This is a genomic window from Wolbachia endosymbiont of Litomosoides brasiliensis, from assembly GCF_013366805.1.
Taxonomy (GTDB): Bacteria; Pseudomonadota; Alphaproteobacteria; order Rickettsiales; family Anaplasmataceae; genus Wolbachia.
Window position 1 is genome coordinate 1 of sequence record NZ_WQMO01000009.1, and the last position, 49,800, is coordinate 49,800.

Here is a 49,800-nt window from a genome sequence, read left to right on the forward strand (position 1 = left end):
TAACGCCCTTTTCAAATCACCCGTATCCAACTTTCTAATGTGTACCAAACTGCGATTTATCAAAGAAAAATAACTCTTATTCAGGATGCGTACCAATAGTCTTATTAAGTTATTTTAACTCTTCTTATCTGCCTCTATTTTGCTCATTGTGAATTGGTCCTGGCGTAATATACGAAACTTCATTTTTGCATATTCTAAGGTGTACTGTAGACTCGCTGACATTCAAAATAAATTTTTCCTGGATTCTTATTCTTATTCCTTTAACGGTAATATTAAGGTTCCCTTGTATCCATACTTCAACTTGTTCAAATTGACTCTGATTCAATCTAGCTTTTCTATAACGTTAAGGGAAGTAAACAAATTTTCTTCTCTTCCAAGTTTTAGGTGCTTTATCTATGCAGTTAATGCTGTTCTTAAAATGCAATATATTTTTCCACAGCTGATATACTGTGCTTTTTTGCTGCAATTACAGCATTTGGTTTTTTTACAACATATGCGTTATTTTACATTCCCTTCAGCACTTCTTTTGCTGATTCCACGACTTTTTCATCCAATAATTTTGATTTCAATGCCATTTAAATTTTGCTGTTTTACTTACTCAGTATGGCCTCCTTTCTACTATTTTCTATCCGTTCCTTGCACAGTGGGAATTGGTGCAAACACTTAATGACACAATTCAGCTGGTTTTAAGTCGCAACTAACCTAAACTATAAGCGCTAAGAAATTTAGCAAATAAGGAAAAAGAAACTCCGTTACAGCTAGTTATCCACTATCTACTTTACAATTTTGGCGTCTTTTAATGTTTTTTAAGCGCTCAGTGCTAGCTGACAATGTATAAAAGGACATGAGGTGTACATAGCGCAAAAAACTAAACATGACACACCAGATACGTTAAGCTTTTCTGTCATGTTATCTGACACAGATCAAAGATAAACAAATAGGCTTCAATACTATGGTAAGAAGGCTATTAAAACCCGTTAAGCAATTTCTTGCACTTCTATAAACTACCAGGTCTATCAAATCACAATATCCTTGAAGTTGTATGTCATACGCTGGAATGACATTAGTAATGCGCAGTAAAATTTTATTTTTTACAGAGAAACTCCACAGTCAGTAAATTTCCAATCAACAACAACTAAAGACCTCTCTAAAATGTCAATTTCTTCTATACTTGTAACTTTATTATCCTGATCGAATGAAATTCGCAGAGATTTACTGCTATACTTTCTATTCCCTAAGAAATTAACCTGTTTAATTTTATATGAGATATAGTACCAAATATTTTCACCTAATTTAGATATCAATGTTGGTGATCCTAAAGTGTGAACCACTTTTTCTTTATCATCACCTATTTTTATCTTGCTACATAATTCAATACTAATGCCTAGAGCTCCATGATTGTAAATAGTGCGACAGCTTGCTAAAATAGCAAAACAAAAAATATTAGCACTCGCATCTCTATTGACAAATCACTTAAAGCTACAATACATTAATAAATCACCTGTCGTCAAATTTTGTAAAAGTTAAATTGACTGATTTTTGATATCGCTTAATATAATATTACTTCAGAAAATAATAGGTGTTCTATGTTATTGTTAGAAGCAGATCCAATATATAAACCTTTTAATTACCCTTGGGCGTATGATGCCTGGTTACAGCAGCAAAGAATACATTGGATACCCGAAGAAGTTCCACTTGCTGATGATGTGAAGGATTGGAAAGCGAAACTTTCGAATGTGGAAAAAAATTTACTGACTCAGATTTTTAGGTTCTTCACTCAAGCAGACATTGAAGTAAATAACTGCTACATGAGGCATTATTCAAATATATTTAAACCAACAGAAATATGCATGATGCTCGCAAGCTTTTCCAACATGGAAACCATACACATTGCAGCCTATTCTTATCTCTTAGATACAATTGGTATGCCAGAAAGTGAATATCAAGCATTTTTAAAATATGACGCTATGAGAAAGAAATATGAATATATGCTAGAATTTGAGGAAAGTAAAAAACACGATAAAAAACATGTGGCTAAAACTCTGGCAGTATTCGGTGCATTTACTGAAGGATTGCAGCTATTTGCATCATTTGCAATTTTGCTCAATTTTCAACGCTTTGGAAAAATGAAAGGCATGGGACAAATAATCGCCTGGTCAGCACGTGACGAAACCTTACATACCAATTCAATTATCAATTTATTCAACACGTTTATTAAAGAAAATAATGAAATTTGGAATGATGAGTTCAAAGAGGAACTATACTCTGCATGCCGCACTATCGTTGGACTTGAGGATGAATTCATAAAGCTTGCCTTTGACTTAGGAGATGTTGAAGGACTATCTGCAGAAGAAGTGCGTAATTACATACGCTATATAGCAAATAGACGGTTAATGCAATTGGGCCTGAAGCCCATATATGATATTAATGACAATCCCCTTCCGTGGCTTGATGGAATACTAAATGGTGTTGAACATACGAACTTTTTTGAAAATAGAGTAACAGAATATAGCCGTGCAGCAACCCAAGGCACGTGGGAGGAAGCTTTTGCTGAAGACGATACTAATAACAAAGAGCGCTAATTAGTCTTTTTACATTACCTACTATAACCTGATTAGCTTGACACTTGCTTGGAACCTGCATAAACAGTACTAAGCCGAGAACTAACAGTTTTATAAAATGAACTGATTGATATATTGTTTAAGCATACAAAATACCCATATGAATTTTAGAATAAAAAATAAACCAAAAAAAAACTGTAAGTATAAAGAGGAGCAAAATGTTTAGTTTAAATTATTTAATAACGTTAGAAATAGCAACAATAATTAGGAGCTATAGTAAGCATCTCAATAGGCTTGTACTAAGGTGGCTTAACCAGTCTTTCACTTTGATAATAGGTACAATTGTTGATGGCATCTCTGTAGTGTCGTCAATTGCAGCTCTCATAACAACTCCCCCGTCCTAAGATCTACACAATCGCAATATAAGCGAGTCATTAAAAGTCATTATGGGCCTAGGTGGCTTATTCACCGGAAGCATCTTAGCTGGTTCTTTGTTAGCTATAGGTTCAGCACTATTATTCCCAATTTTAGTTAAAGTTGGAATAGGTGTTGTGATTAAGCTTGCCGAAGCAGTAAAAAAGTATATATCTAATACTAATTTCCACTATACAAGGAATGGATAGACAATAATAGAAAAGAAGCCTTACTGAAGTAAGCAAAATAGCAAGGTTTAAATGGATTGTCTAGTTGACATAAGTTAAAAATTTAAAGATACATAAAAATATTTAGATTATACCTACTACCACACTCACCCGAGCTCAATTATATTGAGAAACTTTGGTTGTATATAAAACAGAACACCTTGCGTAATAAAGTCTATAATACAATTGCTTTGCTCAAGAGCGCTTTATGTAAATTTATTAACTCTCTTTCTCACTCCGCAATTAAACAACTCTGCAACGTCACTTACTTAACCCACTAATAATGAGAGTTTGTATTAGGAGAAAAAAGGAGCCCTAGTGAATATCTATGTAAAAAAAATGGCGCTTTTTTATGTTTTAAATACTCAATAATCGCGACTTAGCTGCTTTTAAAGCTTAACCAATCTAAACTATAAGTATTAAGAAATTTACCAAGCAAGAGAAAACCCTCTAGCTAGCTACTCACTAATTTATTTTATAACGCCGGCTTTTTTAATATTTTTTAAGCGCAAAGTAGGCGTAACTTATAGCACTAGTTAACAATATATACAACAATGAAAAAGACATAGGATGTACATAGTGCAAAAATTAAATATGAAACACCAGATACACTAAGTTTTCTTGTCATTTAATCTGTACAGAGAAGGTAAATAAACAGCTTCAGTGCTATGAACTGGCAAGGTATTTATCAAGTAGTTTTGCATTTCTGTGAGCTGCTTGAATCTTGTTTATCAAATCATAATGTTTATGCAGTTCATTGATAAATCAAGAAATCATAGTAAAGATAGATGTTGGCAAAAGACTGCTAAAAGCTACAAACTATACCTTTCAGTGTAATCTTTAAATGCACCTCGGTTAGAGTCAAAATATAACTTTACACTGCCAATTGGCCCGTTTCTTTGCTTTGCAATAATGAGCTCTGCAACATTTCTAATTTTCTCCATTTTTTCTTGCCACTCTCGATGTTTATTGCTTCCCTCACTTGGCTGTTTTCTCAGTTCGTAATATTCTTCCCTATAAAGGAACATTACTATATCTGCATCTTGCTCTATGCTTCCTGAATCACGTAAATCAGCAAGTTGTGGTTTTTTGTCATCTCTCTGCTCAACAGAACGAGAGAGCTGCGACAGTGCAACAACAGGAATATTTAGTTCCTTCGCAATTGCTTTTAAGCCTTGTGTCACTTCTGAAATCTCTTGCACTCTATTTTCATTACTTCTCTTTGTTGTCCCTCTGATTAACTGCAAATAATCAATAAACACCGCTTCTACGTTATACAGCTGATATAATAAACGTATCCTAGTACGAAGAGCGCTGATTGATAACGCAGGAGTATCGTCTATAATGAAAGGTAATTCAGATAATTTTGTACTAGCATTGATGAATTCATGCAATTCAAAATCACTAATCCTTCCAGTCAATGCTCTATAATAGCTAACTCCTGAGTCTATGGTGATCAATCTTGCAGTCAATTGCTCTGCTGACATTTCAAGTGAAAAAAATGCTACATAATGTTGTTTATCCACTCTTTTTTGCAAGAGTTTACAAGCATTAAGCGCAATATTTAGTGCTAATGCTGTCTTGCCCATAGAAGGCCTTGCAGCAAGAATTAACAAATCAGACTTCTGCAAACCACCAAGGAGCTGATTTAGATCTTGAAGTCCGGTTGTAATGCCTAGTGCCTCTGGATTATTCTTCAGCGTGCTGATTTTCTCAATTACATCTTTAACTGAACTTGCAAGTTTTACATATGTTTTCTCACTTTGCTTTTTTACTACTAAGTTGAACAACTTTGTCATCGCTTGTTCAATTTGCACCTGTGCAGAGTTTTCGATGTCATAGTTATAACTATCACCAACTATCTCCTGTCCGAGCTTGATTAAGCACCTTCTTAAGTAAGTATCGCGGATTATTCTAGTCAAACTATAGATATCAAGCACGATACTTGCCTTTGCTGCAAGTTTTGCAAGATATTCAACTCCACCACATTTGATGAACGCTTGGTCGTTTTCAAAAAACATTTTGAGGCTTAGTTCATTGACAATTATGCCGTGCTTTCTGGTTTTAGATATCTGAGTGAAAATACTTTGATGCAGTGGATCATAGAAATTCTCTGCAGTGATTGTGTCTTCAACCACATCACAGATTCTATTATCACGAATCATTGCACCAATAAGCATTTGTTCCGCCTCTAAATTATGGGGTAATTTGCATATTTCCTTATCCACACTTGTTGAATCGATAAGACCAGCTAATTCATTCATTTTAAGTTTCTAGAGTAATTGTCAATTATTGTAGAATACTTAGTATCCATTTGAAAGATGTAAAAGCAAAAAAATTTGACTAATTCTGTGTTGTCTATACCATTAAAAAGGCCCCTGTGGTGGAATGGTAGACACGGCAGACTCAAAATCTGCTGCTTACAAAAGCATGCTGGTTCAAGTCCGGCTAGGGGCACTCAAATATTGGAAAGCGCATTATGTTACACAAATTTTTCGATCGTTTATTTTCTATTTTTTCTTCTATAAATATTATTCAAAGGGTAAAAAAAGGTGAAAATGGTATATGCTACGTCACAGGACTTAGGCGCTATATTTCAGTACTGCTTGATTTTATTATTATCGTTTTATTCTTGTTATTCTTGGGGTCTCTCAGTCAAGCCTTAAATCATCTCTTTATAAATTCAGAAGATGGCACAACATTCAGCCAAATTGTTGCAAAATATCAAACGCAAGTACCACTGTCTGCAGAAGAAAAAACAGTACAGAGTAGACTTATTAAATTATGGATCCTAAATCAAATAGTTCAATTCATTATGCTCTTTAGCTATGTTACATATATGTGGATAAAGTTCGCTGCTACACCTGGGAAATTATTGCTTGGACTTAGAGTTGTAGATGCAAAAGCCTTTAGAAAAATGACCCTAAGACAAGCAACCAAGAGGTTTTTTTCCTTCATATTGTCGGTTGCACCACTATTTTTGGGCTTCACATGGTCAAATTTCAACAAGCGCTGCCAAACTTGGCACGATAAGATTGCAGGCACAGTGGTCGTTACAAGTAAAAGCCTTGGAGGGCAGAGCTAAAAAAGCCACTTGACAAAATTTAACAACTTCATTACCATAGCAGCAGGGTTATTTCCAACTCATCCCAATTTCTACTGTACAAGAAACGGATAGATAATAATGAAAAAGGAATCATACTGAAGTAAGTAAAATAGCAAGGTTTAAATGGCGTTAAAATCAAATTATTAGATAAAAAAGTCGCGCAACTAGCAAAAGAAATGCTAAAGAAAGCACAAAATAACGCATATGTTGCAAAAAAGCTAAATGCTGTAATTCCAGCAAATATTCCAAAGCTAATTCATAATGAACAAGATAAAAGCACAGTATAATAGTCGTAATAAAAATATGTTGCATTAAAAAACTTAATGAAGCTATTGGTAAGTAGCCTAAATAAGAGTTATTCATCTTTGATGAATCGCGGTTTGCATACATTTAAAAGTTTTGGACACGGGTTGGTTTAAAAAGGACGTTGGAACATAGGTTAAAGTAATAGACAAAATTTTCATCTTTACAGTGCAGTTAACCCTAGAAATGGAGAGAGTTCTAGCTTATTTGCACTGAATGTCAACACTGATTACATGAATATATTTCTTGAACAAACGTTGTAATGTTTAAGAACACAAGAAGCTTTTCTTGTCATAGATTGTGCTAGTTAACATAAGTTAAAAATTTAAAGGCACCTAAAAATATCGAGATTATACACTTAACACCATGCTCACCTGAGCTTAATCCTATTGAGAGACTTTGATTGTATATAAAGCAGAACATTTTCGCAACAAAGTTTATAATACAATTACTTTACCTGAGAGTGCTTTGTGCAAATTTATACCTCTCTTCCTCACCTCACAATGAAACAACTCTGCAATGTCACTTATTCGACCCACTAATAATGAAAATTGGCATTACATTAAATTACCCTGGCCGCATGCCTTTTAAATTTTCTCTACGTTCAGCCAAATTACGCTTAAACTAAGCATCAGCAAATTGTTACAGCGCCAATTCAAACTATTATAGGACCAAAGCCAGCACCACAGGATTTTTTTTTACCTTTTCCGCTTAGTAAATTTCTTAAATATTTGTAGTTAAAAGTTAGTTGCAAGAGATCTAACTTAAGAGCCCACCAAGCTGAGTAGCTGACACTGAAATGACATCTTAAATTTAGTTCAAAAACTCACTCAGGTTAACGATAATTTAACCAATTCTAACTAAAAACAAAGAGAGGCCAATTAATTATAGAATAAAGGTAATGGCACAAAAATTTGGTAAATGGAACAATTGCAATTTATCTGATAAGTGCTATTTTAACATGATTTTTCATAAAAATACTGCTTTTTATGGTGTGAGGACGGGAGTAGAGCTACTATTTCATCGTGTAACGCTGGAATGCAGAAATTTAATCTATGAACTAAAGCAACAGAATAACAAAAAATTGATTTTATAACGTAGGATATTTCGCTACTATATTTGTATGGCTCTTAGGTTAAGAAATACCTCATTAACATTACCCGTAACTAGCTTACTTACTAGTTGTTTTGCAATACTATTTTCCAGTTCCACATAAGTAATCCGAACCAGGTAGTAGATAGTGAAGGCAACTTAACAGAAAAAGTTAAACGCATTGTAAATGACCGTTTGGGACGAGCCATTCTGTCACTCTACCATGGGGTAGTAGTTATTCAGCAGGGTTCAGAAACATTGTTTATTGACTGTAAAAAGGCAGGTCATAAACTAACTAAATGTAGTGATGGGTGAAAGTTTTAATAAGGTCGTTTTATTAAATCTACTGTGGTGGGCTGGTTCCGTTATCGACACAGTTACCGGAAGCTTATAAACAATGTCCATCACACTATGTTATAACCATGGAGAAATCTAGTTTAAAGTGAAAAAATGCTTAAGCGCAGTGGCCAAAAGAAATTAAAGTCTATAGTAGAAAGTTATGCATTGAAATGCATGAGGAATAGAATAAGCAGAAACGAAATGCGTCTTATTTTAAACTGGAAGAGCATAGTTGGAGCAGAAATAGCAGAGTGTACAAAACCAAAAAAGATCTCATATGCGCAAAATATAAATTCAGGTGTACTGCATTTGGTAGTAACAAATGGCAGTAAAGCACTAGAAATTCAGCATATGATTTCTCTTGTGATAGAGAAAATCACGATATTTTTTGGCTACAAAGCAGTATATGGTATAAAAATTAAGCAAGAGAGCATTGACTATTTCACTATATAAGGTAACTTAAATACATAGAATAACTTGGTATATCAAAGTGAGTAGAGTTTGCGAATTAACAAATAGGAAGAAATCTTTTGGTAATAAGGTGTCACATTCAAACCGTAAAGCAAAGCGCACTTTTCTCTTAAATTTACATAATGTTACGTTGATAAGCAATATATTGAATAAAAAATTTAAGTTTCGTGTAGCAACAAGGACTTTAAGGACTATAGATTATAAAGGTAATCTTGACACTTTTTTGCTCAATACAAGAACAGTTAAATTAAGCGAAAAAGCACAAAAAATAAAAAGAAAGTTGAAGAAAGTTTTAGCAAAGCAAGGGGTAAAATCAGCCGTTTCAGATGCATAACAAGCCTTCATGGCTCAGAGCAAAAGCTCCAACTGGTGAAGTATTCAATGAGACCTTAAATACTGTTAGACTACATGGCCTGCATACGGTGTGTGAAGAGGCTGCATGCCCAAATATTGGCGAATGCTGGAACAAACGTCACGCTACTGTGATGATTCTTGGTTCTGTTTGCACTCGTGCTTGTGCATTTTGCAACGTTGCAACTGGTATTCCAGATAAGCCAGATCCTCACGAGCCAGAAAATTTAGCAAAAGCAATAAAAAAGTTAAACTTAAAACATGTTGTAATTACCTCCGTCGACCGTGATGATTTACCAGATGGCGGAGCAAGTCAGTTTATAAAGTGTATAGAAGAAATTAGAAAAATAACTTCGGAAACAACAGTAGAGATTTTAACTCCAGATTTTTTAAATAAGAAAGGAGCATTTGAAGCAATCGCTGTTGCATCACCTGATGTCTATAACCACAATATTGAAACGGTGCCGAGATTATATGCAAGAATAAGACCACGTGCTCGTTACTTTCATTCACTATACTTGTTAAAAATGGTGAAGCAAATTAATCCTAAACTCTTCACAAAGTCAGGACTCATGGTTGGCCTTGGAGAAACAAAAGAAGAAGTACTTCAAGTTATGGACGATCTACGAAGTGCCGAAGTCAATTTTATCACAATCGGTCAATACCTTCAACCAACTCCAAAACATGCAAAAATTGATAGGTATATTACTCCAGAAGAATTTGAGCATTATAAATACATCGCTTATTCTAAAGGCTTCTTAGTGGTTGCATCAAGTCCACTAACTAGATCATCATACCACGCTGAAGAGGATTTCAATAGGCTCAAGGCTTGTCGTTGATATTATACAATGTTATACCAATTCTCATTTTAGCGGGCCAAATAAAGTAACATTGCAGAGTTGTTTAATTGTAGAGTGAGCAAGAGAGGTAATAAATTTGCACAAAGCGCTTTCAAGCAAAGCAACTGTATTATAGACTTTATTACGTAAATGTTCTATTTTATATGCAACCAAAGTCCACATTTCTATGATTAACTGTACTATAGAAATAAAAATTTTTGCCTACCTAATTTTATTTTAATCTGTATTCTAATGCCCTCTTTAAACCAACACGTGTCCAAAACTTTTGAATGTGTGCACATCGCGATTTATCAAAGATAAATAACTCTTGTTCAGGATGCTTCCAATAGTCTCATTAAGTTTTTTTTAAACTCTTTTCCACCTTGATCTTGTTTATATGGCAATATTAGGGTTTTCTTGTATCCACGCTCCAACTTATTCAAACTAACCCTGATTCAATCTAGTCTTTCTACGACATTAAGGGGAAACAAATAATTTCTTTCTCTTCCAAATTTTAGGTGCCTTATCTATGTGGTCAGTGCTGCTTTTAAGATGCAACATATTTTTGCTACGGCTACTATACTGTGCTTTTATCTTGTTATGAATTATTCTTAGAATATTTACTACAATTACAGCACTTAGTTTTTTTTGCAACACATGCGTTACTTCGTACTTCCTTCAGCATTTCTTTTACTGGTTTCACAACTTTTCTATCCAACGATTTTGATTTCAACACCACTTAAAAACCTCGCTATTCCACTTATTGCAGTAAGGTCTCTTTTCCATTATTGGCTACCTATTCCTTGTGCAATAGGAACTAATATAATTAGGGATTCTTTTGCCCTTTTCCCATAACAACAACCGTTATCCCGCCGCTTGTTAATGAGACCTATACTGAAAGATACCGCGATTCATCGCGGCATGATAATTTCGTCCAATACGTGACGCTGGAATTCAGACTTTCCAAGATCTTGTCGATGAAGCTATTTTAACATAGGATCAGCTACTTTCTATGCTCAACAAATCAGTTCGCTTGCTCACACAGCAAACTTTTCTGGGTCTTAGCATCTGCACATTGTAGTGACAAGAAAAGAAGCTATGAGGCGAATAAAAAGGAAGTGCTGGAATGATACCATGAAGATTCAAAAATCTTCACTACAGTCAAGCCATAAAAAGCTGTTAGGTCTATAGTTTACATTTGAATTTTATTTTATATTATTGTAAGTATTACACAACTTTAAGGAGCAGTTATGGCAGTGATGCCTGATAAATGGATAAGAGAAAAAACTGAAAGCTTTAGAATGATAGAGCCTTTTGTGGGTCACAAAAGCAGTAAGGGTGTCATATCTTTTGGGCTATCATCTTATGGGTATGATGCAAGAGTAAATAATAAATTCAAGATTTTTACTAATGTTAATTCAGCTGTAGTTGATCCCAAGGATTTTTCTAAGAACAGTTTTATAGATAAGGAAACAGATGTGTGCATAATTCCACCGAATAGCCTTGCACTTGCAAGTACAGTGGAATATTTTCGTATACCAAGAAATATACTAGTTATTTGTGTTGGTAAATCGACTTATGCGAGGTGTGGAATTATAATAAATGTCACTCCCTTGGAACCTGGATGGGAAGGTCATGTTACACTTGAATTCTCAAACACTACTCCGCTTCCTGCAAAAATTTACGCTAATGAAGGAGCGTGCCAATTTGTGTTTTTAAGTGGTGAGAGTGAATGTGAAAAATCATATGACGATATGAAAGGAAAATATATGAATCAACATGGTATCACCTTGCCGTTAGTGAAATAATGACTTCTATCGTTTAGAAAAGTTTGATATTACACATCCGTTCAGCGGAGTAGCAAAATAAGATTGACAAGGTAGTATAAAAAGATAATGATAGAGCAAAAGTGGAATAATATAGAAAATGCTAAGTTAAAGAAAAAGCTAGGTTTAAATTCAAAAATTCATCAATACCAAGTTTCAAAGAGCTGTATAAAGTAAAAAAAAATAAGCCAAAAAGCAAAAGGAATATAGGTGATTAAATCTAAGCATAAGGGTAATTGTCTAGCTAAAATAGATGCAAATGATGCAGGTGATATAAAGTAGAATTTCCTCATACTTGTAAACATAGAGGAGAAATTGCAATATGTGATACACCATATATTCACTGAAAGGTTGATTCTCCTTAAAATCGAGCCTTATGTGATTGGAATATTAACTAGAGCATGGCCATTACCGGAGATGTGAAAAAAGGAAGAGTAGCAAGTTACCAGAAGGTGCTACACAGACACATTTGGGTCAAGAATTAAGTAGATAATTGCAGCATTCAGCTGGCTTTATAAAAATTAGAAACTTGAAGTAGCGATATTAACTCTCATTGTTAATAGATCAAATAAGTGACATTGCAGAGCTGTTTAATTGCGGAGTGAAAAAGAGAGTAATAAATTTGCACAAAGCACTCTCAAGCGAAGCAATTATATTACAGACTTTATTACGCAAAATGTTCTGTTCTATATACAACCAAAGTCTCTCAATATAATTGAGCTTGGGTAAGTATGGTAGCAGGTATATAATATTAATATTTTTAGGTACTTCTAAATTTTTCGACTCATGCCAATATCATCAATCCATGACAAGAAAGGCTTCTTGCGCTCTTAAATATTGTAACGTTTGTTTAAGAAATATATTCATACAATCAGTGCTGACATTCAGTGCAAATAAGCTAGAACTCTCTCTATTTCTAGGATTAACTGCACTGTAAAGATAAAAATTTTGTCTACCTAATTTTACTTTAACCTATGTTCTAACGCCCTTCTTAAATCACCTTGTTCAACTTTTGAATGTGTGCCAACTGCGATCCATCAAAGATGAATAACTCTTGTTCAGGATGCTCACCAATAGCCTCATTAAGTTCTTTTAACTCTATGAATTGATCTTGACATAATACACGAAAACTTCATTTTCTGCATATTACGGTTTACGGTATACTATAAATTTACTGACATTCAAGCCAAATTTTTCCTGGATTCTTATTCTCATTTCTTTAATAGTAATATTAGAATTTTCTCGTATTCATACTTCAACTTGTTCAAATTGACTCTGGTTTAATCTCGTTTTTCTATGACATTGAGGGAAGCAAACAACTTTGCTTCTCTCTCAAGTTTAGGTGCTTTACCCATGCAGTTAGTACTATTCTTGAAATGCAACATATTTTTGCTACGGCTGTTATACATGCTTTTTTGCTGCAATTACAGCATTTAATTTTTTATAGTATATGCACTATTTCGCATTTTCTTCGGCATTTCTTTTGCTGATTCCACGACTTTTTCATCTAATAATTCTGATTTTAATGCCATTTAAACCTTGCTATTTTACTTACCTCAACGTGGCTTCCCTTCCATTATTGTCTATCCGCTCCTTAGTATAGAGAAATCAATTGAACTCAAAGTCTGTAAGTGCTGATGATTTTTTACAAGGTTGCTCCTTAGACCAAAAGGTATTACACTATATCATGAACTTTTGCTAAAATTCTCTTTATATCTTCATTTGAAAGTGGAATCAGACCGAGCCTAGATAGGTATCCACCTTTAGTACTAATTGAATCTATAACTTCCCTAATGAATTCCCTTAGTCCATCAACGGTATTTAAGTGTTCTTTCTTTATGTAAAGGTATAGAGGCCTTGCTAATATATATTTTCCTGATGATATATTTTCATAAGTTGGCTCAATTCCTGCAATCGTGCTCCCTTGTACCTTATCTTGGTTCCTCATCAAAAAGCTGAAACTAAATATTCCTAAGGCATTCTTGTTACTTTTCAATTTTTGTATTATTATGTTCTCATTGATTCCAACTTCTATGTACCTTCTATCATCCCTTATATTACTACATGCTTTCTTTCTTTCTTCCGGATCTTTATAACTCTCCTTAAAAATTCTTGAATTCATGCATGAGTATTGATCAAGCATAACAAAATTAACTAAAGTTTCGTATGTACCTGTATTCTGATGTGGACCATAAATTTCAATTTCCGTTTTTGGTAAGGTTTGATTTACATCAGACCAAAACTTCTTGCTATTTTTTACTAGCCTACCATTCTCCTGAGAATATGCAGACAAAGTTTCAAATAAATCCTTTTTCGTAAAATCAAATTTACGGCTTTGATTTGAATTTGCAACAACAATTCCATCATAGCCAATAATAATCTCTACCACCTCGTTAACTTTATTCCTTTTACATAGCTCTATTTCTGCCTCTTTTATAGGACGAGATGAAGTGGCGATATCTGGTGTATTTTCTCCTACTCCTGAACAAAACGTTTTAAATCCCGGCCCACTTCCTATCGATTCCACAACCGGGGTCTTAAAGGAGAATATACGATTGAAGTCCTCAGCTATAAATGAGATAAAAGGAAAAACGGTTGAAGACCCAACAATTCTAACATATTTCCTCGCATCAACATCTGACAGCGGGATAAGTACCGTAAATACAAAAATCAAGAGAAAGCTTCTAAACATTGTCTTCAATTAAGAACATAGACCTATAGTTATTATAACAAAAAGATCAAACTGAAAAGCCTTAATTTTCTCCTAACGTTTGATAATTCATAGCAAAAATATTATAGCCCTTTGAATGATTAGGTGTGAAAGAAACACAAAAGTTGAAGCAGGATTTTTATAGCACAATCTTTTTAGCTATTTAACAAAAAAAGTGTGGCTAAACCGAGGAATATAAAAGCTGAAAGGATATCAGTTGTTGCTGATGTTAGAATCGAAGAAGAAACGGCAGGGTCAGATTTTAAACGGTGAAGCATTATGGGAATGAAAGTTCCAATAAATGTTGCAATAATTGACATCATAACCATGGAAGCCACAAAAATTATCTCCACTTTGAAAGTGTGAAACCTTATTGCCAATACCACCAATGAAATAGCAGATAAAATTATCCCGTTTATAAGACCTATAAAAAATTCTTTTATCAGTATTCTGTTTGCATTTTGCTCAGTCAAATATTTTGTTGCAATTGCCCTAATGGTTAGCGTTACTGTTTGGGACCCAGCATTTCCACTCATTGATGTAATTATTGGCATAACTATTGGTAGCACTACAAAACTTTTTATTATATCATCGAAAAAGCCAACTACTACAGAACATATTGTTGCAGCTAAGAGATTAAATAATAACCAAGGTAGCCTTTGAATTATAGTTTTATGTATAGGAGCATTTATATCAGCTTTAGATGACACACCACTTATTTTGAGTACATCTTCTTCTGTTTCTTGTTGAACAACTTTTATTACATCTTCAATCAAGATTACACCAATGATTTTACCACGCTTATTTACTACTGGAGCTGATAATAGAGAATAATCTTTAAACACTCTTGCTACTTCCTCTTGATCCACTCCAGTTTTAATAATCTTTATATCTTGACTCATTATTTCTTTTATCACTGTTTCTCCTGAATGAGATATTACCTTATTCAAATTAACACTACCAATAGGCTCTAATTTTGAGTTAATAATAAAGATCTGATAAAATTTTTCTGGTATTTTTTTATAACTGCGCAAAAATTCTGTTAATTGGTTTATCGTCCAATAATATGGGGCTATAACCATATCTTTGTGTATCAATCTTCCCGCACTTTCTTCTGGATACGATAACAACTCCTCTACCGATTTTTGAGTTTCATCGGGCAGGTATTTAAGTATGCTTCCTATGGATCTTCTATCTAAATCTTTCACTATGGCTACTATATCCTCCACATCGAGGAGTGTTAATAACTTTGCCGCATTTTCTATTCCCAATGTTTCTATGATTTCCACTTGCAAATCTGGCACTACATGCACTAGAGCATTACTTAATGAATGTTGATCGAGAACACTAACTAACTGTTCTCTGTGATCACTGATTGAGGTGGATAAAAAATAGGCTAGCTGAACGCTATCTATAGTTTTTACAATATTATGAATGTTTTCTAATTCCTGATTATTGAGTGACTCTATCAAGCTATCAATAGCCTTTTTATCTAAACCATAATAGAAATTTGCCTCAACACTCATTATTTTACCTTATTTTCTAACGAACGTATATACTTGATTCCTTTAAACATTAGAGTATAATAAGATTTTTCTAAATTAACTATTATATGGTTAAATTTCTATTTTGTATACTGTTATTGCTGTTGATAATAAATATACTAAAATCTAAAGCATAATGAAAACTTATTTAGAAACCCTTGAATATTTTCAGAACTTAGATAAAAGCATCTCTGTCATCAGGAGGTGTCTTTGACATAGAAAAGTTGAAGTCGCGCCTTGAAGAGCTTGAATCTCAGGTTGCAGATGATAACCTATGGCAAGACAACCAAAGGGCACAAAAAGTTTTAAAAGAACGTTCTAAAATTAAGAATGACGTAGAGTCGTTTTCAAAGCTAGAAAGCGATTATAATAATGCCATCAGTTTAATGAAATTCGCTACTGATGAAAATGATAAGGATTTTTTTTCTGAAGTTGAAAATGAATTAGTAAAACTAGAGAAATTAATCAAGCGTAAAGAAACAGAGTCCTTATTTATTGGTGAAGCGGATAATAATGATTGCTTCTTAGAAATTCATTCAGGAGCTGGTGGAACAGAGAGCAATGATTGGGCTGAAATGTTGATGCGCATGTATACAAGGTGGGCAGAGATTTATCACAACTTTAAAGTTAAAGTTGTAGAAAAATTAGAAGGAGACTCAATTGGCATAAAATCTGCAACGATAAAAATTGTTGGAGACAAGGCATATGGATGGGCAAAAAGCGAAAGCGGTATTCACAGACTTGTTAGAATATCACCATTTGATGTAAACAGTAAACGTCATACCAGCTTTGCAAGCATAGGAGTAACTCCGGCAATGGAAAATTTAATTGATATTGCTGCGGATGAGGGGGATCTAAAGATCGACACTTACCGCGCTTCGGGGGCAGGGGGCCAACACGTAAACAAAACTGAAAGTGCGGTGCGTATTACACATATTCCAACAGGTGTTATAGTTCAATGCCAAAATAGTCGTTCCCAGCATCAGAATAAAAATGAGGCACTAAAATTACTTAAAGGGCGTCTATACCAAATTGAACTGAAGAAAAAAGAGCAGAAAATGTCTGAAGAGTACGGCAAAAAATGTGATATAGGCTGGGGCAATCAAATCAGGTCATACGTTATGCACCCGTATCAAATGGTAAGGGATTTAAGAACAGGATATGAAGTAGGCAACATAAATTCCGTCCTTGATGGCAATATAGATTGTTTTATAGTTAGTGTGCTCACTAATAAAATTAGGAATTGATCTAGATATAGAAGTCCAGCTTTTCACCTATAAGAAACAGAAAACTCTTGATAAACTTCGCCGCCTCTTGAGGCTAAGATATTCAGTTATCTTCAGTCTGTGCAGATTAAACGATGAAGTATCACGTAATTAGCGTTTTATGTTAATTTTTTTTGTATTATGCACACCTTATGTCTTCACAACACTTCCAAATTTTTACCTATACAATCTGAAACGCGCTTATAAAGCGTTTAAGGCATAGTGTACTAATTTGCAAGATATCCACAAGAAAGTGATAGCAATTCTCACTGTTAGTAGTCAAATAAGTGACATTGCAGAGTTGTTTAATTGTGAAGTGAGAAAGAGAGGTAATAAACTTGCACAAAGTGTTCTCAAGCAAAGCAATTTTTATTACAGACTTTATTATGCAAAATGTTCTATTTTATACATATAACCCAAAATAGGATTGAGCTCAGACGGTATGGTGGTAGGCATATAATCTCGATATTTTTAGGTACCTTTAAATTTTTTGACTCATGCTAAAAGGCTTCTCGCATTCTTAAATATTACAACATTTATTAAATATACTCACACAATCAGTATTAACAATATTCGGTGCAAATAAGCTAGAACCCTCTCCATTTCTAGGATTAATTCACTGTAGAAGTAAAAATTTTGTCTACCCAATTTTACTTTAACCCTAACGCCCTTTCAAACTACTCGTGTCCAACTTTAGAATGGGTGCTAAACCGCAATTTATCAAGGAAAAACAACTTTTGTTCAGGCACTTACCAATAGCCTCATTAAGTTTTCTTAAACTCTTCCTATCTACTTTTATCTTGTTCATTATGAATTAGTCTTGACGTAATATACGAAAACTTCATTATTTTCCCTGGATTTTTACTCTCATTTCTTTAATGGTAATATTAGGTCTTCTCGTGTCCATACTTCAACTTGTTCAAATTAATTCTGATCAAATCCAGTTTTCCCACAACGTTGAAGGAGAAATAAACAATTCTTCTTCTCTTCCAAATTTTAGGTGCTTTATCCATGCAGCTAGTGCTGTCCTTGAAATGCAACATACTTTTGCCATTGCTATTATGCTGCACTTTTTTGCTACAATTACAGCATTTAGTTTTTTTGCAATATATGCGTTATCTCACACTTCCTTCGGCATTTCTTTTGCTGATTCTACGACTTTTTCATCCAACAACTTTGACTTCAACACTATTTAAACCTCACTGTTTTACTTACTTCAGTATAGCTTCTTTTTCATTATTGTCTATCTGTTCCTTACACAATGGAAATTGGTATTACTTTAATAAAGTAGTTACCTTTCTATAAAAGACCTATCGAATGTTGCAATTATATGCGTGAACAAGAACGATAAGAGAGTACGGGATTGAGTAACTATATACACTTCCACTGGCATGCCAGGGTATAGGTACACACTTTTAAACTGGGCAAGCTCTGACTTTGGTATCACTACACGTACTAAATAATAACGCCCTAATCTCGGATCGTCTAGAGCATCAGGAGAAATATGGCTTACTATACCATTAATTAAGCTTAAACGACGTGAACTGTAAGCGCTTAACCGAACTTTAACCTTCAGCCCTTCCAAACCGTCAATAGAGACTATATTGCTACCTTTTTTTTGTGCAGAAAGTATCTCCTCTATATTCCTAGTCTGGATTTTGGCATTTATTATTAAGTCATCATTCAATGGCACTATACTCATAACCGGAACACCAGACTGTATTACACCACCTTCTGTATGATACCTTATATCTGTGACTATTCCATCTTGAGGCGATCTAATTACTGTACGCGCTAATGTATCTTCTGCAATCATTAGTCTTTCTTTCAAATCAGCAATAGATGTGCCAATCTCTTTAAGTTCGGTATTTGCTCTTTCTTGAGAATCATTCTTTAAGTTTATAATTTCTAATTCGTTCTCTCCAATTTTTTGCTGCATCTGAGATATTGCAGCACGGTAATGACCAATTCTACCTTCAATTTCGGCAAACTGCTTCTCTAAAGCGAAAATGTGCGGTTTACCTATGTGACCACCGATAAGGAGCTCTCTTTTTGTTTTCAGTTCCTCAGTTATTAAATCATGTTGCTTGAGCGTTGCATCCAACTGGGAATTTAGCCCAACTAACCCATCATGCAACTGCTTTATACGTTGTTGCAGTACGTCAGTTTTTCCCAATATACTCTTGCGCTGAGAATTAAACAACTTTACCTGATTTTTCACCACCTTATTCACAAGTTCATCGTCAGATAATCCTTTAACTTCATCAGGAAATTCAACTGCATCAAAATCTTCCCTAATCGCAATAAGTCTTGTTTCAGTCGCCAAAAGTGATAAGAGTTTTTCTTTAATTATGCGTAAATTTGCCTTCTCATTAATATCATTTAACAAAACTAAAGGCTCATCTTTTTTAACTGCCTGGCCCTCTTTGACCAAAATTTTGCTTATTATCCCCCCGCCCAAGTGTTGAACTACCTTCCTATTTGAAGACACAACCACCTCCCCACTTGCACGCACTGCCCCATCAATTGGAGCCACAGCCGACCAAATACCACCTATTCCAAAAAAGACAAGTATCACTACCAACCCAAAAAATAGTGGCCCCCACGTTGCTCTTAGAACCTCATTTATGTTATTACCCTCGCACTTTAAAATAAAATTTACCACTGCATCAATCAATGCAAACGTTTTATCCAAAAATTTGGACACCTCCTCTTTATTATCTCTTGTTCCTTGCATGATTTACATTATCACTATGGCCAAGTAGACCTGTCAAAGAAAATCTAGCACTAAGTTTTTTAAACTTACTTACCATATATCCTGCGAATCTACATTAATGCAAGATAATACACAAAAACAAAGAATCCATTTAGTGACAATTCCTGCTGTATTTTAATCAACTCAAAGCTTTTGTAAATATCCAAGAGCCATTCAATTTATGCAGAGACCTATTGCCAATCAGTCAATATTCTGTTAGTAGTCAGGAAAATAAAATTATCATGTTTAGACTAGAAGGCAGAAAATTCCTAGTTACCGGCGCATCAGGCGGAATAGGACAGGCAATTGTAAAAACCATGCATAAAGCTGGAGCAATCTTATGCATTTCTGGTACAAAAAAAGAAGCCCTAGAAGAAGTTGCTAAATTATATAAAAAAAACATTCACATACTTCCTTGTAATTTATTAAATGCTGTGGAAGTAAACCAGTTAATAAATAGAGCAAGTGAGTTAATGGGGGGCTTCGATGGACTAGCATGCAATGCAGGCATTACACAAGATAGTTTATCGCTGAGAATGACAGACGAAGCATGGCAAAAAGTGATTGATATTAACTTGAATTCTACATTTAAGCTCAACAGAGAAGCATGTAAGAAACTAATTAAAAATAATAGGGGAAGAATTATAAATATTTCCTCAATAATAGGACTGACAGGAAACGCTGGGCAAGCAAATTACGCAGCGTCTAAGGCTGGCATCATAGCTATGAGCAAATCTATAGCAAAAGAAGTTGCAAGTCGCAATATAACAGTAAATTGCATTGCTCCTGGATTCATAATCACTAAAATGACTAAAGTTTTAACTGAAGAACAAAAGAGAAAGATACTAGATAATATTCCAATGAAAAGAATGGGAACAGGAGAAGAGATAGCAGCAGGGGTTCTGTTTTTAGCAAGTGATGAAGCAAAATACATCACAGGACATGTGCTTAATATTAATGGTGGTTTGTTTATGTAGTAACACCTTAATTTATAGACAAGCCATAGGTTTTACTTTAAAATAAATATATGTAAACTAAAATTGTCTTTATTATGCTAGTTTATTATTTAAAGGGAAAAAAATGAGCTCTATAACAAAAAAATTTTTTAATGTTTTATGTATAGTATTGCTTTTCTCTTTCTCAGGCTATGCAGTTACCCCTGGTGCTGGTGTAGATGATACAACCGCTCAAGTAATATGTAACATTATTGGATATGTTTGGGGAATAGGTGGTCCACTCATGACAGTAGTGATAATTGGTGCGTCCCTGCTTGCAATATTTGGCAGAATGCCTTGGCCAGCTCTTTTTGCTCTAGGTATGTTTTGCGGTGTATTTTTCGGTGCTAAGGCAATCATAATGAATATCATGCCTAACGTAAGTGACAACGTAAAAGTCATGTTGGAAAAGTGTGGAACAAAATAACCCTAAAAGTAAAAGTGGCTTTTGCTATTCATTGAAACGTTTCATATCTTCAATTTGCAATAAGTAAGGGCTGTCCTTCGGTAAATTTCTAATAGCTAACTCAGCATGCTTTGCAAATTGCCTTAAATTACCCTCAATATAAGCCTTTTTTGTTAAAGCAAAATAATACATCGCTGCATTAGCATCATGCTTATATGCAATGCCTAAATATTTCCAGACAAAAGCATTGCTTGGTTCTACACTTACAATCTGTTCCAGGTAAAAAATTGCCTTCTTTATATCACCATATAATAATAAAGTATGGGATAATGCGAGTTTCACTAAGTAACTGCTTTTCTCAGATAAATACCTAAGTGATTCTTCATACATTTTTACCGCTTCACTTAAATTTCCAATCTTGTATAGCATTTCTGCTTTTAATTCATACAAATATGGATCATTGCTTGATTCTCGAATCAGTGAATCAACTTTAGCAATAGCCTCTTTTATCTTTCCTTGCCTATAGTAAATTATAGCATTTACATACTCAGAATTATCTTCATACTTATTAGACAACACATAGATAGGAGAAAATAACGAGTCTAGCTTTGCAACCATACGTTTAAATCTTAATAATTTGTCTGCAAGAATTGGTCTCACTTCGTTCTTAACCCTATAATTCTGTACAGCAAATATGCGCTTACTACTGAGTGGATGAGTGCGGAAATACTCTTCAGTATTTTCATGCTCAATACCTCTAAAATAGTAAAAAATCTCTTTCATTCCTGAATTATCATAGCCAGATTCATCAAGATACTTCAAAGCATAGCTATCTGCCACACTCTCTTGCTCTTGAGAATAGTTAAAAAACAACCTTGAACTTAGCGCCACACCACTAAGCAAAATTGCGCTAGCAATCTGAGGATTAATGATAATAGTAGAAACCAACCCTACCATATAACTAATCATTGCTATCGATTGAAAACAACCCACAGCATCACTCATCTGCAATATATGACCAGAAGATATATGAGCAATCTCATGCGCCAATATGCCGAGCAAAACGTAAGGTTCAGTCGAATATTGCAAAAGCCCTAAGTGAATAAAAATACTATTATTACTAACTACGAAAGCATTGATTGAATCATCATAAATTACAAAAATTTTTATCCGGCCATCATCAATATCTGCAGCAGAAAATAAGGGGTGTGCTAGCTCTTTCACCACTGCTTCCACTTCACTGTCTCTAACATTAATAGAGCAAGCGCTATTGCAATATACAAGAAAGAACAACAACAGGGCAAAGAATTTAGCAACTTTAAACATGAGAATTCTGTGCTTGTATAGTTAGCAGGAATCTTATATTTTAATACTTAAATTACATAAATTTATAAACGCTAGCTCAACTCTTTAACGTAGCGTATAAGTTTATCAATGGTAGTTAACTTAATATTATGTTGTTCGGCAAATTTAAGCAACTCAGGCAGGCGCATCATAGAGCCATCATCATTTACTAATTCACACCCTACAGCTGCGTGATTACAGCCAATTAACTTTGCTATTTCAACACTTGCCTCAGTATGACCATTGCGTGCCAAAACTCCATTATCATTTGCAATAATAGGAAAAACATGACCAGGAGTGACAATATCATCTTGAGTACTCTTTCCGTCAATAGCGGTAAGTATCGTACGCGTTCTATCATGAGCAGAAACACCAGTTGTGACACCATAACGTGCATCTATCGATGTAGTGAATGCAGTGTGAGGGGTAAGCTTTTCATCTACATTACTTCTTCTCATAAACTCAAGACCCAACCTACCCATATGAAGCCTCGTCATAGCTAGAAATACAATACCAGTGCCATACCTAACCATAAAAGCCACATGCTCCGGCTTTAATTTTTCAGCCAAGACAATCAAATCACCTTCATTTTCTCTATTCTCATTATCAACTAAAATAAATAACTTACCAAAACGAGCATCCTCCAACACATCTTCCACAGAAGAAATACCAGGTAGACTTATTGATGCATACGTGGCTTGTACCATAATTTACTTAAATTCAATCTTAACTATTTTATACAATTTCTCTCCACTCGGCACTGTTACTTCCACATATTCACCAACTTTTTTGCCGATTAAAGCACTACCCAAAGGTGAACTAGTAGATATTAACTGTTTTGAAACATCAGCTTCGTATTCACCCACAATTTTATAAATATATTCCACTTCACGATCATTATCACTTAACATGCTCAATGTTACAGTTGCACCAAACATCACTGAATCACCAAACAAGTTTTTCACTTCTATTATTTCCGCATGTGAGAGCTTGTTTTCTAATTCCATTATACGACCTTCAATAAAACCTAACCTTTCCCGTGCAGCATGATACTCCGCATTTTCAGATAGATCACCTTGATCGCGAGCATCAGAAACAGCTTGTATAATGGAAGGTTTTTCTTCCCTTAATTTCTCAAGCTCAGCTTGTATATGTTCAAAACCTTCCCTTGTTATAGGAAACTTCTTAATAATGGATGAAGACATAACCACCACCTAAACGCCATTAAATTGAGTAATAAAACTACTCACAATATTGAAAACATCATCTTTTATATCATCACTCATACTATCTGACAACTTTTTTAAAACTTCAGGGTATGCAGTGCGAAAATAATTAATAAGGTCATATTCGAATTTATTGATGTCACTTATTTGTATTTTACTTAACTGATCATACAGGTTAGAAAAAATATACATTAGCACTACTTGCTCTTCTACTGGCATAGGTAAATGCTGTTTCTGCTTTAATAGCTCAATAAGATATTTACCCTTATTTAAGGACAATTGAACACTAGCATCAAGATCAGAACCGAACTTTGTAAAGTCCTCTAATTCTCTATATTGAGCTAAATCTAGCTTTATAGAACCAGCAACCTCTTTGACTGATTTCAATTGCGCAGCAGAACCAACACGCGAAACTGATAAACCTATATTTACCGCAGGGCGAAATCCTTTATAAAACAATTCAGACTCAAGAAAGATTTGTCCATCGGTAATCGAAATCACGTTAGTTGGAACATATGCAGATACATCACCAGCCTGAGTCTCAATAATTGGCAAAGCAGTTAGAGATCCATGTCCTTTCTTATCAGACATTTTAGCAGCCCTTTCAAGCAAACGAGAATGCACGTAAAATATATCTCCAGGATAAGCTTCACGACCAGGAGGGCGCCTCAGCAGTAAAGACATTTGCCTATATGCTACAGCATGTTTAGATAAATCATCATATACTACCAAGCAATGCATCCCATTATCACGGAAAAATTCTCCAATAGTGCAACCAGCATAAGGTGCCAAAAATTGCATAGGCGCACAATCAGACGCACTAGCCACAACTATAGTGGTATACTCTAATGCTCCACTTTCTTCTAGCTTATTTACTACCTTTGCTACAGTTGAAATTTTTTGTCCAATAGCAACATAAACACAGTAAACCTTTTGATTTTTATCCACTTCATCATTAATTTTCTTTTGATTAATAATAGTATCAAGCGCAATAGTAGTTTTACCGATTTGTCTATCGCCGACAACTAATTCACGCTGCCCTCTACCTATTGGAATCAGCAAGTCTATAATTTTAATTCCCGTTTGCAGGGGCTCATGTACAGACTCACGATCAATAATGCCCGGTGCTTTAGATTCTATATCCATTCTATTCTTAGATCTGATTTCCCCACCTCTATCTATAGGATGGCCCAATGCATTTACAACCCTTCCCAACAATTCGTGTCCTACAGGCACTTGTATAACATCGCCACTGCACTTTACAGTATCTCCTTCTTTCACATCACGGTCATTACCAAGAACTACTACTCCGGCTGTATCATAGTTTAAATCAAGAACTATTCCCTCCACATCACTTGTAAAAAATACCTTTTCACCGAATTTTGCTTTTTCAAGTCCATAAACCAATGCAATACCATCAGTTACTGAAATCACTTCACCTATATTTTCCCGCTTTATAGGACTATCAAATGCCTCAACTTTCTCTCTTATTATATTTACTATCTCAGAAGCATTCATATTGTCTTTCATACAAAATCCCTTGTTCTTAATATTTCCACTTTACTTAAATCAACCAACTTATCTAAGTAACTTTTTAACGAAGCATCAATTAAATTAAAGCCATACTTAGCTATAAAACCACCCAGTATAGAAGAGTCAACCACATTGTCCACCCTCACTATTTTACCAAGAAAGCTCAAAGATTCAGTAATTATTTTTATATTGGATTCGCTTAAAGTTTCTGCTGACTTTATAGTAATTTCCAATTCATTCTCACTTTCTCTTACAAGATTTAAGAACCTCTCCAATACAGGGATTAATAAATTAGAACGCTTATTTGCAAATATAACTACAATAAATTTTACTAAACTCTCACTCAAGTATCCCCTTATAGAAAGCATTACTTCTTTTTTGCACGCAAAAGAAATCATAGGATGGGATAAGTACATAAAAATATCACGTTGACTTTTAAAAAAAGCTAACAAAAGTTCCACTTCTTCTCTTATAACACTTAGCTTATTCTCTGAGACGCAAAACAGCACTCTAGCGTAAGATGAAACTAAATTATTGTATTGGGTCCTTCTCATACCAAATTAGCTATATAAACCTTTCACTCTTTAAACCAAGCATTTTTTATACAAATAGGCCCTCCTTTAAGGAAAAGGTATAAATTACACCTAATAGAACAACCTAAAAAACCAAGGTCCTTACTTAGGAAACATTTAGAAGAATTTATAATAGATTGACACTGAAGATGAGATATCGCCACCCCTTCTCCAAGAAGACTTATTTCAACCTCTATAAAAATCAGCTCTTTTTTTTTAGATACAATTAAGTCAACTTCACCGAACTTACAACGGTGTTTTATAACATTACAATATTTCAGTTTCAAATATAATAAAATTAACAACTCACCCAAATAACCTATAAAATAGTGTAACCTATTCACCACAAGAAACTATGATAATAATTAACCTTTCGTCGCTTCTTCATTTCCCTCTTTACCTTTATTACAAATCCCACCTTTTGCTGTAACATCCCTATTAACTAATTCTATCACCGCCATTGAAGCACAATCACCCTTTCGAGTGTTAAATTTCATTATTCTAGAATAACCACCTCTACAATCTTGATAACGGCTAGCTAAAACATTCAGCAACTTATCAACTACTAACTTATTATTATGAAGGCGCGAAAGTAGTAGCCTTCTACCATGTAAAGTATTTTTATTCTTAGCAATCGTAATAAATTTTTCCACATACGGACGAAGTTCCTTAGCCTTTGGCAAAGTAGTTATAATCTGCTCATGATCAATTAATGAAATAGATAGATTCTTTAACATCGATAACCTATGCCCAGTGCGACGAGATAGTCTACGTTTTTTTATCCCATGTTTCATATATCACCTAATCTTCATCAGTATGTTGCCTAGCTAACTCATCTATATTCTTAGGTGGCCAATCTGGTATATCCATACCCAAAGACAAGCCAAAATTATTTAAAACCGCTTTAATTTCATTCAAAGACTTCCTACCAAAATTAGCAGTTCTCAACATTTCACTTTCTGTCTTTTGCACAAGATCACCTATGTAAGTAATATTTTCATTCTTCAAGCAATTATGTGATCTGACAGATAACTCCATTTCATCTACTTTACGCAATAAGATAGGGTCATAACCCAAATTTTTATAACCACTAGGTAAAGAAACCTGCGATTTTTTATAACTTACATCAGAATTAATAAAAGGCTGAAGTTGCTCCTGCAATATCTTTGCAGCAGAGTCAACAGCTTGACTAGGAGAAATTGTACCATCAGTTTCAACTGACAATATCAGTTTATCCTTATCAGTAACTTGCCCAACACGACTATTCTCTACTCTATACGAAACTCTGTTAACAGGACTATACAAAGCATTAACTGGAATAAAACCAATTAAGTCCTGCTCATTCATAAGCTTCAAAAACTCGTTTTCCTTATATTTAGTCACAGGAAGGTAACCTTTTCCACTAGCCACATATATAGTCATGTTAAGCTCTACATTCTGTCCCAGTGTACATATTGGCAGATCTTTATTAACAATAGAGCACTGATCATCAGTTTCTATCATTCCAGCTAATACCTGACAAGGTCCTTTAGCACTCAAACTTAGGCATTTATTAGAAGTGTCATTTAATTTACACCTCAACATACCCATATTCAATACTATATCAGTCACATCTTCTCTTACACCTTGAATTGAAGTAAACTCATGAGTTATCCCCTCAATTTTTATCCCATAAACAGCACTACCTATAAGAGAAGACAGCATTACACGTCTCAATGCATTACCTAATGTTAAAGCAAAACCACTTTCCAATGGTTCTAGTACTATATCACCCTTTTCACTTGAATCACTTAACACTACTTTCATTGAATTAGGTTTAGTCAATTTATCTAAACTGTCAAAAACAGAAACACCGTTTTCATAATACATAAAACAACCTTTTCAAATATCCTATACCCTTCTTTTTTTTCTCAACCTACATCCATTATGAGGAATCGCAGTTTTATCTGCAATTGAGGTAACTGTTAACCCGCAGTTCTGAAGTGCTTTAACTGCAGCCTCAGCACCAAAACCAGGGCCACGAATTATTACAGAAACAACCTTCATGCCAAATTTCTCTATCGCAGTTTTTGCAGCAGCCTCCGAGGCCTTGCCCGCAGCATAAGGCGTAGACTTTCTTGAACCTGAGAAACCATGCGCACCTACGGAGGTTTGGCACAGAGTATTACCTTGAACATCAGTCACATTTATGAAAGTATTATTAAAAGTTGCACGAATACGAACAACCCCAGTAACAAACTTCTTTGCGCTTCCACTAACCGTCTTGATCTTTTTCATTAAAATTCACAATAATAAATTTCATTTTTTTCCAGCAATAGGTAAACGAGATTTACCTTTACGGGTTTTAGCATTGGTATGAGTTCTTTGCCCTCTTACAGGTAAACCTTTTCTGTGTCTCACCCCCCTATAGCACCCCATCTCCACTAAAGACTTTATATTCATAGCCACTTCTTTTCTGAGCTCGCCCTCTACAGAATAACTTTGCCTAATGAAGCTGTTGATTTTTTCTATATCTTTATCTCGCAATTCTGAAACACGTTTGTTCTTGTCAACCTCGCAAGTATAGCAAATTATGTTTGCAGTAGAAATACCTATACCATATATATAAGTTAACGCAAAAGGAACACATTTCTTCACTGGAACATTTACACCTGCAATACGTGCCATTGATACCCCGGTATTTTATTAATAATAACTCTTAATTTATACCATAAAGCAACTCAGAGTCAAACTAAATTGCAAGAAATTTTACTTTCAATCTCTTGTTTTACCTGATCAACATTAAAATTAGCGTCAATCATTAATAATTTGTCTCTGTAATATTCACGTAGACTTTTTATCTGTATGTGATACTCTCCTATTCTCCTACCAATTGCAGATAAGTTTGCATCATCAATTCTTCTTTCTAGTCTTACACTTTTACACCTTGTACAAATAAGGTTATCTTCATCTTTGAAAGAAGATGCACTGTATATACTTTTACAGTCTAGGCACATAAGACGATTCCTCAACCTATCAACCGCCACCTTACCATTAAGCTGCAATTCAATTACAATATCCACATCTCTATTATATCTCTCCCGCAAAATCTGAGTTAAGAAATGAGCTTGACTTAGGTTTCTTGGAAAACCATCCAATAAAAAATTATCATCCATTAATGCAAGCTGGTCACATAATAATTCACATATAATTCCATCTTGAATTAAATTACCGGATTCTACAGTATCTTTTATTTTTTTGCCTAATTCGCTACCACTAGATATAATACTCCTCAATAAATCCCCTACTGAAATTAACTTCAGGTTATACTTTTCTATTAACAAGCTTGATTGAGTACCTTTACCGGAGCCAGGAGGACCAAAAACTGTAATAATCATTTTAATTTCTTCGTTTTAGACTTATATTTTTTTACCCAACTATCATACCTACTTGAAAAGATATAGGATTGTATTTGCATAATAGTATCAGTAATAACATTAACTATAATCAACAAGCTTGTCCCACCAAAAATAAATGGTACATCATAATAATATCTCATGACTTCAGGCACAGTACATATGACCACCAGGTATGCAGAACCAATAAAAGTTAATCTAAAAACTATATCTTGCAGGTAATCAGAAGTGTGTTTCCCAGGCCTTCTACCAGGTATAAAACCACCATTTTTTTTAAGAAAATCTGCATTTTCCTCTGAATTAAATATAAAACTGGTATAGAAAAAGTTAAAAAACACTATAAGTGTCAGATAAGCTACAATATAAACTACTTTATTTGTCATAAAATAGTTTAAAATAAAATCAGAAAAAGCATGCCCTTTATAGAAATTTGCAATTGAAATAGGTGTTAACAAAATTGCATTAGCAAAAATAGTCGGTATTACACCAGATAAATTAATCTTTAATGGGATATAAGTAAAATCATCACTATGTAATCTTTTAAACTGCCTTTTAGGATATTGAACAGTAACTTTCCTATAAGAAGATTCTACGAAAATAATTAAAAGCAGCAGCAAAAAAAATAACACAAAAATAAAAAGGATAATAAGCAATGATATGCTACCGTTTTTATTTAATGTTAACAGGGAGGAAAAAGCATTATGTAACTCTGATATTATACCTGTGAAGATGATCAATGAAATACCATTACCTATACCACTAGTGCTGATTTGCTCACCAAGCCATATTAGAAACATTGTTCCACCCAAAAGGCTAAAAACACCCACTGTACGAAACATAACGCCAGGTTCGATTACAACTAATGCTCCTTCCCTGTTCATTCTTTCTAACCCAATCAAAATAGTAACTGATTGAAATATACAAAACACTATGGTCATATAACGTATGTAAGAATTCATCCTTCGACGTCCTAATTCCCCATCATTTTTAACTTCATTAATTCCTTTAACCGCAGAAGATAATAATTGCATAACTATAGACGCAACTATATATGGCATAACATTCAATGCTAAAATGGTCATCCTAGCTAATGCTCCACCAGAGAATAGATTAAATACCCCAAAAACACCAGTAACTTCTTTAGGGAATACGTCATTAATTATATCAAGGTTAATTCCAGGGATAGGCACATAAGTACCTAAACGATAGCAAATTAAAGCTATTAGCGTAAAAAACATACGCTTTAATAGGTCGCCTTTATATAATAACGTGGGATCTAAACTATTAAATGCTGACTTGCTGCTCATTACTTATGATAGTATTTCCACACTACCACCGATTGAAGTTACAGATTTCTTTGCAGCTTCCGATGCAGAGTCAACATAAAATACACATCTCTCGTTTAGCTTACCTTTATTAAGAAGCTTGATTTTACCTTTGATAGATTTTATAAAACCTAATTTATATAGTATTTCTTTATCTATAACAGAGCTTTTTTCTATTTTTCCAGTTTCTATTAAGCGCTGAACATCACCAACATTAACTATAGAACATACGTTTCTATTTATAGGATTAAAACCTCTTTTAGGTAAACGTGTACATATAGACTGTTGCCCACCTTCAAATCCATTTATAGAAATACCACTTCTAGCCTTCTGCCCCTTATGTCCCCTACCAGACGTTTTACCTTTACCACAACCGATACCTCTACCTAGTAACTTAGGCTTCTTTTTTTTCGATAATTTAGTAAATATAGAGCTTAATTTTATAGCATTATTCATACTTTACCTATTTCCGACTATCTCGCTAATCTTTTTACCCCTTTTGCTTGCTACTTGACGAGGAGACAATATATTATCAAAGGCCTTAAACACTGCACATATAACGTTATGAGGATTATTCGACCTAGTAGATTTAGCTACTACATCTTTTATTCCCAATACCTCAAAAACCGACCTAATCGCTCCTCCAGCAATAATACCTGTTCCAGCTCTAGCCGCTCTTAAAACCATTTCACCAGAGCAAAATTTAGCTTTAATATCATGATGCAAAGTTCTACCTTCACGCAAGTACACTCTAATCATCGATTTCTTTGCAGCATTTACAGCTTTTATCCTTGCCTCAGCAACCTCCGCATGCTTACCCATTCCACACCCTACCCTACCCTTCTCATCTCCAACAACAACCAAAATTGAAAATGAGAACCGTCTACCACCTTTGGTAACTGTTGTTACTCTCCTCACTGAAACTAAAAGCTCCGACCAATCGTTATTATTTTGCAAATTCTTTACAGCCATATTTAAAACCTTCTAAAATTTAAATCCAGAGCTTCGTAAAGCCTCAGCAAATTGAGAAATTAACCCTGTATATTTATATGCCCCACGATCAAATATTAACTCTTGTTCTAATTTCATATTAGATAGGCGTTCAATCATTAAAGAAGAAACCTGCTTTATAGTTCCAGCATTGACCCTCCTCTCACATACACCCTTAATTTTAGTGTCCAAAGTAGAAACAGAAGTTAGAGTTATTCCTTTTTCATCATTAATTAACTGAGCATAAAAATGCCTATTAGATTTAAATATGGATATACGTAAACGCTTAACACCACCGTTGAGCCTCTTTCTATTACGCAACTTCCTTTTCTCAGAGTTACTTAAAAAATTATATAACCTTCTCATCTTAATTACTTCCTTTTACTCACAACTTTACGCAACATAAATTTGCCTTTTATTACAATACCTTTACCTTTATAAGGGTCATATTTTCTAATCTTGCACACATCAGATGCTATTACATAGACTTTTTGCTTATCCATACCACTAACCACCAAGTGAGTTGGTTTCATACACTTAATCTCAACATCTTTAGGCACCTTATACTTAACATTATGGCTATAACCAAGATACAAAGTTAAATACTTACCATCACACTCTGCTTTGTATCCAACACCGTTAATCTCAAGATCAACAGAAAAATCATTAACCATACCATTAATAATATTATTAGCATTACTCCTACACGTGCCCCATATAGGTTTTATTTCACCGCAACTATCTTTGCCTTGATCAATAGAAAATACCAACTGGTTACCAATAACCTGACATACAATATCACTACATAGCTTAAGCTCTTTTTCTGCCTTAGCACTTTTTATTAATACCTTACCATCATTACATTCAACTGAAACACCAGCAGGAATATTGATAGGTGCTGCACCTATGCGAGACATAAATTTCTCCTATTACTTAAAACACACGACACAAAATTTCTCCACCAACCTTTAACTTATGTGCATTGTAATCAGTCATTACTCCCTTGGACGTAGATATAATAAAAATACCAAGCCCATTATACGCTTTAGAAATATCCTTATATTTAGAATAACAACGACACCCAGGCTTCGATATCCTAACTATATCACTAATTACAGGCGACCTCTCATAATACTTCAATCTTACAAGAAAAGACGGCAAATCATCTGTAACCTCTTTTTGGTAATCAAGGATGTACCCTTCATCCTTTAAGATCTTCAGTATAGAAGAATTCACCTTAGAGAACAAAACTCTTGTCGTTTTATGCATCGCCAACTGAGCATTGCGTATCCTTGTCAAAAAATCACCAATACTATCAGATAATGCCATAATATACTCCCTATACTATATTTACCAACTAGACTTTGCAACCCCTGGGATTTTTCCAAAAGAACACAAATCACGCAAAACAATTCTACATAAACCAAATTTTCTATATACCCCTCTCGGCCTTCCAGTTAAAGCACACCTGTTTCTAATTCTAATCTTAGAAGAATCTTTAGGTAATTCTTTAATTAACTTATTTTGAGCTGCAAACCTCTCGCCAATAGGTATATCCTTATTATTTATTATAGACTTCAACTTTTCTCTTTTTCTTCTATATTGATCACATAATTTTATCCTACGAAGATTTCTCTGTATCACAGATTTTTTTGCCATATACCTCTTCTCTTAATTAATCAAAAAAGGGAAATTTAAAAGCTAGCAATAATTCTTTTGCTTCCTTATCACTAGCCGCACTTGTTACAATATTGATGTCCATACCTCTAATTTTACTTATTTTATCATAATCTATTTCCAAAAATGAGATATGCTCCTTTATACCAAAAGATAAATTACCATTACCATCAAACTGTTTCACACTAAATCCCCTAAAATCTTTTTCTCTCGGTAAAGCAACATATATCAACCTTTCTAAAAATTCATACATTTTATCTCTACGTAAAGTTACCTTACAACCTACTGTAGCACCTTTTCTTATCTTAAAACCAGAAATAGACCTCTTCGCAAACGTTGATATAGGTTTTTGCCCTGCAATTAAATATAGATCATCAAGTGGCTCATTTATTGCTTTACTGTCCGTAGCAGCATCTCCAACACCCATATTAATACACACCTTGACAAGCTTAGGCACCTGCATTATATTGCCATAGCTGAACTTATTCTTTAAGGATTTTATTACACTATCTCTGTACAATTCTTTAAACATACTAACCTAATCTATCACTTCCCCAGAAACTTTCGCGAAACGTACTTTTTTACCATCTATAACCTTAAACCCAACTCTGGTTGGAGCTTTATACTTAGGGTCCAATATTGCAATGTTAGATATATCAATGGCTAATTCTTTATTTACTATACCACCACTACTACCAGCTTTTGGTTTAGCATGTTTCTTACACAGATTTACTCCAGAAATAACTGCCTTTTTTTTAGCACTGCGTGTTACAATTTTGATTACTTTACCAATTTTGCCTCTATCTCTACCAGTTAAAACTATAACGTCATCACCACTTCTTATTTTCGCACTCACTATAAAACCTCAACAGCTAATGACATTATCTTCATAAAAGAACCAGAAGGTAACTTCTTTATTGGGCCAAACACTCGAGTGCCAAGTGGTTCGCCTTGATCATTAACTAAAACCACAGCATTGCTAGAAAAACGGATTACAGAGTTATCAGATTTTCTAATACGATTTTTCACCCTAACAACAACCGCCCTATACACCTTTCCCTTTTCAACCTTTCCCTTTGGGTTAACGGACCTGGTGGACACAACAATTGTATTGCCTATGGATGCAGATTTTCTACCACCCAATAAGCCAATACAGAGAACTTCACGCGCACCAGAATTATCAGCTACTTCTAATAATGTATTCTTTTGAATCATATAAATACCTTATTCCACTCGAACAACAACCCATTTTTTAGTAGCAGAAATTGGCTTATGCTCTTGTATAAAAACCTTATCCCCTTTTTTGCAACTATTATTTTCATCATGCACTGTGTACTTCTTATACCTTTTTATAACTTTCTTGTACAGTTTATCTTTATACACCCGTAATACTGAAACCTTCACAGTTTTATCACACTCAGCTCTAGTTATAACACCACAAAAAATCTTCCTAGGCATTTTTTTCCTCTATTCTTCTTTCATTTAATACAGTTAAAATACGAGCTATACTCTTCCTTATTAAGCTGAAACGAGAAATATTATTACACTGCCCTAACTTTTTTTGAAAAATTAAATTAACAAACTCTTTTCTCAAATTCACAAGGATTTCATACAACTCTTGTGAGGATTTTGATCTAATACCAGCTATATCCATTATAACTCCACTTAACTATAATTAGATATAAACTTACACTTTACAGGAAGCTTAGCCACTGCCTTCTCAAGCGCTAACTTTGCTAAATGCATGGGAACGTCATTGCTAATCTCAAATAACACTCTACCAGGCTTAGCTTTAAACACCCAAAATTCAACACTACCTTTCCCTTTGCCCATCCGTACATCTGTTGGCTTCTTACTAACAGGAATATCAGGGAAAATTCTTACCCATATTTTGCCAGAACGTTTCAATGTTCTAGATATTACACGCCTCACGGTCTCAATATGCTTAGACTGAAGCCTACCTGCCTCTATAGTTTTTAAGCCATAATCTCCAAAAGACAGTGTGCTGCCACCTTTTGTATTACCCTTAATCCGTCCTTTAAACACCTTTCTATATTTACTCTTTTTAGGCACAAACATTCTAATATACCTTAATTAACAACATAAACCCAAACCTTAACTCCTATAATACCATATATAGTTTTCGCCTCACAAAAAGCATAATCTATATTAGCACGTAAAGTATGCAAGGGCAAACGACCTTCCTTATACCATTCAGTACGAGCTATTTCAGCTCCACCAAGACGCCCGGAACAACCTACTTTAATGCCACCACCTCCCATTCTTAAACAACTTTGAATGGCCTTTTTCATTGCCCTTCTAAACGAAACCCTTTTTTCTAACTGTTGTGCAATGCTGCTTGATATTAAAGCTGCATCTACTTCAGGCCTTTTAATCCCCACCACATTCACTTCCACATTATTTTTTACTCTTTCAGCTATTTTTTGTTTCACCTTTTCAATATCCAAGCCTTTTTTGCCTATGACTACCCCAGGCCTAGAAGAATATATCGTTACAGACACTAAATCAACTTTGCGCTCTATAATTATTCTAGAAAGACCGGCATACTTAAAGGACTCATTTATGCAACTGCGAATAAATAAGTCCTGATGCAATTTCTCTCTGTAATCTTTACTAGCATACCAAATAGAATCCCAGGTATTAGCATTTATTTTTAACCTGAATCCTATAGGATTAACCTTTTGCCCCATATTTTACACTTTCTTTACTAATTTTTTACTCTTACACATCATACCATTTGCTCTAATTTTATAGTTATATTACTATAATGCTTACTAACTTTATTAGCTCTACCCATAGCTTTTGGATATACTCTACGTAAAGTAAATGACTTGCCTATTAAAATCTCTTTTATATATAAATTATCGACATCCAACCCATAATTATATTGAGCACTGGCAACTGCAGAACTTAATACCTTTCCTATAAGGCCAGCGGCCTTTTTTTTACAAAATCTTAATTGCATAGTAGCAAAAGAAACCTCCTTATTACGCACTAAATCAGCAACCAAATTTAACTTGCGAGGAGTTGACTTTAAAACTCTAGAACTAGCTTTAATTATTATATCTATGCTCTTCATATCAACTATCTTCTTGCCACCTTCTTATCACCACTATGCCCAGCAAATTTACGAGTAGGTGAAAACTCACCAAACTTATGGCCTATCATATTCTGATCATTAACACTAACAGGAATGTAATCCCTACCATTATAAACAGCAAATTTTAAACCCAAACAATTAGGGAGAATTACAGAAGCCCTAGAATGAATTTTTATTACCTTATTAATAGAGCCTTGTTTTAAAGCTCTGTTTACCAACCTTAGCACAGAAGGATGACAAAAAGGCGGTTTCCATGCAGATCTACTCATAAACTAACCTTTTAACTGCTTTATATACTTATCACTAAACTTATTTTTCTTCCGAGTTTTCTTTCCTTTTGTTGCAATACCCCAAGGAGTAACAGGATGACGCCCGCCAGAAGTCTTTCCTTCTCCACCCCCATGAGGATGATCTACCGGATTCATAGCAACCCCACGAACAGTAGGTCTAATTCCCAACCACCTACTCCTTCCAGCTTTACCTAATTTTCTATTTTTACGATCAGGATTAGACACTGTACCAATAGCAGCTTTACAAGAAGATAAAATTAGCCTAATTTGACCAGACCTCAACCGCAACAAAACATAGTTGCCATCACGACCAACAATTTGTGCATAACAACCGGCAGCTCGAGCAATCACAGCACCATTACCTGGCTTCAGCTCAACACCATGAACAAAAGAACCAACAGGTATACACCTCAATGGTAAACAATTGCCTGGCAGTATATCAACATTACTCCCTGACATCACAACATCACCTGGCTTTATGCCTTGTGGAGCTAATATATAAGACTTGATATCATCACTCTTATACGACACCAACGCTAAAAACCCACTTCTATTTGGATCATACTCTATTTTTTCAACTACACCCTGATCACTTCTATTGCGTTTGAAATCTATAACCCTATACTTCTTTTTATGACCACCACCCTTATGACGAGTTGTTATTCTACCATTATTATTTCTTCCACCACTAGACTTTTTACCAAACACAAGAGACTTTTCTGGCTTGCCTTTTGATAAACCTACCTTACTTACCAACACAGTTCCACGAGATGATGGAGTGATAGGATTAAGAAATTTTATACCCATATTAAACACTCATTATATCTAACTTCTGACCATCCATTAAAGAAAAATATACTTTCTTCTTTTGTCTTTCATAACCAACCACACCCCTAAAGCGTCTATACTTAGGCTTAACTCTAACAACGTTTATAGAGGAAACTTTAACATTAAATAGAGACTCTATTGTTGACTTTATTTTATGCTTATTCACATTTAAAAAAACATACAAAGAATATTTATTAAACTTCTCCCTCAAGAAAGAAGCCTTTTCTGTAATTATAGGACACTTTACTATATTATCATATTTAATCATAATAATCTACCTTCAAGATACCTTAAAGCATCACTTGTCAACATTATGCATTCATGATTTAATATATCAAAAACATTCAACCCGATAGGTTTGATCAAGTTTACATAGTGCAGGTTTCTAGCAGCACGCAGCAAACTATCTTCATAATCACCAACTATTAAAAAGGAAGAAAATTTAAAATTTTGAATATACTGACACACTTCAGACGTTTTCTTCACATCAACATTTAAATTATCAAGAATAACTACTTGATTATTTAAATATTTCAGAGATAAAGCAACCTTTAAACCAAATTTACGTACTTTTTTATTAAGAGAATAAGCATGACTTCTAACAACAGGACCGAAAACAACTCCACCACCTCTAAACTGAGGAGACCGCAAGCTTCCTTGTCTTGCCTTACCGGTGCGTTTTTGACTATAAGGCTTGGCTGTTGTCCCAGAAACATCACTAATGCCTTTTGCTTTATGAGTGCCAGTTCTTCTCTTCGCTAATTGCCATCTAACTATATCATGCAAAATACTCAATTTTTGCTCAACAGAAAATATTAAAGGGTTAAGCTTGGCAATACCTACACTATTATTAGATAAATTCACTAATTTATACTCCATAACTAACTTACCAAACTACTAGCATCATCGTCACTTACATCTAACAGCAGACCTACCGGGAAAGGAACATCTTTATGTAAATGCTTTTTAATTGCATCTCTAACAAAAACGTAAGAATTTCTAAATCCAGGAACATTATTGCCTTTCACAACAATTATACTATTTTCATGATCAATAGATAATATTCTCATATTCTGCACAGTTACTCTGCTACTACCTAAATGACCAGCCATTTTCTTTCCTTTAAATACTCTACCAGGGTCCTGACATTGACCAGTAGAACCTTGCGACCTATGAGCAATAGAAACACCATGAGATGCCCTGAGCCCACAAAAATTATGTCGTTTCATTACACCAGCAAACCCCTTACCTATAGAATAACTCGTGATATCAAGATATTGACCGACCACAAAATGATTAACACCAACTCTTTTACTACATTCTATCCCTGAAATATCGCTTAATCTACTCTCATACAATTTGCATCTATTACCTATTCCCATCTTCTTTAAATATTCTAACTGCGGTTTTGCAATATTTTTAAAGTCCCCAGTACCTAAAATAACTGAATTATAGCCACACTTATCTTGCCCCTTCACATCAACAATATAAGTTTCGCTGAGATGTAATAAAGTCACAGCCACGCGACCTCTATCAGAATATATGGCAGTATGACCAATATTCGTCATTAACAAACCAATTCTTCTTAGCAAATTTATTCTCTTCATTTCTCTTTTTTAAATTTGACTCTCTTAATCTTTAAATAAATTTCTACACCAGGAGGAGGAGGAGGAAAAAAAGATGAATCTCCAAGCATCTGCATCATAGCAGGGGTAAGACCATGTAAAACAATTAACCGCCCAGAAGTTCTCTGTTCAAATTGCTCACGAGATTTTTTATCAACATGAGGAGATCTATTAAAATCAAACTTAGAGTTCCTTCTTCGTAATGCAACCGGACCTGACAACTCTGCACCAGAATGCTTAAACTTGTCTTTAAACCCATGAACAAATTCCTTAACATACTTCTCTAACTTTAAACAATCAAAAGCTCTGCTTATAATATATGCAACTTGCTCCACTTCAGCCACTGTACTTACTCCAAAATTTCAGAAACAATACCAGAACCAATAGTTCTACCTCCTTCTCTTATTGCAAAGCGTAACCCCTTGTCCATTGCTACCGGCACTTGCAATTCTACCTCTACACTTACATTATCTCCAGGTATTACCATCTCTTTCCCTTCTAGCAACTTTATACTTCCCGTTACATCTGTCGTCCTTAAATAAAATTGTGGCTGGTAATTCGCAAAAAATGGTGTATGCCTTCCCCCCTCTTCTTTCTTTAATATATAAACCTCTGCCTTGAATTTTCTGTGCGGCGTTATTGTTCCTGGTTTTGCTAATATTTGCCCTCTCTCTACTTCTTCTCTCTTTGTCCCTCTTAGCAATACCCCCACATTTAACCCTGCACTTCCTTTTTCTAATAATTTTTTAAACATTTCTACACCAGTGCATGTCGTTTTCTGTGTAGCTTTCAGACCTATTATCTCTACCTCATCACCCGTCTTTACTTCTCCTTTTTCTATTCTCCCTGTTACTACTGTTCCACGTCCTGATATCGAAAATACATCTTCAATCGGCAACAGAAATGGTAAATCCACAGGCCTTAATGGAACCTCCACATACTCATCCAACTTCTCCATCAATTTGTCTATTGACTTCTTCCCATATTCACTATCTTCCTCCTCTAATGCTTTCAATGCAGACCCAACCACCACTGGAACCTCGTTGCCCGGAAACCCATATTTACTCAGCAATTCCCTTACTTCCATCTCTACCAAACTTATCATATCATGATCGGATACATCAGCTTTATTTATATACACCACAATATACCTAACACCAACTTGCTTCGCAAGTAATATGTGCTCTCTCGTTTGCGGCATAGGCCCATCAACTCCTGACACTACCAACACCGCTGCATCCATTTGCGCTGCACCCACTATCATGTTCTTCACATAGTCAGCGTGCCCAGGACAATCAACATGTGCATAATGTCTTTTCTCCGTTTGATATTCAACATGTGCTGTTGCAATCGTTATTCCTCTTTTTCTCTCTTCCGGTGCCTTATCTATCTGATCATACGCTACAAAACTTCCATAATGCTTTGTTATCGCTGCTGTTAACGTCGTCTTCCCATGATCTACATGTCCTATCGTTCCCACATTCACATGCGGCTTCCCAAATGCTTCCACTACTTGCGCTGTAGCTTCTACTGCTGTTGTCATAATTGTTACCCTTAACTATACTTCAACCCATTGACCACATACTGTGGTACTTGTTCATAACAAGAAAAATGCATACTATATTGAGCTCTTCCTTGAGATATAGAACGCAAAACATTTATATAACCAAACATATTTGCAAGAGGTACTAAAGCAAGAATTACAGTACTATTATTATGCGTTTCCGCACTTGAAACTTGCCCTCTCCTACTATTTACATCACCCATAATATCGCCCATATACTCCTCAGGTGTAATAATCTCAACTTTCATTATAGGCTCTAACATTTTTGGGCCAGCCTCACTCACCATTTCTTTAAAAGCACCCTTAGCAGCTAACTCAAAAGCCAAAGGACTTGAATCAACTTCGTGAAAAGCACCATCAATAAGAGTAGCCTTAAAATCAATAACTGGAAAGCCAGAAATCATACCTCCTTCTTTTATTAATTCCAGACCATTTTGCACACTAGGAATATATTCTTTTGGAATTGCACCACCTACAATTTTACTTTCAAATTGAAATCCAGAACCAGGCTCAAGAGGTTCAAACAAAATCTTTACTTTAGCAAATTGACCAGCACCGCCTGATTGCTTCTTATGCATGTAATCAATTTCAACGGATTTAGTAATAGTTTCGCGATATGCAACCTGAGGAGCACCAATATTGACATCAACGTTAAATTCACGTTTTATCCTATCAGTAATGATTTCAAGATGTAATTCACCCATACCTTTCAATATAGTCTGACCACTTTCCGCATTCACTGATATTCTCAGAGAAGGATCTTCTGCAACTAACCTACTTAAAGCAATACCCAATTTCTCCTGATCTAAAGTAGTTCTAGGTTCTACAGCAATTTCAATAACAGGCTCAGGAAATTCCATACGTTCTAACAATATAGGAAAATCAGATGAACACAAAGTATCACCAGTGACTGTTTTCTTCAATCCCACCAAAGCAACTATATCCCCAACTTCAGCTTCACTTATATCTTCCCTATTATTTGCATGCATAAGCAACATTCTACCAACTCCTTCAGTTTCATTTTTTCCCGCATTTAACACAGTAGATTTAGACTTTAACTTACCAGAATAAATACGAATAAATGTTAAGCTACCCACAAATTTATCCGTCATCACCTTAAATGCAAGAGCAACAAATTTCTCTTTTTCTGAAGGTTTAACCTTAATTTTCTTTTCTGAATCCTTGGGATCAGTCCCAACAACTTCATCAACATCAGCAGGAGAAGGTAAGAAATCAACTATACCGTCCAAAAGTGGTTGTACGCCCTTATTTTTTAAGGCCGATCCACATAACACAGGAACAAATACCCCTTTAATAGCTCCGCGCCTCACACATTTCTTCAGCAAACCTACTGGCAAGTCATTAGATTCAAAGTAAGCATTCATCGCTTCATCATCCATTCCAGCAGCAGTATCTAATAAAAGATTTCGATACTCTTGAGCCTTGTCAAGTAAATCAAAAGGAATATCTTTGTAAGAAAATTTAGCACCCAATGTCCCTTCTTCCCATATAATGGTTTTCATAGAAATTAGATCAATTACACCTTTAAAATCTTTTTCACTTCCTATTGGCAGCTGAATAATTAAGGGCACCGCTCCAAGCTTACTCCTTATCATATTAACACATCGATAAAAATCTGCTCCTATCCTATCCATCTTGTTGACAAAACAGATACGAGGAACATTATACCTATCAGCTTGACGCCAAACAGTCTCAGACTGAGGTTCAACTCCCGCGACTCCATCAAATACAGCAACTGCACCATCTAAAACTCTTAAAGACCTTTCAACTTCAATAGTAAAGTCAACATGCCCTGGAGTGTCTATTATATTAATTCTATAACCACTCCAAAAACAAGTTGTCGCAGCAGACGTGATTGTAATACCACGTTCTTTTTCTTGTTCCATCCAATCCATAGAAGCTGCGCCATCATGCACTTCACCAATTCTATTTTGCTTACCAGTATAAAATAAAATACGTTCTGTTGTAGTAGTCTTACCAGCATCTATATGAGCCATTATACCTATATTTCTGTACTTGGATATACTAATTTCCATATTGCCATCAATTAGCTAACATTAAAAACGAAGATGAGAAAAAGCCTTATTAGCTTCAGCAACTTTATATTTTTCTTCACACATCTTAAATGCACCACCACGTTTATTATATGCATCTAATATTTCAGAGCACAAACACTTAAAAAACCCTTTTCCACTTTTTTTTCGCATAGCAGAGGCTGATTTAACAATCCATCGTAATGCCAAAGAAATAGCTCTATCTTTTCTAACCTCAACAGGCACTTGATAAGTTGCACCGCCAATACGACGGGAACGCACTTCTATAGAAGGCGTAACATTTTCCACTGCTGTTTCAAAAATTGACACTCCATTTCTACTCACCTCTTTTTCAGCTGAAGATAAAGCATTATAGACAATTTTTTCTGCAACGGATTTTTTACCGCATTTCATAATTACATTAATGAAACGCATCAGCAAAACACTACCGTAACGCGAATCAGGATTTATTTTTCTCTTCTTTGCTTTATTTCGACGAGACATAAAACTTTAACCAGATCTCTTTACACCATATTTTGAACGAGCCTTCTTGCGATTTTGTACACCACGCAGATCAAGAGCACCTCTTATTATGTGATAACGCACACCTGGTAAATCTTTAACTCGACCACCACGTATCAAAACAACAGAGTGTTCTTGTAAATTATGGCCTTCACCAGGTATATAAGCTGTCACTTCACCATATCCACTAACTCTTACTCTAGCCACTTTACGTAGTGCTGAGTTAGGCTTCCTAGGAGTTGTAGTATACACTTTGGTGCAAACACCTCTTCTTTGAGGGTTGCTTTTCCCCAAAGCTGGCACCTTCTTCTTACAGGACAATTTCAATCTACCCTTACGCACCAATTGATTTATCGTAGGCATATATTAAAAAACCAAGCTCATTAAATAACTTAAGTTCTAGTTATAAAATAATAAACCTCAATAGTCAATATAAAAATAAACATTACTATTCTAACAACTTGAGCTCACTAAACTCTTAATAACAACAGATTTCTTGTGTAATCATTACTTAAGAGAAAAACTCAGTAAAAAAGAACCTGCTCAGACAACAGAGGTCTACATAGATCGACCCTGTCGTAAATCTGTATTTCCACTCTTTTCAACTTATTCTGCAAAAGATGTCCCCTATTTATTAGTACGCTGAAGTAGCTTAGCAACTTCATGCCAATAAGCAGCAACTGCAATCAAGAACGCTTTCAATAACACACCTAGAGCCCTTCAATTGCCTTTCTACCATATATATGAGCTTGTCTCCCATTATCACCAGTGGTTTCCCCCGCTCTTCTTCTCGGATCCATCCTATGAGCAATAACTAAAAACAATACCCTCCCTCTTCATTCGTTTCTTTGCTTCATGAACACCTCCATTGCTTGCTGCCTCATGCCCAGAGTTTAAGTGCTTAGTATTTATTAGCTCCTTTTGTCGCCGAGCAAATACACCATTCAACACTTCTTCCATCACTTGTTTCTTCCATTTTTCTATGACCCTTTTTATAAACTCTGATTTATCACGAGCATGCTTTACAGTCTCACATTCTGCACCAATATCTTTAGACGCTGCCTGATTATACAAAGTTTCTATAAACTTATCTATACTTCGCTTTACTTGCATAGTCCTTTCGCAACTATTTAAACTATCGATTCCTTCACCAATTTGATTCAAAATGCCCCCAAAGGCTTTTAAGTAGTTTGAACATACTGTGCTATATCTTTTCTCTTCTATCGTCATTATTTTCTTCACTACTATTATTTCCTTTTTCAAAAGGGTAATCATCATTCATGGGCTAGTTAAAATTTTCACTAGCTACTACCGTAATAACAAAGGTTAAATTAATGTTAATGAAGAGTGTTTATAACTTCAGCGCTAGCTAGAACCACAGCGAAGCTATCAAAAGCAGCAGAACCATAATACCCCTCATACAGTTCAACTAAACATCCGAGCCCAACCTTTTCCTTATACCAATTACTACTGCACGAGGAAAGGACAGACAATAATGGAAAAGAAGCTATACTGAAGTAAGTAAAATAGCGAGGTTAAAATGGTGTTGAAATTAAAATTATTGGACGGGAAAGTCATGGAATCAGCAAAGGAAATGCTGAAGAAAGTGTGAAATAACGCATATGCTACAAAAAAAAACTAGATGCTGTAATTGCAGCAAAAAAGCATAATATAATAGCCGCAGCAAAAATATGTTGTATCTCAAGAGCAGCACTAACTGCATTGAATTAGAGTCAATTTGAACAAGTTGAAGTATAAATGCAATAAAATCTTAATATTAACGTTAAAGAAATGACAATCTAGGAAAAATTTGGCTTAAATGTCAGCAAGTCTATAGTACACTGTAATATGTAAAAAATGAAGTTTTCGTAATAAACAAGGTAAAGGTAAACAAGAAGAGTTTTAAAAAACTTAATGAGACTAAAGTGCAGTTAATCCTATAAATGGAAAGAGTTCTAGCTCAGTCGCAATTTCACAATATTTAAGAACACGAGGAGCCTTTTTTGCCATGGATTGTGCTGGTTGGAATAAGTTAAAAAATTCAAAAGTACTAAAAATATCGAGATTATATGACTACCACTATACTCGCCTGAGTTCTCTCTTATTGAGAGACTTTAATTGCATGTAAAACAGAACATTTTACGTAATAAAGTCGTAATACAAATGTTACTTATTTGACCCACTAACACTGGAAATTGGTACCATTTCTTTAATGGTATGTTAGACTTTTTTTGTATCCATATTTCAACTTGTTCAAATTGACTCTAATTCAATGCAGTTAGTGCTGCTCTTGAGATACAACATATTTTTGCTGCGGCTATTATATTATGCTTTTTTGCTGCAATTACAGCATCTAGTTTTTTTTGTAGCATATGCGTTATTTCACACTTTCTTCAGCATTTCCTTTGCTGATTCCATGACTTTCCCGTCCAATAGTTTTAATTTCAACACCATTTTAACCTCGCTATTTTACTTACTTCAGTATAGCTTCTTTTCCATTATTGTCTGTCCTTTCCTCGTGCAGTGATAATTGGTATAACTTTGCCATTTTCCACTCTAGATTTTTGTAGAGTCCCATTTGCTCTATCATCATCTTTTCATACTACCTCGTTCATTTTATTTTACACTTCGCTAAATGGATACCATTAATCGCAATTTTCATAGAAATACTCTTGTTCAAATCTGCAATTTGCAATGATTATCGCACAAGCAATTTAACATTAAAGGAAGTTGCATATCTAACTGGTTTGTTTACCGGAAGTGCTACAGTTGGTAGTGTTGCTCCAACAGTTAAAGTAGATTCTTTATCGTCTTTATCAACTACAATGAATTCTTTAATAGCAATAGGGTTTGCAGCACCAGTACTTTTAATTGTAGCTGCAATTAGAATAGCTATTACATCAAATAGAAAATCAAGAAACTCTGAAATTATCAGAGAAAGAGCTTAGATCTCCTAAATCAAAGAGGAATCACAGAATTTATTAAACACGTTAAAAGAGATTAGCATACGTAAGAAAGCAGCAAGTAGTATTACTAATTCACCACAGTAATAGCACCGTGGCAGTGTTTATACTTTTTTCCTGAGTTACAAGGGCATTTATCATTTCTCGAGACTTTAGGGAAATTATCTTTTCTAGTAGGGCGCAACCCACCATCCACTTCTTGGTTATCTGCCAACTTAAAGTGTGCTAGACGGTAAACGGTAAGCTCCTTCCACTTCCCAAGCATAGACTCAAACATTAAGAAAGCCTCGCGTTTAAATTCATTCAGTGGGTCCTTTTGCCCCATAGCACGCAAACTTATGCTTTGCCTTAAGCTCTCCAGAATTGAAAGGTGTTCTCTCCATAAATGATCAAGTGTCATAATCATCACTTGCTTTACTATAGTATTCCACAAATTTGTAGTTTGCTGACTATTGAAATATTTCTCTTTCTCAGTGAAGAATTCTTTTATCTTGCCATCCATATAATCTAAAATTTCTTGTTTATTCAAAAACTCCACCAAGTTTTTTTTATCAAGTGTTATCCCATACCTCATATGAAATTCTTTGGATATATCTTCAACATAATCTTCGCAATAGCCACCTTGTACTATACTTTCTATCACACTCTCATTTACTTCACTATACACTTCAAACAGATCATTGACTTCATTGCCTAAAATGTGGTTTCTCTGTTCAAAAATAACCTTGCGTTGGTTGTTGACTACGTCATCAAACTTAAGCAGGGATTTTCGCACACCATAGTTTCTAGCTTCAACTTTCTTCTGCGCTTTTTCCAGTGCCCTATTGATCCATGGATGATGAATAGCTTCGTTGTTCTTTAGTCCCACTCTTTGTAAAAAGCTTCTCATTCTATTAGAGCCAAATATTCTCATTAAGTCATCCTCAAGCGATAAAAAGAACTTAGAAAGCCCAGGATCACCCTGACGGCCAGAACGGCCACGCAATTGATCATCTATTCTCCTGCTTTCGTGTCTTTCGGTTCCAACAACACACAAACCGCCAGCTTTTATAGCAATTTCCTTATCTTTTTTTACCCTTTCAATTATTTCTTGGTATTTTTTTTCTCTTTCATCAGCATTTTTGATCTTTTTTAGCTCCACTTTTGCTATCATTTCAGCATTTCCTCCAAGCCGAATATCAGTTCCACGCCCTGCCATGTTAGTTGCTATAGTGATATTACCTGGCACTCCAGCTTGTGCTATTATGTACGCTTCTTGTTCGTGATAATGAGCGTTCAATATTGAATGCTTAAGAGAATGATTCTGCAAAAGTGCAGAAAGTTTTTCAGAGTTTTCAATGCTTACCGTACCAACAAGGACCGGCTGACGGCGTTCATGACATTCTCCTATAAATTTCAACACAGCATTAAATTTCTCTTTTTCTGTACCATAAATTTCATCATCAACATCTATTCTCTTTACAGGTACATTAGTTGGAATTTTCACTACATTTAGTCTATATATATCGCGAAACTCCTCCGCCTCTGTTGCTGCTGTTCCCGTCATACCAGAAAGCTTATTGTACATACGAAAGTAATTCTGAAACGTAATAGATGCTAAAGTTTGGTTTTCATGCTGAATTTCAAGATTCTCCTTCGCTTCAAGCGCCTGATGAAGGCCATCAGAATATCTCCTGCCCTCCATCATACGCCCAGTAAATTCATCAATAATTACCACCTTGCCATCCTTCACTATATAATCTTTATCAGCAGTAAATAGCTTATGCGCACGCAATGCTTGGTCTATATAATGAGTCATTATCATGTTGCCAGCATCATAGAGCGAGGAATTTTCAGAAATGAGATTATATGACTTGAGTAATTCCTCTACTCGTGAAATACCATCTTCAGTGAGGAATACCGCCCTACCCTTTTCGTCTACTTCATAATCAGAGTCAACTAATTTAGTAACTATTTTGTTTATGCGCTTATATATTTGATTATTTTCCTCAACCGGACCAGAAACAATAAGTGGAGTACGCGCTTCATCAATTAATATAGAATCTACTTCATCTACTATCACATAATTGAAGCCTCTCTGAACCATATCTTCTCGAGAAAATTTCATATTGTCCCGCAAGTAATCAAAGGCAAGTTCATTGTTTGTTGAATATACTATATCTGCACTATAAGCCTCTTTCCTTTCTTCATCTGTCAAATCATTCGTGATAAATGCAACAGAAACTCCAAGAGAGTTATACAACCTACTCATCCATTCTGTATCTCGTTTTGCAAGGTAGTCGTTAACAGTTACGACGTGTACGCCTTTTCCCTCTAAGGAATTTAGGTATGCAGCTAAGGTTGCAACGAGTGTCTTCCCTTCTCCTGTTTTCATTTCTGATATCATACCATTATGAAGGACCATTCCACCAATTAGTTGAACGTCGAAGTGTCTCATATTAAGAAACCTGCGAGAGGCTTCACGCACAACTGCAAACGCAGGCACAAGAAGATCATTTAATGTTTTTCCATTTTTCAATTCTTGTTTGAATTTCTCGGTTTTATTAGCAAGCTCCTCATCGGATAAACTCTGCATTTTTGGCTCCAGCACATTAATTTGTTCAACAATTTTTTTGAAGGATTTTATTATTTTTTTATTCGTTGACCCAAACGTCTTTTTTAAAAGAAACGACAATGTCAAAACGAAAAATATAAGGACAGCTGTTAAAATTACAGTAAAGTCTGACATAAACTTAAGTAACCGTCTATCTAATATGAGATTATATTACCAAACGTAGCCTGCAGCAATGATATATTAGATTTAGGAGCATCAACATTTATCCTAGCAGAGATATATACTAGCAAGATGAACAAATGCTAAAATACTATAGCACGTTTGTCATAACGAGTAGCAACTTCTATGAGAATGCTTGATTTTGTTAAACATTTTCTCAATAAATCCCTCTCTTTACATAACTCTTTCTCTTGATGCTTTTCGATTAGAATGTGATGAAATAATAGGTTTAACGTTTACAGCTTTTGCTGCCTCAACCACATAGCTTGCATCGTAGCCTTATATCAGCAATAAGTGCTTCCATACATCCGCTATCTATCAGATCCAAAGCTTTTGCATAATCATACCAATTTTCCTGTATAAAGAACGGATAAACAATACATACTAAAGTAAGTAATACCAATTCTCATTGTCAGTGGCTCAAATAAGTGACATTGCAGAGTTGTTTAATTGCGGAGTAAAAAAGAGAGGTAATAAACTTACACAAAGTGTCCTCAAGTAAAGCAATTGTATTATAGATTTTACTACATAAAATGTTTTGTTTTATATACAACCAAAGTCTCTTAATAGGATTGAGCCTAGGTAAGCATGGCAGTGGGTATATAATTTCGATATTTCTAGATACCCTTAAATTTTTTGACTTATTCCAACTAGCACAATTCATGACAAGAAAGGCTTCTTGTGTTCTTAAACATTGCAACATTTGTTCAAGAAATATATTCATACAATCGGCGTTGACATTCGGCATAAATAAGCTAGAACTCCTTCCATATTTTTAGGATTAACTGCACTGT

Annotated in this window: 58 protein-coding genes, 1 tRNA gene and 7 pseudogenes; 16 read left to right on the forward strand and 50 right to left on the reverse strand. The window is 34.8% G+C overall.

The annotated features are described in order from the left end of the window. Nucleotides 1-124: 124 nt before the first annotated feature. The 3 genes and pseudogenes from GO684_RS02625 to GO684_RS05225 all read right to left on the reverse strand — a co-directional run bounded on the left by GO684_RS02625 (nt 125) and on the right by GO684_RS05225 (nt 1,456). Complete coding sequence (locus tag GO684_RS02625) at nt 125-325, reverse strand: hypothetical protein (protein ID WP_175938668.1); 201 nt, start codon at nt 323-325, stop codon at nt 125-127. Nucleotides 326-343: 18 nt separating this feature from the next. Next, a complete protein-coding gene (locus tag GO684_RS05575) occupies nt 344-466 on the reverse strand; it encodes a hypothetical protein (protein WP_255419652.1) in 123 nt (40 codons plus the stop codon). 625 nt (nt 467-1,091) lie between these two features. Next, nucleotides 1,092-1,456, reverse strand: a pseudogene (locus GO684_RS05225) (outer membrane protein assembly factor BamE). 130 nt (nt 1,457-1,586) lie between these two features. Here GO684_RS05225 and GO684_RS02635 point away from each other — a divergent pair. From GO684_RS02635 to GO684_RS05230, 4 genes and pseudogenes are all read left to right on the forward strand, one after another. Then, on the forward strand, nt 1,587-2,582 hold the full coding sequence (locus tag GO684_RS02635; protein WP_175938670.1) for a ribonucleotide-diphosphate reductase subunit beta: 996 nt from the start codon (nt 1,587-1,589) through the stop codon (nt 2,580-2,582). A gap of 197 nt (nt 2,583-2,779) precedes the next feature. Continuing rightward, nucleotides 2,780-2,965, forward strand: a complete 186-nt coding sequence (locus GO684_RS02640; RefSeq protein ID WP_175938672.1) for a hypothetical protein — start codon at nt 2,780-2,782, stop codon at nt 2,963-2,965. A 42-nt stretch (nt 2,966-3,007) separates the two neighbouring features. Further along, nucleotides 3,008-3,184 carry a hypothetical protein gene (locus GO684_RS02645; RefSeq protein ID WP_175938674.1) on the forward strand — a complete coding sequence of 59 codons (177 nt, stop codon included), beginning with the start codon at nt 3,008-3,010 and terminating at the stop codon, nt 3,182-3,184. A 76-nt stretch (nt 3,185-3,260) separates the two neighbouring features. Next, nucleotides 3,261-3,483, forward strand: a pseudogene (locus GO684_RS05230) (IS630-like element ISWpi10 family transposase); the annotation flags it as partial. Between the two features lie 531 nt (nt 3,484-4,014). On the opposite strand, the gene GO684_RS02650 reads toward GO684_RS05230, so the two are convergent. After that, on the reverse strand, nt 4,015-5,466 hold the full coding sequence (locus GO684_RS02650) for a replicative DNA helicase (RefSeq protein WP_175938675.1): 1,452 nt from the start codon (nt 5,464-5,466) through the stop codon (nt 4,015-4,017). A gap of 110 nt (nt 5,467-5,576) precedes the next feature. Between GO684_RS02650 and GO684_RS02655 the strand changes: the two genes are divergently transcribed. The 7 genes and pseudogenes from GO684_RS02655 (at nt 5,577) to lipA (ending at nt 9,703) form a co-directional block, all read left to right on the forward strand. Further along, nucleotides 5,577-5,659 (forward strand) — tRNA-Leu (locus GO684_RS02655). 22 nt (nt 5,660-5,681) lie between these two features. Continuing rightward, nucleotides 5,682-6,287, forward strand: coding sequence for an RDD family protein (locus tag GO684_RS02660; protein WP_175938678.1), 606 nt, complete (start codon nt 5,682-5,684; stop codon nt 6,285-6,287). Nucleotides 6,288-6,757: 470 nt separating this feature from the next. Continuing rightward, nucleotides 6,758-7,153, forward strand: a pseudogene (locus GO684_RS06020) (transposase); the annotation flags it as partial. 359 nt (nt 7,154-7,512) lie between these two features. Further along, complete coding sequence (locus tag GO684_RS02670; protein ID WP_175938680.1) at nt 7,513-7,707, forward strand: hypothetical protein; 195 nt, start codon at nt 7,513-7,515, stop codon at nt 7,705-7,707. 446 nt (nt 7,708-8,153) lie between these two features. Beyond that, the gene (locus GO684_RS02680) at nt 8,154-8,495 is read left to right on the forward strand and encodes a DciA family protein (RefSeq protein ID WP_175938682.1); all 342 of its coding nucleotides are present in this window, start codon (nt 8,154-8,156) and stop codon (nt 8,493-8,495) included. 37 nt (nt 8,496-8,532) lie between these two features. Beyond that, nucleotides 8,533-8,847: a 50S ribosomal protein L28 gene (gene rpmB / locus GO684_RS02685; protein WP_175938683.1), complete on the forward strand. Its 315-nt coding sequence runs from the start codon at nt 8,533-8,535 to the stop codon at nt 8,845-8,847. After that, nucleotides 8,840-9,703, forward strand: coding sequence for a lipoyl synthase (gene lipA / locus GO684_RS02690; RefSeq protein WP_175938685.1), 864 nt, complete (start codon nt 8,840-8,842; stop codon nt 9,701-9,703). The genes rpmB and lipA overlap by 8 nt, the downstream gene beginning before the upstream one ends. A gap of 477 nt (nt 9,704-10,180) precedes the next feature. On the opposite strand, the gene GO684_RS02695 is transcribed toward lipA, so the two are convergent. Beyond that, nucleotides 10,181-10,360, reverse strand: a complete 180-nt coding sequence (locus GO684_RS02695; protein WP_175938687.1) for a hypothetical protein — start codon at nt 10,358-10,360, stop codon at nt 10,181-10,183. Beyond that, entirely contained in the window at nt 10,302-10,442 is a 141-nt protein-coding gene (locus GO684_RS02700) for a hypothetical protein (RefSeq protein WP_175938689.1), read from the reverse strand. The genes GO684_RS02695 and GO684_RS02700 overlap by 59 nt, the downstream gene beginning before the upstream one ends. Before the next feature lie 511 nt (nt 10,443-10,953). Here GO684_RS02700 and dcd point away from each other — a divergent pair. After that, the gene (gene dcd / locus GO684_RS02705) at nt 10,954-11,511 is read left to right on the forward strand and encodes a dCTP deaminase (protein WP_175938691.1); all 558 of its coding nucleotides are present in this window, start codon (nt 10,954-10,956) and stop codon (nt 11,509-11,511) included. 574 nt (nt 11,512-12,085) lie between these two features. Here dcd and GO684_RS02710 read toward each other — a convergent pair. The 3 genes and pseudogenes from GO684_RS02710 to mgtE all read right to left on the reverse strand — a co-directional run bounded on the left by GO684_RS02710 (nt 12,086) and on the right by mgtE (nt 15,765). Further along, nucleotides 12,086-13,061, reverse strand: a pseudogene (locus tag GO684_RS02710) (IS630 family transposase). A gap of 143 nt (nt 13,062-13,204) precedes the next feature. Beyond that, nucleotides 13,205-14,221, reverse strand: coding sequence for a substrate-binding domain-containing protein (locus GO684_RS02715; protein ID WP_175938693.1), 1,017 nt, complete (start codon nt 14,219-14,221; stop codon nt 13,205-13,207). 173 nt (nt 14,222-14,394) lie between these two features. Further along, nucleotides 14,395-15,765: a magnesium transporter gene (gene mgtE, locus GO684_RS02720; RefSeq protein ID WP_175938695.1), complete on the reverse strand. Its 1,371-nt coding sequence runs from the start codon at nt 15,763-15,765 to the stop codon at nt 14,395-14,397. 154 nt (nt 15,766-15,919) lie between these two features. Here mgtE and prfB point away from each other — a divergent pair. Continuing rightward, nucleotides 15,920-17,030, forward strand: a protein-coding gene (gene prfB, locus GO684_RS02725; protein ID WP_175938697.1) for a peptide chain release factor 2 whose coding sequence is annotated in 2 segments (ribosomal slippage) — nt 15,920-15,994 and nt 15,996-17,030 — 1,110 coding nt in all. Because the reading frame shifts where the segments join, the coding sequence is not laid out codon by codon here. A gap of 298 nt (nt 17,031-17,328) precedes the next feature. On the opposite strand, the pseudogene GO684_RS02730 reads toward prfB, so the two are convergent. Continuing rightward, nucleotides 17,329-18,240: pseudogene (locus tag GO684_RS02730) on the reverse strand (transposase); the annotation flags it as partial. Nucleotides 18,241-18,339: 99 nt separating this feature from the next. Then, nucleotides 18,340-19,861: pseudogene (locus tag GO684_RS02735) on the reverse strand (HlyD family type I secretion periplasmic adaptor subunit). A 184-nt stretch (nt 19,862-20,045) separates the two neighbouring features. Between GO684_RS02735 and fabG the strand changes: the two are divergent. Both fabG and GO684_RS02745 read left to right on the forward strand, forming a co-directional pair. Continuing rightward, a complete protein-coding gene (gene fabG / locus GO684_RS02740) occupies nt 20,046-20,780 on the forward strand; it encodes a 3-oxoacyl-[acyl-carrier-protein] reductase (protein WP_175938775.1) in 735 nt (244 codons plus the stop codon). Nucleotides 20,781-20,883: 103 nt separating this feature from the next. Next, the gene (locus GO684_RS02745) at nt 20,884-21,225 is read left to right on the forward strand and encodes a TrbC/VirB2 family protein (RefSeq protein WP_175938699.1); all 342 of its coding nucleotides are present in this window, start codon (nt 20,884-20,886) and stop codon (nt 21,223-21,225) included. A gap of 24 nt (nt 21,226-21,249) precedes the next feature. Here GO684_RS02745 and GO684_RS02750 read toward each other — a convergent pair whose 3' ends face one another. The 37 genes from GO684_RS02750 to GO684_RS02930 form a co-directional block, all read right to left on the reverse strand. Then, a complete protein-coding gene (locus GO684_RS02750; RefSeq protein ID WP_175938701.1) occupies nt 21,250-22,530 on the reverse strand; it encodes a M48 family metalloprotease in 1,281 nt (426 codons plus the stop codon). 71 nt (nt 22,531-22,601) lie between these two features. Further along, the gene (gene ribB, locus GO684_RS02755; protein ID WP_175938703.1) at nt 22,602-23,255 is read right to left on the reverse strand and encodes a 3,4-dihydroxy-2-butanone-4-phosphate synthase; all 654 of its coding nucleotides are present in this window, start codon (nt 23,253-23,255) and stop codon (nt 22,602-22,604) included. A gap of 3 nt (nt 23,256-23,258) precedes the next feature. Further along, nucleotides 23,259-23,753 (reverse strand): transcription elongation factor GreA, encoded by a 495-nt coding sequence (greA, locus tag GO684_RS02760; RefSeq protein WP_175938705.1) that lies wholly within the window; start codon nt 23,751-23,753, stop codon nt 23,259-23,261. Between the two features lie 9 nt (nt 23,754-23,762). Next, nucleotides 23,763-25,304: a F0F1 ATP synthase subunit alpha gene (atpA, locus tag GO684_RS02765; RefSeq protein WP_175938707.1), complete on the reverse strand. Its 1,542-nt coding sequence runs from the start codon at nt 25,302-25,304 to the stop codon at nt 23,763-23,765. Then, nucleotides 25,301-25,861, reverse strand: coding sequence for an ATP synthase F1 subunit delta (gene atpH / locus GO684_RS02770; protein WP_175938709.1), 561 nt, complete (start codon nt 25,859-25,861; stop codon nt 25,301-25,303). Before atpH ends, atpA begins: the two co-directional genes overlap by 4 nt. Before the next feature lie 23 nt (nt 25,862-25,884). Next, nucleotides 25,885-26,166, reverse strand: a complete 282-nt coding sequence (locus GO684_RS02775) for a PDDEXK family nuclease (RefSeq protein WP_246228207.1) — start codon at nt 26,164-26,166, stop codon at nt 25,885-25,887. Between the two features lie 78 nt (nt 26,167-26,244). Next, the gene (gene rplQ / locus GO684_RS02780; RefSeq protein ID WP_175938713.1) at nt 26,245-26,673 is read right to left on the reverse strand and encodes a 50S ribosomal protein L17; all 429 of its coding nucleotides are present in this window, start codon (nt 26,671-26,673) and stop codon (nt 26,245-26,247) included. Nucleotides 26,674-26,680: 7 nt separating this feature from the next. After that, nucleotides 26,681-27,748, reverse strand: coding sequence for a DNA-directed RNA polymerase subunit alpha (locus tag GO684_RS02785; RefSeq protein WP_175938715.1), 1,068 nt, complete (start codon nt 27,746-27,748; stop codon nt 26,681-26,683). Nucleotides 27,749-27,769: 21 nt separating this feature from the next. After that, nucleotides 27,770-28,156: a 30S ribosomal protein S11 gene (gene rpsK / locus GO684_RS02790; protein ID WP_175938717.1), complete on the reverse strand. Its 387-nt coding sequence runs from the start codon at nt 28,154-28,156 to the stop codon at nt 27,770-27,772. Nucleotides 28,157-28,177: 21 nt separating this feature from the next. Beyond that, nucleotides 28,178-28,546 (reverse strand): 30S ribosomal protein S13, encoded by a 369-nt coding sequence (gene rpsM, locus GO684_RS02795; RefSeq protein WP_175938719.1) that lies wholly within the window; start codon nt 28,544-28,546, stop codon nt 28,178-28,180. A 59-nt stretch (nt 28,547-28,605) separates the two neighbouring features. Then, complete coding sequence (locus tag GO684_RS02800) at nt 28,606-29,256, reverse strand: adenylate kinase family protein (protein WP_175938721.1); 651 nt, start codon at nt 29,254-29,256, stop codon at nt 28,606-28,608. Then, complete coding sequence (secY, locus tag GO684_RS02805) at nt 29,253-30,581, reverse strand: preprotein translocase subunit SecY (RefSeq protein WP_175938723.1); 1,329 nt, start codon at nt 30,579-30,581, stop codon at nt 29,253-29,255. Before secY ends, GO684_RS02800 begins: the two co-directional genes overlap by 4 nt. A 3-nt stretch (nt 30,582-30,584) precedes the next feature. Beyond that, nucleotides 30,585-31,055 carry a 50S ribosomal protein L15 gene (gene rplO, locus GO684_RS02810; protein WP_175938725.1) on the reverse strand — a complete coding sequence of 157 codons (471 nt, stop codon included), beginning with the start codon at nt 31,053-31,055 and terminating at the stop codon, nt 30,585-30,587. A 3-nt stretch (nt 31,056-31,058) separates the two neighbouring features. Continuing rightward, nucleotides 31,059-31,571: a 30S ribosomal protein S5 gene (rpsE, locus tag GO684_RS02815; RefSeq protein WP_175938727.1), complete on the reverse strand. Its 513-nt coding sequence runs from the start codon at nt 31,569-31,571 to the stop codon at nt 31,059-31,061. 12 nt (nt 31,572-31,583) lie between these two features. Further along, nucleotides 31,584-31,955: a 50S ribosomal protein L18 gene (gene rplR / locus GO684_RS02820; RefSeq protein WP_175938729.1), complete on the reverse strand. Its 372-nt coding sequence runs from the start codon at nt 31,953-31,955 to the stop codon at nt 31,584-31,586. Between the two features lie 5 nt (nt 31,956-31,960). After that, nucleotides 31,961-32,506, reverse strand: coding sequence for a 50S ribosomal protein L6 (gene rplF / locus GO684_RS02825; protein WP_175938731.1), 546 nt, complete (start codon nt 32,504-32,506; stop codon nt 31,961-31,963). Nucleotides 32,507-32,522: 16 nt separating this feature from the next. Further along, nucleotides 32,523-32,918: a 30S ribosomal protein S8 gene (gene rpsH, locus GO684_RS02830; RefSeq protein ID WP_175938733.1), complete on the reverse strand. Its 396-nt coding sequence runs from the start codon at nt 32,916-32,918 to the stop codon at nt 32,523-32,525. 21 nt (nt 32,919-32,939) lie between these two features. Beyond that, nucleotides 32,940-33,248, reverse strand: coding sequence for a 30S ribosomal protein S14 (gene rpsN / locus GO684_RS02835; protein ID WP_175938735.1), 309 nt, complete (start codon nt 33,246-33,248; stop codon nt 32,940-32,942). 16 nt (nt 33,249-33,264) lie between these two features. Further along, entirely contained in the window at nt 33,265-33,798 is a 534-nt protein-coding gene (gene rplE / locus GO684_RS02840; RefSeq protein ID WP_175938737.1) for a 50S ribosomal protein L5, read from the reverse strand. 6 nt (nt 33,799-33,804) lie between these two features. Then, nucleotides 33,805-34,122: a 50S ribosomal protein L24 gene (gene rplX / locus GO684_RS02845; protein ID WP_175938739.1), complete on the reverse strand. Its 318-nt coding sequence runs from the start codon at nt 34,120-34,122 to the stop codon at nt 33,805-33,807. Further along, nucleotides 34,122-34,481 (reverse strand): 50S ribosomal protein L14, encoded by a 360-nt coding sequence (rplN, locus tag GO684_RS02850; protein WP_175938741.1) that lies wholly within the window; start codon nt 34,479-34,481, stop codon nt 34,122-34,124. The genes rplX and rplN overlap by 1 nt, the downstream gene beginning before the upstream one ends. A 9-nt stretch (nt 34,482-34,490) precedes the next feature. Next, nucleotides 34,491-34,724, reverse strand: coding sequence for a 30S ribosomal protein S17 (rpsQ, locus tag GO684_RS02855; protein WP_175938743.1), 234 nt, complete (start codon nt 34,722-34,724; stop codon nt 34,491-34,493). Beyond that, nucleotides 34,717-34,920, reverse strand: a complete 204-nt coding sequence (gene rpmC / locus GO684_RS02860) for a 50S ribosomal protein L29 (protein ID WP_175938745.1) — start codon at nt 34,918-34,920, stop codon at nt 34,717-34,719. The genes rpsQ and rpmC overlap by 8 nt, the downstream gene beginning before the upstream one ends. A gap of 11 nt (nt 34,921-34,931) precedes the next feature. Continuing rightward, nucleotides 34,932-35,345 carry a 50S ribosomal protein L16 gene (gene rplP, locus GO684_RS02865; RefSeq protein ID WP_175938746.1) on the reverse strand — a complete coding sequence of 138 codons (414 nt, stop codon included), beginning with the start codon at nt 35,343-35,345 and terminating at the stop codon, nt 34,932-34,934. Between the two features lie 11 nt (nt 35,346-35,356). Further along, nucleotides 35,357-35,977 (reverse strand): 30S ribosomal protein S3, encoded by a 621-nt coding sequence (gene rpsC, locus GO684_RS02870; protein WP_175938748.1) that lies wholly within the window; start codon nt 35,975-35,977, stop codon nt 35,357-35,359. A 38-nt stretch (nt 35,978-36,015) separates the two neighbouring features. Continuing rightward, entirely contained in the window at nt 36,016-36,366 is a 351-nt protein-coding gene (gene rplV / locus GO684_RS02875; RefSeq protein WP_175938751.1) for a 50S ribosomal protein L22, read from the reverse strand. Nucleotides 36,367-36,371: 5 nt separating this feature from the next. Further along, nucleotides 36,372-36,656 (reverse strand): 30S ribosomal protein S19, encoded by a 285-nt coding sequence (rpsS, locus tag GO684_RS02880; protein WP_175938752.1) that lies wholly within the window; start codon nt 36,654-36,656, stop codon nt 36,372-36,374. 3 nt (nt 36,657-36,659) lie between these two features. Further along, a complete protein-coding gene (rplB, locus tag GO684_RS02885) occupies nt 36,660-37,484 on the reverse strand; it encodes a 50S ribosomal protein L2 (RefSeq protein ID WP_175938754.1) in 825 nt (274 codons plus the stop codon). Between the two features lies 1 nt (nt 37,485). Beyond that, nucleotides 37,486-37,773 (reverse strand): 50S ribosomal protein L23, encoded by a 288-nt coding sequence (locus GO684_RS02890; protein ID WP_175938756.1) that lies wholly within the window; start codon nt 37,771-37,773, stop codon nt 37,486-37,488. After that, complete coding sequence (rplD, locus tag GO684_RS02895) at nt 37,770-38,384, reverse strand: 50S ribosomal protein L4 (protein WP_175938758.1); 615 nt, start codon at nt 38,382-38,384, stop codon at nt 37,770-37,772. The genes GO684_RS02890 and rplD overlap by 4 nt, the downstream gene beginning before the upstream one ends. A gap of 2 nt (nt 38,385-38,386) precedes the next feature. After that, the gene (gene rplC, locus GO684_RS02900) at nt 38,387-39,112 is read right to left on the reverse strand and encodes a 50S ribosomal protein L3 (RefSeq protein ID WP_175938760.1); all 726 of its coding nucleotides are present in this window, start codon (nt 39,110-39,112) and stop codon (nt 38,387-38,389) included. After that, nucleotides 39,109-39,465: a 30S ribosomal protein S10 gene (gene rpsJ / locus GO684_RS02905; protein WP_175938778.1), complete on the reverse strand. Its 357-nt coding sequence runs from the start codon at nt 39,463-39,465 to the stop codon at nt 39,109-39,111. Before rpsJ ends, rplC begins: the two co-directional genes overlap by 4 nt. A gap of 14 nt (nt 39,466-39,479) precedes the next feature. Beyond that, complete coding sequence (gene tuf / locus GO684_RS02910) at nt 39,480-40,673, reverse strand: elongation factor Tu (protein ID WP_175938762.1); 1,194 nt, start codon at nt 40,671-40,673, stop codon at nt 39,480-39,482. An 11-nt stretch (nt 40,674-40,684) separates the two neighbouring features. Then, nucleotides 40,685-42,751 carry an elongation factor G gene (gene fusA / locus GO684_RS02915; protein ID WP_175938764.1) on the reverse strand — a complete coding sequence of 689 codons (2,067 nt, stop codon included), beginning with the start codon at nt 42,749-42,751 and terminating at the stop codon, nt 40,685-40,687. A 21-nt stretch (nt 42,752-42,772) separates the two neighbouring features. Next, on the reverse strand, nt 42,773-43,252 hold the full coding sequence (gene rpsG, locus GO684_RS02920; RefSeq protein ID WP_175938766.1) for a 30S ribosomal protein S7: 480 nt from the start codon (nt 43,250-43,252) through the stop codon (nt 42,773-42,775). A 6-nt stretch (nt 43,253-43,258) separates the two neighbouring features. Beyond that, nucleotides 43,259-43,633, reverse strand: a complete 375-nt coding sequence (gene rpsL, locus GO684_RS02925; protein WP_175938768.1) for a 30S ribosomal protein S12 — start codon at nt 43,631-43,633, stop codon at nt 43,259-43,261. Nucleotides 43,634-44,071: 438 nt separating this feature from the next. Beyond that, the gene (locus tag GO684_RS02930; RefSeq protein WP_246228208.1) at nt 44,072-44,548 is read right to left on the reverse strand and encodes a hypothetical protein; all 477 of its coding nucleotides are present in this window, start codon (nt 44,546-44,548) and stop codon (nt 44,072-44,074) included. A 1,394-nt stretch (nt 44,549-45,942) separates the two neighbouring features. Here GO684_RS02930 and GO684_RS02935 point away from each other — a divergent pair. Continuing rightward, nucleotides 45,943-46,218, forward strand: a complete 276-nt coding sequence (locus GO684_RS02935; RefSeq protein WP_175938770.1) for a hypothetical protein — start codon at nt 45,943-45,945, stop codon at nt 46,216-46,218. Between the two features lie 85 nt (nt 46,219-46,303). On the opposite strand, the gene secA is transcribed toward GO684_RS02935, so the two are convergent. Together secA and GO684_RS05790 are read right to left on the reverse strand one after the other, a co-directional pair. Then, entirely contained in the window at nt 46,304-48,907 is a 2,604-nt protein-coding gene (gene secA / locus GO684_RS02940; RefSeq protein ID WP_410543311.1) for a preprotein translocase subunit SecA, read from the reverse strand. A 637-nt stretch (nt 48,908-49,544) separates the two neighbouring features. After that, a pseudogene (locus GO684_RS05790) lies at nt 49,545-49,754 on the reverse strand (transposase); the annotation flags it as partial. Nucleotides 49,755-49,800: the final 46 nt, after the last annotated feature.

Excerpts from the sequence above, each read along its gene's own strand:
- GO684_RS02635 (WP_175938670.1), top strand. The coding sequence starts at position 1,587 with ATGTTATTGTTAGAAGCAGATCCAATATATAAACCTTTTAATTACCCT.
- GO684_RS02640 (WP_175938672.1), top strand. The coding sequence starts at position 2,780 with ATGTTTAGTTTAAATTATTTAATAACGTTAGAAATAGCAACAATAATT.
- GO684_RS02645 (WP_175938674.1), top strand. The coding sequence starts at position 3,008 with ATGGGCCTAGGTGGCTTATTCACCGGAAGCATCTTAGCTGGTTCTTTG.
- GO684_RS02650 (WP_175938675.1), bottom strand. The coding sequence starts at position 5,466 with ATGAATGAATTAGCTGGTCTTATCGATTCAACAAGTGTGGATAAGGAA.
- GO684_RS02660 (WP_175938678.1), top strand. The coding sequence starts at position 5,682 with ATGTTACACAAATTTTTCGATCGTTTATTTTCTATTTTTTCTTCTATA.
- GO684_RS02670 (WP_175938680.1), top strand. The coding sequence starts at position 7,513 with ATGGCACAAAAATTTGGTAAATGGAACAATTGCAATTTATCTGATAAG.
- GO684_RS02680 (WP_175938682.1), top strand. The coding sequence starts at position 8,154 with ATGCTTAAGCGCAGTGGCCAAAAGAAATTAAAGTCTATAGTAGAAAGT.
- lipA (WP_175938685.1), top strand. The coding sequence starts at position 8,840 with ATGCATAACAAGCCTTCATGGCTCAGAGCAAAAGCTCCAACTGGTGAA.
- dcd (WP_175938691.1), top strand. The coding sequence starts at position 10,954 with ATGGCAGTGATGCCTGATAAATGGATAAGAGAAAAAACTGAAAGCTTT.
- GO684_RS02715 (WP_175938693.1), bottom strand. The coding sequence starts at position 14,221 with ATGTTTAGAAGCTTTCTCTTGATTTTTGTATTTACGGTACTTATCCCG.
- mgtE (WP_175938695.1), bottom strand. The coding sequence starts at position 15,765 with ATGAGTGTTGAGGCAAATTTCTATTATGGTTTAGATAAAAAGGCTATT.
- fabG (WP_175938775.1), top strand. The coding sequence starts at position 20,046 with ATGTTTAGACTAGAAGGCAGAAAATTCCTAGTTACCGGCGCATCAGGC.
- GO684_RS02745 (WP_175938699.1), top strand. The coding sequence starts at position 20,884 with ATGAGCTCTATAACAAAAAAATTTTTTAATGTTTTATGTATAGTATTG.
- GO684_RS02750 (WP_175938701.1), bottom strand. The coding sequence starts at position 22,530 with ATGTTTAAAGTTGCTAAATTCTTTGCCCTGTTGTTGTTCTTTCTTGTA.
- ribB (WP_175938703.1), bottom strand. The coding sequence starts at position 23,255 with ATGGTACAAGCCACGTATGCATCAATAAGTCTACCTGGTATTTCTTCT.
- greA (WP_175938705.1), bottom strand. The coding sequence starts at position 23,753 with ATGTCTTCATCCATTATTAAGAAGTTTCCTATAACAAGGGAAGGTTTT.
- atpA (WP_175938707.1), bottom strand. The coding sequence starts at position 25,304 with ATGAAAGACAATATGAATGCTTCTGAGATAGTAAATATAATAAGAGAG.
- atpH (WP_175938709.1), bottom strand. The coding sequence starts at position 25,861 with ATGAGAAGGACCCAATACAATAATTTAGTTTCATCTTACGCTAGAGTG.
- rplQ (WP_175938713.1), bottom strand. The coding sequence starts at position 26,673 with ATGAAACATGGGATAAAAAAACGTAGACTATCTCGTCGCACTGGGCAT.
- GO684_RS02785 (WP_175938715.1), bottom strand. The coding sequence starts at position 27,748 with ATGTATTATGAAAACGGTGTTTCTGTTTTTGACAGTTTAGATAAATTG.
- rpsK (WP_175938717.1), bottom strand. The coding sequence starts at position 28,156 with ATGAAAAAGATCAAGACGGTTAGTGGAAGCGCAAAGAAGTTTGTTACT.
- rpsM (WP_175938719.1), bottom strand. The coding sequence starts at position 28,546 with ATGGCACGTATTGCAGGTGTAAATGTTCCAGTGAAGAAATGTGTTCCT.
- GO684_RS02800 (WP_175938721.1), bottom strand. The coding sequence starts at position 29,256 with ATGATTATTACAGTTTTTGGTCCTCCTGGCTCCGGTAAAGGTACTCAA.
- secY (WP_175938723.1), bottom strand. The coding sequence starts at position 30,581 with ATGAGCAGCAAGTCAGCATTTAATAGTTTAGATCCCACGTTATTATAT.
- rplO (WP_175938725.1), bottom strand. The coding sequence starts at position 31,055 with ATGAATAATGCTATAAAATTAAGCTCTATATTTACTAAATTATCGAAA.
- rpsE (WP_175938727.1), bottom strand. The coding sequence starts at position 31,571 with ATGGCTGTAAAGAATTTGCAAAATAATAACGATTGGTCGGAGCTTTTA.
- rplR (WP_175938729.1), bottom strand. The coding sequence starts at position 31,955 with ATGAGAAGGTTATATAATTTTTTAAGTAACTCTGAGAAAAGGAAGTTG.
- rplF (WP_175938731.1), bottom strand. The coding sequence starts at position 32,506 with ATGTCTCGCATAGGTGCAGCACCTATCAATATTCCTGCTGGTGTTTCA.
- rpsH (WP_175938733.1), bottom strand. The coding sequence starts at position 32,918 with ATGGCATTATCTGATAGTATTGGTGATTTTTTGACAAGGATACGCAAT.
- rpsN (WP_175938735.1), bottom strand. The coding sequence starts at position 33,248 with ATGGCAAAAAAATCTGTGATACAGAGAAATCTTCGTAGGATAAAATTA.
- rplE (WP_175938737.1), bottom strand. The coding sequence starts at position 33,798 with ATGTTTAAAGAATTGTACAGAGATAGTGTAATAAAATCCTTAAAGAAT.
- rplN (WP_175938741.1), bottom strand. The coding sequence starts at position 34,481 with ATGATTCAAAAGAATACATTATTAGAAGTAGCTGATAATTCTGGTGCG.
- rpsQ (WP_175938743.1), bottom strand. The coding sequence starts at position 34,724 with ATGCCTAGGAAGATTTTTTGTGGTGTTATAACTAGAGCTGAGTGTGAT.
- rpmC (WP_175938745.1), bottom strand. The coding sequence starts at position 34,920 with ATGGATATAGCTGGTATTAGATCAAAATCCTCACAAGAGTTGTATGAA.
- rplP (WP_175938746.1), bottom strand. The coding sequence starts at position 35,345 with ATGTTTGTGCCTAAAAAGAGTAAATATAGAAAGGTGTTTAAAGGACGG.
- rpsC (WP_175938748.1), bottom strand. The coding sequence starts at position 35,977 with ATGGGGCAAAAGGTTAATCCTATAGGATTCAGGTTAAAAATAAATGCT.
- rplV (WP_175938751.1), bottom strand. The coding sequence starts at position 36,366 with ATGAAGAGCATAGATATAATAATTAAAGCTAGTTCTAGAGTTTTAAAG.
- rpsS (WP_175938752.1), bottom strand. The coding sequence starts at position 36,656 with ATGAGTAGATCTGCATGGAAACCGCCTTTTTGTCATCCTTCTGTGCTA.
- rplB (WP_175938754.1), bottom strand. The coding sequence starts at position 37,484 with ATGGGTATAAAATTTCTTAATCCTATCACTCCATCATCTCGTGGAACT.
- GO684_RS02890 (WP_175938756.1), bottom strand. The coding sequence starts at position 37,773 with ATGATTAAATATGATAATATAGTAAAGTGTCCTATAATTACAGAAAAG.
- rplD (WP_175938758.1), bottom strand. The coding sequence starts at position 38,384 with ATGGAGTATAAATTAGTGAATTTATCTAATAATAGTGTAGGTATTGCC.
- rplC (WP_175938760.1), bottom strand. The coding sequence starts at position 39,112 with ATGAAGAGAATAAATTTGCTAAGAAGAATTGGTTTGTTAATGACGAAT.
- tuf (WP_175938762.1), bottom strand. The coding sequence starts at position 40,673 with ATGACAACAGCAGTAGAAGCTACAGCGCAAGTAGTGGAAGCATTTGGG.
- fusA (WP_175938764.1), bottom strand. The coding sequence starts at position 42,751 with ATGGAAATTAGTATATCCAAGTACAGAAATATAGGTATAATGGCTCAT.
- rpsG (WP_175938766.1), bottom strand. The coding sequence starts at position 43,252 with ATGTCTCGTCGAAATAAAGCAAAGAAGAGAAAAATAAATCCTGATTCG.
- rpsL (WP_175938768.1), bottom strand. The coding sequence starts at position 43,633 with ATGCCTACGATAAATCAATTGGTGCGTAAGGGTAGATTGAAATTGTCC.
- GO684_RS02930 (WP_246228208.1), bottom strand. The coding sequence starts at position 44,548 with ATGATGATTACCCTTTTGAAAAAGGAAATAATAGTAGTGAAGAAAATA.